This window comes from Nocardia sp. NPDC056064 (genome assembly GCF_042266925.1).
In the GTDB taxonomy this organism is placed as follows: Bacteria; Actinomycetota; Actinomycetes; order Mycobacteriales; family Mycobacteriaceae; genus Nocardia.
In genome coordinates this window covers 2,318,231-2,375,029 of the sequence record NZ_JBHJWO010000001.1, presented here as the reverse complement: position 1 = coordinate 2,375,029, position 56,799 = coordinate 2,318,231, and the positions used below count along the sequence as shown (strand labels likewise).

The window sequence follows — 56,799 nt, the reverse complement described above, 5'->3', positions numbered from 1 at the left end:
CCGTCCGGGGTCGGCTCGCCCGAGGCGACACCCAGCGAGAACAGGTCGCCGCCGGGGCGGCGCGGGGCAGCGAAGCGGGCGCTGCTCGCCGCCGAGGCGCCCACCGCGGCCGCGAGCGACCCGGCGACGCCGTAGCGCAGCAGCTGCCTGCGGGACACCGCCATCGCCCGTATTCCTTTCGCCGCCGACCGGAGATCACTGTCGATTCTGTCCGGTTTCCGCGCGCGCGGCGAGTCCCGGACCCGCCCGTGGCCGGTCCGGGACGCGGTACCCGCTACTTCGCGGGCGGGGTGAACGGGGCGTTGATGGTGGTGAAGTACTGGATCGCCGCCCCGACCGCGACCGGCGCCGCGATGAGGACCTGCCCGGCCAGCGCGCCCAGCGAGCCGACGGCGAGGATGCCGCCGAGGCAGCCCACCGCGGCGGCGGGGATGAACGGGCCGAACAGGCCGATGATGGTGGCCGAGGCGACCGTCGCGCCGACGACGCCGCCGAGCACACAGCCGACCGCCGCGCCACCCAGGCCACCGACCAGCGCGCCGATCGCGGCACCGAGGCTGATGGTGCTGGTCATCCGCGACCAGGCGGCCTGCTCACGGTCGTATTCCGACTTCCACGGTGCCTTGTCCTCGAACGGCAGCGCGACCGGCTTGTAGATGGCCTTGGTCATGTCCAGCTCGGGGGTCAGGGTGGCGCTGCGGCCGGAGATCTCGGCGGCGATCGGGAATTCGAAGTCGTCGAGGCGGAAGTGCAGCGGGGTGGCGGCGACGGTGGTGCCATCGGCGGCCAGCACCTTGAACGCGCCGTCCTCGGCGACCAGCGAACCCGCGTCGGTGGTGATGTGGGAGACGCCGTCGATCGCCTCGGCGGTGAAACCGATCGGCGCGGGGTCCGCGTGCGCGGTGCCCACGGTGACGGTGCCCGCGGTGAGCAGGGCGGCGGTGACGGCGGCGAGCGTGGTGAACTTCATGGTGAATCCTTCAGCTGGAGCGTCCGCGGGCATGCGTCATCGCGACGGCACCCGGGACGGGAAAGTGTGTGGCGGCGCGGCGGTTTCGCCGCGCCGGATGGGGGGAGTGGGTCAGGCGTCGGGGTAGGCGCGCGCGGCCAGGCCGAGCGCCACATCGACGAGCAGGAACGCGAGCAGGCTCAGCCCGACCAGCGGAACGAACCAGCCGACCGCGACCGCGGCGCCGACCAACGGCACGGCCAGCCACGGCGAGGTCCGCCGCAGGACCCCGCGCCGCGGCGGCGTGCCGAGGGCGAGGCCGGTCGCCTTGCGGGTCGGCCTGCGCTGCCACCACATGACGTAGCCGAGCACCGCGACGGTGATCAGGCCGAGCATGATCGCCAGCAGCAGCAGCTGATTGGGCAGCCCGAACAGCAGGCCCATGTGGAAGGCGATGCCCCAGTTGGTCAGCTTGGCCATCAGCGGCCAGTCGGCGTAGGCGAGCCGGTCGGTCACCGTGCCGCTCGCGCCGTCTACGGCGACCGCGTCGATGGTGTAGGTGCCCGGCAGGCGGATCTCCTTGACGACGAACGCCTGCCCGGGCTTGCCGGGAATGGCGATCTCGGCGCCCTGGGTGATGCCCTCGGCCTCGGCCACCGCGAACACCCGGTCGAGCTGGGCGATGGTGGCCGCCGGGTCGGCCGGGGCGGGGGCGACGGTGCCCGCGCTGTGGTGGTCGCCGCCGGCGGGCTGGGCCGGGCCGGTCGCGCCGGGCAGGGTCGCGGTGACGGCGGGGGTGGTCCAGCTGAGTTCCTGGCGCAGCTTCGTGACGTTCTCGCCCGCGTAGGTCGACCAGGTCATGCCGGTGGCCGAGAGCAGCAGCGCCACCGGCAGCACCCACAGCCCGATCGCGCCGTGCCAGTTCATCTTCCGGCGCCGGGGCTGGGACAGGTCGGGGGCCAGCAGCCAGCGGGCGTCGTTGCGGGTACGGCGCTTGCGCACCCGCCGCACCCACAGCACCAGCCCGAACAGCGCGATCACCCACAGCCAGGACGCGGCCAGCTCGCTGTAGAGCCTGCCCGGTTCGCCCAGGTGCAGGCTGCGATGGAACTCGCTGAGCCAGGCCCGCAGCGGCAGCGCGCCGCCACTGCCGTAGACCACGGCCTCGCCCACCGGCTGCGCGGTGTGCGGGTCGACGAAGACCGACAGGCGCTCGGAATCACCCAGCGACGGGTCGTTGAACAGCACCCGGGTGGTGTCACCCGGTCCGGGAGCGGGGGCGACGGCGACCGGGGTGAGATCCGGCCGGGCCGCGACGGCGGCACCGACCTGCGCGGAGATCGCCTGGTCGGGGCCGGTGGTGTCGACGTGCAGCAGATCGCGCGAGACGATCTGCTCGAGTGTCGGCGCGATGGCGTAGAGCGCGCCGGTGAAGGCCGCGATGAGGATGAACGGGGCGACGAAGATCCCCGCGTAGAAGTGCAGGCGCAGCGCCAGCGGCGCCAGGCGCGGGGTCCGGCGCGGGCCGGGTGGTGGGGTCGCCGAGGGGTCGACCTCGGCCGGACGGACGTCCGTGATGCTCATGATGATTCGTTTCTGCCAGGGCTGGAACCCGGTGCACGCGGACAGACAGCGCTGCCGGGGCCGTGGAGTACCTGGCCGATGCTGATGCGCAGGCGGCATCACCCGTGCGGCCGGCGCATCGGGGAGATCGGCCGGAGATCGCGGCGTCAGGACAGCGCACGGCGAAGGTCCGTGCACCGGGTGAGGGAGATCAGAAAGGAATCGCGAGCGGGGGACCGCGGGTGCGCAGGGCTTGCGCGGCGAAGATCCGCAGGATGACGCGGTCGCGGTGGACCAGGCGCAGCGGCGCCGGGTCGGGAATGCGGGGAGTGCGGTAGCGCAGGGGCAGGACGCGCGCCAGGACGGCGGCGCCGACGCGGTAGGCGGCCTCGGCACCGAGGATGACGGCGGCGGCCAGGATCGCGGCCACCAGGTGGGCGCTGAGCATGCCGAGGCCGAGCGAATCGGCGCCGTGATGGGAATGCCCGGACCAGCTCATGGTGGTGTGGCCGAGCAGCTGCCCACCCAGCAGCACCGCGGCCAGCCCGATCGCGCCGTGGCGCAGCGGGCCGATACCCGCCACCACCGCGCCGATCAGCGCCGAGACCGCGGCCAGCAGCGCCACGGTGGTACTTCCGGGCAGCGCGCCCCCGGCGGCCAGGCCGTGCGCGGCCAGCGACAACGCCCCCGACATCGAGCCCGCGCAGGCACCGCGCAGCCGCGCGCCGACGGCACGCGACGGCGCGGACGCCTGCTCGAACTCGATGATCACCGGCTGATGATAGACGACCGGTATCGGCTCACTGCTCGTCGACCGTCATCTCGATCAGCGGCTTGCGCAGCAGTTTGCCGGTAGCGTTGCGGGGCAGTTCCTCGACGAAGATCACCTCGCGCGGCACCTTGTAGCGGGCCAGGTTCGCGCGCACGAACTCCTTGATCTCGGCGGCGTCGCGCGCGGACTCCGGGCCGGGCACCACGAACGCGCGCAGCCGCTTGCCGTAGTCGCGGTCGTCGACGCCCACCACGGCCGCCTCGAACACATCGGCGCGGCCCGCGATGAGGTTCTCCACCTCGAGCGGGAAGACGTTCTCGCCGCCGGAGACGATCATGTCGTCGTCGCGGCCGTCGATGTAGAGCAGGCCGTCTTCGTCGAAATGGCCGACGTCACCGCTGGACATCATGCCGTCGACCATCTCCTTGGTGCGGCCGTCGGTGTAGCCGGTGAAGGCGAAACCGTTGTCCACGAAGATGGTTCCGGTGACATTCGGCGCGGTGATCGGCTTGCGGTTCTCGTCGAGCAGCACGATCCGGATGCCGACCGGCGCCTTGCCCGCGGTGGTCGGCGCCTTGCGCAGGTCCTCCGGGGTGGCCACGGTCATCACCGCGCACTCGGTGGAACCGTAGAGGTTGTAGAGACTGTCGCCGAAGTAGTCCAGGGTGCGGGTCACCACGTCGGGGGCGATGGCCGAGCCCGCCGCGAAGATCACCTTCATGGTGCTCGGGTCGTATTTCGCCAGCACCTTCTCGTCGAGATCGAGGATGCGCTGGAGCATGGTCGGCACCACGACCAGCGAATCCGCCCGGTACTTCACGACATTGGCCAGCGTGGCTTCGGGATCGAACTTGCGCTGCTGGAAGATCACCCGGTTGCCCAGGGCCAGGCCCAGGGTGAACTGGGACAGGCCGGTGCCGTGGAAGATCGGCGCGGCCATGATCATGGTGCCGTTGTTGGGCAGCGGCACCCGGTCGACGAACTGCGCCGAGGCGAAGGGCGAGACCTTGTCGCGCGGGGCGCCCTTGGGCGTGCCGGTGGTGCCGCTGGTCAGGATGACCATGCCGCCGGGCTTGCCGGGCGCGCTCAGCGGCGCGGCCGACCGGCCCGCCGACAGCGACTCGACGGTGGGAATCGAGGGATCGACGCCGTGCGCCTCGTCGACCCAGGTGAGCACCCGCGGGATATCGGCGGGGATGGCACTCATCAGGTCGACGAACTCGCTGTCGTGCAGCACCGCCTTGACCTTCTCGCGCGCGGCCACATCGGCGAACTGCGGCTTGGCGAACCCGGTGTTCATCAGCACGGCCCGCACACCCAGCTTGCCCGCGGCCAGCAAGCTCAGCACCATGCCGCGGTGGTCGCGGGCCAGCACCGCGACGACGTCGCCCTCGGTGACACCACTGGCCCGCAGCCCCCGCGCGAAGGCGTTGGACTGCTCGTCGAGCTGGCCGAAGGTCAGCTCACCGCGCTCGTCGACGATCGCGCCCGCGGTGGGCCGCGACTGCGCCGCGTGCATCACCACGCCCGCGAACGGCCCGAACTTGGAGACGTTGAAGAACGAGCGGGCGGCATGGTCGGGGCGCAGCGGATTGAACAGCTTGCGGTCCACCATGACCTTGACGCCGAGAGCGAAATCGCCGGCGCGCCGGGCGGTGCCACCGAGCGCGGGCAGAGACAGAGACATGGAACAGCCTTCCGGCGGTGGCCCATGACGAGTAGGCCGGACCGCGTCCTCGAGATCCAGTGCTGGTGGTGACAGTATCAAGTACCCGCGGTTCCGGTGACAAGGAGTCTCAGGTACTCGCCGGTCTCACTGTGACACCTCATAGTCCACCAGCACCCGCCGCAGAATCTTGCCGGTGGCGTTGCGCGGCAGCTCGTCGACGAACACGACCTCGCGCGGCACCTTGAACCGGGCCAGGTTCGACTTCACGTGCTCCTTGATCTCGGCGGCCTCGACCGTGTGGCCGGGCTCCACCACGATGAACGCGCGCAGCCGCTTGCCGAATTCGTCGTCGTCGACGCCGACCACCGCCACGTCGAACACGTCCGGCCGCTCGACGAGCAGGTTCTCCACCTCCTGCGGGAAGACGTTCTCGCCGCCGGAGACGATCATGTCGTCGTCGCGGCCGTCGACCATGAGCAGCCCGGACGGGGTGAAGTGGCCGAGATCGCCGCTGGACATGTAGCCGTCGATGATCTGCTTGTTGCGCCCGTCGGTGTAGCCCTCGAACGGGGCGCCGCTGCGCACGAAGATCCGGCCCGGCGTCTCGGGGGCGTCGATGCGCTGGTCGTTCTCGTCGTAGAGGCGCACCTCGCAGGTGATCGGCGAGCAGCCCACCGTGCCCGGCGCCTCGGCCAGTTCGGCCGGGTTGGCGATGCTGGCGATGGCCACCTCGGTGGAGCCGTAGAGGTTGTAGAGCACCGGGCCGAACGCCTCGGTGGCGCGGATACACAGCTCCGGGGTGAGCGCGGACCCGGCGAACAGGATGACCTTCAGCGAGGACAGGTCGTACTTGGCCCGCACCTCGGCGGGCAGTTCGGTCATCCGGTGCAGCATGGTCGGCACCGCGACCAGCATCTCGACCTTGTGCTCGGCGATCGCGGCCAGGGTGGCCTCGGCGTCGAAGCGGCGGCGCATCACGATCTTGTTCGACAGGATCGAGCCCACCAGCCAGGTGCCCAGACCGGTGCTGTGGAAGATCGGGGACACGATCATCATGGTGCCGCGCTTGGGGAAGGGCACCCGGTCGACGAACTGCGCGGTGGCCATCGGGGTGACCTTGGTGCGCGGGGCGCCCTTGGGCAGGCCGGTGGTGCCGCTGGTGAGGATGATGAAGCCGCCCGGCTTGCTGGGGGCGGGCAGGTCGTCGGTGCTGTTGTTCGCGATGAGGTCGTCGAAAGTCGTCGCGCCCTCGGGCAGTTCGGTGCCCTCGTCGACCCAGGTGAGGTAGCGCGGCAGGTCGGTGGGCAGCGCGTCGAGCAGGCCGAGGAACTCGCTGTCGTGCAGCACCGCGCGCACGTGCTCGCGCTCGCAGACCTCGGCGAACTGCGGCTTGGCGAAGCCGGTGTTCATCAGCGCGATCCGCGCGCCCAGCTTGCCCGCCGCGATCATCGACATGATCAGGCCGCGGTGATCGCGCGCCAGCACCGCGATCACGGTGCCCTCGCCGATGCCCGCCGCCTGCAGCCCGCGGGCCACCGCGGTCGACTGCTCGTCGAGTTCCCGGTAGGTGAGTTCCCCGCGCTCGTCGGCCAGGGCGACCTGATCGGGTGCCACGCGGGCGGAATGCCGGACCAGGGTGGCCTGCGGGCCGTAGATCTTGGATTCCTTCATCGTCCGCAGGGTCTCGAGCGGCTTGGTCGGGTCGGAGACGCCGCGCGAACGCAGCACTCCCAGGGCCTTCACGCTTTCGAGCAGGTGGGACACGTTCACTCGGCTACCTCCGGGCTTCGCTGATCTGATGCTCACCGTAGCAGCCGGTATGCTCTACATCACAGTGTTCTAACCGGACAATTGGGATATTTCTCCGGTCACCGCTGCGCGCTGGCCAGGGTCGCGAGCAGCGGGACGAGTCTGGCCTCGGGAACCTCGAACCGGCCGCGCCCCGCGGTCTGCAACCAGCCGACCGCCGCGAGCTGGCGAAGGTGCTGGTAGATCTCGGCCGAGGTGCCCAATTCCTCGATCGCGGCGAGGTCGGCGGCCGTGCGGCGGCCGTAGACGATCTCCTGCAGCAGTCGCAGGCGGACCGGATCGGCCAGCGCGGCAAGGCAATTGGCGGCCTCGATGGTCCACACATCGCCCACCACGGCGTCGGTGGCGAACTGGGCCTGCCAGTTCAGCTGCTCGCCGGTGGGCAGGTGCAGCGCGCCCGCGAGCAGGACACCGCCGTTGCGCGCCCCGGCGGCCTCGAACTCCTGCCGCAACCGGGCCACGGCCCACGGCAGGTCCGCCTCACCTCCGCCGGGCCGGTTCTCCAGGGCGGTGACCCGCCGTTCCAGTTCTTCGAGTCGGTCGACCAGATCCACGCGGTCAACCTACGCCACGCCGAAACCCTTGCGCCGCAATCCCACCCTCGCGCGCCCCGGAACGCGACGACGCACCCCGGCGCGGGACCGGGGTGCGTCGGGAACGACGTCGATCAGCGGGTGACGGCGCCGAAGGACGGCTGCTGGATGGTGCCCAGCTGGTAGGCGTAGCCGTCGGGGTGCTGCTCGTCGACCGGGACCGACCAGCGGTGCCACAGCGTGCCGTAGACCGCCGCGACGATCAGGCCGCCGCCGGTGTTCAGCGCCGCGGTGCGGATGGTGGTGTCGACCGGGACGTCCTGGTGCTCGGTGAGCACCGCGGTGCCGCTCTGCCCGTTGGACAGGTTCAGCCACATCACCTCGAGTTTGGCGCCGTTCTGGTTCGGCGAGATGGTGCCGGGGCCGCCGAAGAAGCCGAAGCGGAAGCCGTCGATGTCCAGGGCGATGCCGGAACCGTAGACACCGGGACCGCCACCGTTCTGGCCGATGTCGGAGGTCGCGGGAATCTGGAACGGCTGCGCGGGCAGGGCCACCTCGACGGTGCCGTCCTCGGTCAGCGCGTCCAGCGCCGCCAGGGCGCCCTCGTTACCGGCGACGGAGGTGCGCAACTGCGCGACGGCCGCGGCCACGTCCACGGTCTGTGGCGCGGGATCGGCCACCGCGGGCGCGGCGAAGACGACGGCGATCGCGGCCGAGGTGGCGGCCACGGCGGTGGTGAGACGACGCATGAAGCTCAAATGATGCATAACCAGCTCTCCTCGAGTGTTCCTGGTACTGCTTTCACCCGAGCACCGTAACCGAGACGCGCATCACAGCAGAGGCCACCCCGCTATCACGGCATGGGGGCGATCTGCACCTTGTATCCGCGATAGAGCTCCGGCTTCGCGGTCAGCACCGGCATGTCCAGGTGCTGGGCGGTGAACACCACCGGCGCCACCAGTGGCCAGTCGATGTGGTCGTCGGCCATCGGCACGGTGGTGCCGACGCGGATGGCGGTGGCGGCGTCGAGTTCGGCCCAGCGCACCGCGACGCGGTTGTCGAGCAGGCGGCCGAGCTCGTCGATGTTGTCCACCGCGCGCATGGCGGCCATCAGGCTCACCGAGGGCACCACCATGATCCGGCGCTGCTGGGTGAACTGGCGCATGATCACCTGGCCGAACAGCGGCGATCTGGCCAGCGAGGTGAGCGCGGTGTGGTCGGCGACGCTCACCGCTCGCTCGCGGCCGTGCCGTTCAACGCGCGCATCAGGGTGCTCAGTTTCGCTTCCGCGTCGGCGATCTCGGCGGCGGAATGCTGTTTGATCCGGTCGTCGAGCCTGCCGAGGATCTGCTCGCGCAGATCGTCGTTGAAGTACGCCGGGGGTAATGCCCCGTGCCGTAACACCTCAGCGGGTACCACCGCGACCAGCTCCTTCCCCTCCCGGGTCACGATCACCGGCCGTCCGCTCGCGGACACGCCGTCGAAAACACTACCGAGCTGCCCCCGCAACTCGGTCAGTGGCACTGTCTCGTAATCAGCCATAGTCCACTGTACATCGCTGTGTACAGTGGACTACGGCTTTGCCTCAGGCGACCTTGCGGGCCGGTTCGCTGCGGTAGCGGGTGGCCGGGCCGTCGATGCCGAGCAGCTTCCAGGTGAGCCTGGCGACCGGGTTCATCATGCCGCTGTTGGTGGCCAGCGCCCGCACGTCACCGAAGATGTTGCGGATGGTGGTCTGCGATTCCTCGCTGCCCCAGTACGCCTCGCGCATCACCTCGGCCGGGATGCCGAACTTGTCGACGAACTCCTTGGGCGGGGTCATGATCATGTCGAGCATCACCCGCATGGCGACCGGGAAGGCCACCGAGAGCACGGCCTTGGTGAGCGGGTTCATCCCCGGCACATTGCGGCGCAGGTACTCGTGGGCGAAGGAGATGTGGCGGGCCTCCTCGGCCACATGGATCTGCATGACGCGCTGCACCATCGGATGCAGGTCGACACCGGCGCGCAGCAGCGACTTCTGCAGGTGGTCGATCGGCTCCTCGCCGCCCAGGATCATCGTGAAGAACAGTTCGGGGAAGTACTTCACGGCGGGCCAGATGGCCATCGTCAGCTTGCGGTCGATGGTGCCCATGCCGACCACATCGCGGTAGCCGATGCGGTTGATCATCTCCTGGAACATCATCGTGTGGTTGCACTCTTCGGCAGCCTCGTGCGTGACGTAGCGGAATTCCGGATCACCGTTGGGTACCGAGACCAGGTACTGCATCAGCCCGCGGATGAGCAGCTGCTCGAAGTCCAGGCCCACCTTGGCGATGCCGGCCTGGCGCCACATGCCCATGGCGATCTGCTTCTCCACCGGCTGGGCCTTGTACCAGGGGTGACGGCCCAGGGGGTCCTCGTCGGGCATGATCCAGCGCGGGTCGTCGGAATGTACGGCGAACTCGGGCGAATCCCAGTCGATGTCGACGTAGGGATCGAAGTGCCGGTTCACCGAGCCTTCGGACAGGTTGCGCAGGATCTCGTGGTACTCGGGATCGGTCGCGGTGTTCTTGGTTGTCGACAGCATCGGTGATGTCTCCTTCGTGTGGCGCACGTCCCACTTTATATGAGACCCGGGGTCTCAGACAACAGTGGCGCGCGCGAGTCCACGCTCCCGGCTCACCCCACCCGGCGCACGTAGCATGGAGTGATGGCCCGTCTCACCCCCGCCGGCGCCACCTGGCCCGAGCTGAGCGTCGACTCCTGGTCCGATACCCGCGACACCCTGCACATGTGGTTGCAGATCGTGGGCAAACTGCAGATGTCGGGGACCGCGCTGATCAACCACTGGTGGAACGTCACCTCGCGGATCAGCGCCCGCGGGCTGCGCAGCCCGGCGATCCCGGTCGACGGCCGGGTCCTCGACATCGAATTCGACTTCGTCGACCACGAACTGAACCTGCGCACCAGCGACGGCCGCCGGGCCTGTGTGGTGCTGCGGCCGCGCACGGTCGCCGATTTCTACGGCGAACTGCGCGACATCCTGCACAGTCTCGACGTCAGCCTCGACATCGAGGCCGCACCCAACGAGGTCGACCCGGCCATCCCGTTCGCCGACGACACCACCCACGGCTCCTACGACGCCGACGCCGTGCACCTGTTCTGGCAGCAGCTGGTCCAGATCGACCGTGTCTTCGCGCTCTGGCGGGCCGGGTTCGCCGGGAAATCCAGCCCGGTGCACGTGTTCTGGGGTGCCTTCGACCTGGCCTGCACCCGTTTCTCCGGCCGAAGCGCCCCGCTGCACCCGGGCGGTGCCCCCAACTGCGCGGACTGGGTGATGCAGGAGGGGTATTCGCGCGAATGCGCCAGCGCGGGCTTCTGGCCCGGCGGTACCGAAGGCATGTTCTACGCCTACTCCTACCCGGCGCCGGAGGGCTACAGCGACCGTCCCGCGGGCCCGCAGGGCGCCCGATGGGACGCCGACCTGGGCGAATTCGTGCTGCCCTACGAGGCGGTACGCACCGCGCCCGACCCCGACGCCACCCTGCTCGACTTCCTCGACACCACCTACGCGGCCGCCGCCGACCTGGCCCACTGGGACCGCAAGCTGCTCGATGTCGACCCGCACCGCCTCGACCGGCGGCTACACCTGGACGACACCACCCGCCTGTGAACTCACTCGCCCGCGGGCTCCTCGGCCGACCTGCGCCGTAGCTGCCCCCGCACCAGCAGCACCCCCGCCGCCACCAGCCAGATCACCGCGTAGATCACCGCCCGCACCGGACTCCAGTTCGCCACCAGCAGGCCGACGGCCACACCGCCCGCCACGCCGAGGATCATGACCGGATTCCCTGAGCTGCCCATGCGACCGATCTTTCCACGGCGAACGCCGATGAGTTCGCCGATCACGGCCCGTCCACACCGATATGGACCGTGAACTCATCGCGCGCGACCTGCGCGCCGAACGTCTCGACCTCGCCGATTTCCTCGAGGAATTGACCCCCGAGGAGTGGTCGCGCGATTCACTGTGCGCGGACTGGACGGTGCGCGAGGTGGCCGCCCACCTCACCACCGCCGACACACTCGGCGCCACCCTCGCCGGCCTGGTGCGGGCCAGAGGTGACTGGGACCGGATGAACGCCGACGCGGCCGTCGCGCGCGCCGCCCGGCACACCCCGCGAGAACTCGTCGCCCAGCTGCGGTCCTTCGCCGAGTCACCGCGCCGCTCGCCCGGCGCCGCGCCGATCGACCCGCTGGCCGACATCATCGTGCACGGTCAGGACATCGCCCGCCCGCTCGGCCGCACCCGCACCGCGCCTACCGACCAGGTCGTCGCCTGTCTGGATCACATCGTCGCCAGCCGTTTCTACGGCGCCCGCAAGCGTCTGCGCGGCCTGCGCCTGACCGCCACCGACGCCGACTGGACCCATGGCACCGGCCCCGAGCGGGTCGAGGCGCCCGCGCTCGACCTCCTGCTCCTCGCGACCGGCCGCCGCCTCTGAGGCCGGCGCCGACGCCCCTTACTCCGGGTGATCCGGCAGCGAGGCGATCACCGTCTCCCACGCGTCGTGCAGGTGATGACACACCGGCCCGGTCTGGGTGAGCACCGTGACGCAGCGGTTCTGGTGGTCGTAGAGCTCCACGGCCGAGGTCTTCCCGGCGACGCCGTGCGCCTCGGTGACCCAGCATTCGGCCAGCAGCGCCGGGTCCAGCGCGTATCGCGCCGCGTTGTACATCACCGCCACGTGCCCGCCCGCCCACTCGGCCATCGCCGCGCGCCCGCGATGCAGCTGCACGCACCCGCCGCCGGGGACGGCGACGGTGTGGGCCAGGCTGACCTCGGTGAGATGGGTCAGCAGATGCGGCACCACCCGCTCGTCGACGCGCCGCGCGCCGGTGAACGGCAGCACCCGGTAGCGCTGCGGGGACAGGTCGTCGAGGTGGGTGATCTGATCGGTCTCGCGCCAGTTCACCGTCGTCCAGTCCAGCGCGAGATCGGGTTCGGGCTCGGCCTCGGGCGCCGTTTCCAGCGCCTCCACCACGAGCCGATCCGACATCGGGGTGAGGTAGGCGCGGTGGGTGCCGTGCGCGTCGGCCAGGGTCAGCGCGCGCGGGGTGAGCACGGTGTCGGTGACCAGGCCCGGGTGCACCCGCAGCGCGATCTGCTGATCGCCGCAGCTCAACGCCTCGCCGGGCAGCGCGGGCTGCTGGTATTCACCGGTCTGGCTGAGCAGGGCGACATCGTTGGCGGTCACCGAGACCACGGTGCCCAGGGCGGGCAGCGCCGCGGCGACCACGCGGGGTCCCCCGGCGATGCGGCGGGCCGGGCAGCGCTCGCAGCGCCGGTTGTCAGTACACATCGCGGACGTACCGCTTCTCGCGCTTGAGCGTGTTGACGTAGGCGTCGGCCCCGTCGGCGTCGAGCCCACCGTGTTCGGCGACGAGGGCGTGCAGTGCCTTGTCCACGTCCTTGGCCATCCGGGTGGCGTCACCGCACACGTAGAAGTGCCCGCCCTCCTCGAGCCAGGCGAACAGCTCGGCGCCGTGCTCGCGCATGCGGGTCTGCACGTAGATCTTCTCGGCCTGGTCGCGGGAGAACGCGAGGTCGAGGCGGTTCAGCACGCCCGAGTCGTGCCAGCCGGTGAGTTCGTCGGCGTAGATGTAGTCGTGTTCGCGGTGCTGGTCGCCGAAGAACAGCCAGTTGCGGCCCTGCGCGCCGCGCTGTTCGCGTTCCTGCAGGAAGGCGCGGAACGGCGCGATGCCGGTGCCGGGGCCGACCATGATCATCGGGGCGTCGTCGTCGCCGGGCACGCGGAAGTGCTTGTTGGGCTGCAGGAAGATCTTGGCGCCTTCGCTGCGGTCGGCCAGGAAGGTCGAACACACCCCGCCGCGTTCGCGTCCGGCGCCCTGATAGCGCACGCTGGCCACGGTCAGGTGGATGTGGTCGGGATGCGCCAGCGAGCTCGACGAGATCGAATAGGCCCGGTGCACAAGGGGTTTCAAGAGCCCGACGAACTCCTCGAGGCTCAGCGCGTCACCGCCGATGCGCAGGATGTCGAGGATGTCCTTGCCGTAGAGCCAGCGATCCAGGACCTCCTTCACCCCGCCGCGCAGCACGTGCGAGAGTTCCTCGTGCTCGGCGCGGCTCTCCACCTCGCTGAGCAGATCCTTGGACGGCGTGCTGATCTCGTAGCGGTGCCCGAGCAGCTCGCCGAGCGGTTCGCCGTCGACGAGGGTGTCGGGCGAGACCCGGAAGTGCTCGGTGATGGCCGCGACCAGCGCCGGATCGTTCTCCGGCACCACGGCCAGCGCGTCGCCCGCCTCGTAGACGATGCCGCTGTCGGCGAGCGCGAACTCGAAGTGGCGGATCTCCTTGCCCGAACCGGCCCCGGACAGCACCCGGTTCACCGGCAGCAGCGCCGGGTACGGGTTCTTGCGGGTCCAGCCGGAGCGGGCCACCGTGCTCGGCGGCGGAGTGCCCGGGTTGCCGCTGGCCCCGGCCAGGGTGACCAGCGTCGAGACCGCGCTGTGCACCCATTCGGCGGCCGCGGTCTCGTAGTCGATGTCGCAGTCGGCCCGGCCGACGATGCGGTGCGCGCCGAGCTGCTCGAGGCGGGTGTCGATGAGCTTGCCCGCCTGGCAGAACCCGTCGTAGCCGGTGTCACCGAGCGCGAGCACGCCGTAGGCCACCCCTTCCAGGCGCGGCGCCGTGGTGGCCGAGAGCGCGTCCCAGAACAATTCGGCGTTGTCGGGCATCTCGCCCTCGCCGTAGGTGGAGGTGATGATCAGGACGTACTTCAGCCCGGCGAACTCGTCGAGCGCGATCTCATCGAGCCCGCTGACGGTGGCGTCGAAGCCCTGCGCCTTGGCCGCGGCGGCCGCGTCCCCGGCCACGCCCTCGGCATTGCCGGTCTGGGTGCCGTAGAGGATGCGCAGCGGCGGCCGCGGCGCCCCGGTGTCGGTGACGGCCGCGGGCGGCGCGGACAGGTTCATCGCCAGCCGCGAGTGCAGCCCGGCCAGGAAGCCGGACAGCCAGGCGCGCTGGTCCTCGTTGAACGGGGCGTCTTCGGGAATGTAGGCGATTTTCATGCGCTCGTGATCGTTTCGAGGGTGGGGCCGGACAGGGCGACGACGGGAACGGCCTGGTGGGCGAACAGTTCCTCGAACGAGGGCAGCCTGCCGATCTTGTCGATGTTCTTGGCGGTCTGGAACAGGATCCAGCCGTAGGTGCCGGGGCTGTCCATGGACCGGACATTGCGCCTGCTCAGCGCCTGCTTGTAGTCGCCCAGGCGCTTGTCGGCGACGAGGACGGCGAGATCGTCGTCGCTGAAGCCGTCGATCGCCTCGCGGGCGTACTTCTGCAGCTTCTGGATGAGGAAGAAGTCCTCGGTGAGGATCAGGTTGCGCACGGCCTTGCCGACGGCCGGGTCGTCGACCTTCGCCGGGCCCGACATGCGCGACAGCGCCAGCTGCTGGGCCATGTTCAGCACCGTGTAGGTGTTGAGCAGGGCGAACATCTCCTCGCTGTCGGTGTCACCGTAGCCGGGCACCGAGCCGTCGAGGACGGTGCGCTGCTCGCGGTAGGACAGCTTGAACTTGCGCACCTGGTGTCCGGCCAGCGCCGCGGCGAGCTCGTCGAGCAGTTCGCGGCGGGTCTTGGCGGCCAGGATCGCGTCGGAGTCCTGGTACTGCAGCAGCGCGCGCGGCATGGCGTAGCTGAGCAGGTGCCGGGTGCTGTCCCAATCCTCGAGCAGCGCACGGCCTTTCGCCGAACCGGTGGCGGCGACATGCCATTCGAGCATGGTCCGCGCGGCCATCTCGTGGAACGGCGCGTCGATGATCGGCAGGACCAGGACCGAGTCGGCGCTCACCTTCGCGGCGAGGTCGCCGTCGGGGTTGTACTGGTAGAGGAACCCGCCGCTCATGCCGTTGGCTACGCCCTTGCCGAAGCCGCCGATATTGAGCACCGCGCCGTTGGTCATGTACTCGCACAGGAATTCGCCCACGCCCTCGACCACCGCGGTGGCGCCGGAATTGCGCACCGCGAACCGGTCACCGGCCTGGCCCTCCACGAATAATCGGCCACCGGAGGCCCCGAACAGCGCGAAGTTGCCGATCAGCACATTGGCGCCCTCGGCACCGCCGCCGGGCGAGCGCACCACGATGGTGCCGCCGCAGGCGCTCTTGCCGACACCGTCGTTGCAGGTTCCGGTGTGGCTCAACGTCATTCCGTCGGTGCAGAACACGCCGTAGCTCTGGCCCGCCGAACCGGTGGTGGTGACGGTGACGCTGTCGGGCAGCAGATACCGGCGGCCGCGATCGTCGGTGGTGACCGCGGGTCCGTCGGCGCCCTGGTGGTTGAGCAGGCGCTCGATATCGATGGCGAGCTGCCCGCCGACGCTCTTGTTCCGGTTGGTCAGCGCCACCGGCGCGAAGGACACACCGCCCAGATCGAGCCGCTCGAGGAAGGCGTCGTCGATCGTGAAGTCCTTCTCCATATAGATCGGGTCCGCCACGATCACCTCCTCGGCGACCTCGAGCATGCGGCGCAGATCCAGGGTGCCGATGCTGGAGGGATGATCGTGCAGGTGCAGCAGGTCGCTGCGCCCGCGCGCCTCGCGCAGCGAGCGCAGGCCCAGCGTCGCCAGGATCTCGCGCACCTCGTGGGAGATGTTGAGCAGATACTGCGCCAGCGCGCGCGGATCGCCCTCGAACACTTCGGCATTGGTGGTGAGACCGGCCGGGCACTTGATATTGCAGTTCTTGGCCATCACGCACTTGAGCATCATCAGCGCGGTGGTGCCGAACTCGAAGCTGTCGGCACCCAGCAGCGCCGATTTCACCACGTCACCGGCGGTCTGGTGCGCGCCCGAACAGCGCAGGATCACCTTCTGGCGAATCCCGTTGGCGCACAGCGCCTGATGCACCTCGGCGACACCGATCTCGGCGGAACGGCCCGCGTACTTGAGGCTCGTCACCGCCGCCGCGCCCGTGCCGCCGGTATTGCCCGCGACATTGATGACATCGGCACCGGCCTTGGCCACACCGACCGCGATCGTGCCGATGCCCTCCGAGGACACCAGTTTCACGATCACCCGCACCCGCGCCGCCTTGCAGTCGTGGATGAGCTGGGCGAGGTCCTCGATCGAGTAGGTGTCGTGATGCGGTGGGGGAGAGACGAGTTCGACACCGGGCGTGCCGCCACGCGCCGCCGCGATCTCCACGGTCACCTTCGGCGCGGGCAGCTGACCGCCCTCGCCGGGCTTGGCGCCCTGACCGATCTTGATCTCGAGTTCCTGCAGCATCGGGTCGGCCAGATAGCCCGACCACACCCCGAAGCGCCCCGAGGCGAACTGCTTGATCCGCGAACCGCGGATGGTGCCGTAGCGGGTGATGTGCTCGCCGCCCTCACCGCAGTTGGACATCCCGCCGACCATATTGGTGCCGTGCGCGACCGCCTCGTGCGCCGGGGCCACCAGCGCGCCGTGACTCATCGCGCCCGAGGCGAGGGTGCCGGTGATCTCGCTGGCGGGCTGCACCTGGTGCAGCGGAATCGATTCCGGCGCGGAACGCACCGCGCTCAGGTAGCGCTCGGCCTCGCCGGTGGCGCGCAGGCGCAGCGCGTCGTCGGCGATCTCGTGGTGTTCGATCGCGGTGCCGAAGCGCGCGTACAGCGACTCCGCCAGCACGGCGAGCCGTTCGGGTCCGTGCGCCAGCCGCAGCACGAACTCGCCGTCGACCCGCTCGCAGGACAGGCCCCGCACCTGGAAGTCGTTGTTCCCGGCGCGGGCGAACTGGCCCATCTCCGCGCGGAACTCCTCGGCGGTGTGCACGAAGTTCACATCCGCGGGCAGCGCGAGCACATCGCGCAGCGCGGCCGGGCGACGGGTGCGCTCGGCGTTCATCGCCCGCACGAAGTGGCGGTAGCCGGGGGTGATGTCGAAGCTGTCGACCGCGCGCGGGGTGAGCTGGTCGAAGCTGGTGTTGCGGTAGGCCTCGTCGTCGAGTCCGAAGGCGCCCTCGAGCTGGTTGAGCGGCAGCAGCCGCAGGAAGGTGGCGTCGGTCATGGCCGGGTTGTCGGGGCGGGCGGTGTCGTCGAAGGAGATGGCCTCCTCGGTCATGTCGACGAAGCCGCGCACCGCGGTGGTGCCGTAGGAGTGGCCCGCGCCCTCGGCGCGCTCCTTGAACAGGCCCAGCAGCGGGATGTCCTTGTCGCCGGTCACGGTGAGCGCGCGCGCGTGCCAGTCCGCGACGGCCGCGGCCAGCGTCGGGAAGCCGACGCCCGCCACCGGCGAGACCACATTGGGGAAGTACTTGTGCAGCACCGGGTCTGCGGTGTCGAGATAGTTCGGCTCGAAGAACTCGCCGCCGATATAGCTCTCGACCGTGCACAGTCCGACCCGGCCCATGGTCTTCATCAGCGACTTCTCGGCCGCCTTGGCGAAATGCTTGAACGCCGCGTCGGCGTCGTCACCGAACTTCTCCTCCGCGCGCATCTGCACCGCCAGCGGATACACCGCCGACGCGCCGAACCCGAGCACGGCGGCGATGTGGTGCGAGGAGCACAGCTGCCCGCTCTCGGCGATCACCGAGACCCGCAGGCGCAGGCCCTGTTCGATCAGCCGCTGATTGATCGCCGAGACCACCATGATCAGCGGCATGGCCGCCCGCTCGGCCGACACGTGCCGGTCGGTGATCACCGCGATACCACCGGATTCGCGGGCGAAGGCCTCGATCTCGTCGCACAGCGCGTCGATCGCGGCCACCAGCGCCTCGGCATTGGCCCGCGCGTCGGTGAGGTCGACCCGGTAGCGCATGCCGAACCGGCGCACCGGTGTCTGCCGCTGATCGCGGATCTTGAGCATGTCGAGGTGGGTGAGGATCGGCGAGCGCACCACGATCTGCGGTGCGGCGGTGGCGCCGCTGTTGGGCTTGGCGCCCAGCGCCACCCGCAGCGTCATGCCGTCGGCCTCGCGGATGCTGTCCAGCGGCGGGTTGGTGACCTGCGCGAACCGCTGCGAGAAGTACTTGGCGACCCCGCCCTCCTGGTCGGACAGGGCGTTGATCGCCGCGCCGTAACCCATCGCGGAGATCTTCTCCTGGCCGGTGGCCAGCATGGGGTCCATCAGGAACTTGAAGCTCTCCTGATTGAGCGAGTAGGCGACGTAGCGCTGATGGCGGGTGAGATCGCCGTCGTAGCGGGCGGGCGAGCCCTGGCCCACCGGCGGCACCGGCGGCAGGTCGGCCAGATTCGTGCGCGCCTCGGTCAGCATGGCCGGGTAGTCGTGGCGCGCGGCCAGCATCTCCAGCGCCTCGGTGGTGGTGTAGGAGCGGCGCTGCGCGTGATCGAAGTAGAGCATGCCGCCCGCTTCGATGCGCCCACGATGGGTGACCTGCTCCGGCGGGAAATACACCTGCCCCGCCTCCGACATCACGCCCAGGTACTCGGCGGTCTCCACGGTGCGCAGCGGGCGCAGGCCGAGACGGTCCAGGCGGGCGCCGATGATGGTGCCGTTGCCGAAGATCAGCGCGGCCGGGCCGTCGTTCTTCTCCTCGTAGAGGCTGAAGTACTCCAGCATCGCGGTGACCTGCGGGGACAGGGTGGTGTCGTTCTCCCAGGCCGGCGGCATCATCGCGACCACGGCGGTGACCAGGTCGAGCTCGTCCTCGAGCACCCGGTTCTGCAGGGTCTGGTCGAGGCGACAGCTGTCGGACTGGCCCTGCGGGCGGATGATGGCCCGGTTGCGGGCCAGCGCGATGGCGTTCTCCGAGAGGCGGTTCTTCTTGTCGGTGTTGAGCTCACCGTTGTGGGCCATCAGCCGGAACGGCTGGGCCATCGTCGCGTTGGGCGCGGTGTTGGTGGAGAACCGGGTGTGGAAGAACATCGAGTGCACCTCCATCCACGGATCGTTCAGATCGCGGAAGTAGGGCACCACCTCGTTCGAGTTGAGCCTGCCCTTGAGCACCTGGGTGCGCGCGCTCAGCGAGAGCGGATACATCCCGAGCAGTTCCGGACGCGTGTAGGCGATGGCCTCGATCGCCATGAGCGCGTCGTGGATCTTGCGATCGTCGTCGGCCAGGAACACCCACTGGCGGATCGGCAGCTGGTACTTCGTCGCCGCCGGGCGGATGGCGGCGTCGTCGACGGGCACTTCGCGGGTGCACAGGATCTCGAAGCCCTGCGCGCGCAGCGCCTGCTCGACGACGGCCTCGGCCTCGCCGTGGAACGCCGGATCGGTGGGCAGGAAGAAGTTGCCCACACCGAACTGCCCGGGCGTCAGCGCACGCCCGGTGACCTCGCTGAAGAACCGCAGCGACAGATCCAGGTTCACACCCGCCCCGTCACCCACACCCTCCGACGACATCCCGCCACGATGCGGCACCGCACACAGCGCCTCGTGCAGCTTGTGGATGATCTCGTGCGTCTGCACGCCGTCCTTGCGCGTCAGAAACCCGACCCCGCAACTGCTCTTCTCCAGCGCCGCGTCATACAGCCCACTCAAACGACGATTCTCCTCGGCCCGCGCCACCAACGACGCACCCACTCTGTCTTCCTCTGCCGCCCCATCCAGCACAACGGCAAATGAGCAGAGCCTAGCCTAACTAAGCCTCAGCTAAGTCCCCGAGCGTCAAGCATCACACCCCCTCACAACGCAACAAACCGGACCGTAAGGTTTGTGACTGGCGCTGGCCGGTTGACAAGCATTGCGCAACAATAGAGTTCGTTCTCGCGGGGTTGGGCTCAAGGGTCAGGGGGGTACGTGGCACAGACGACCGTTTCTGTCGAAGCCAGGGATGACTACTGGGTGATCGCTTTCAGCCGCCGCGACGACCAGCTGCTCGACGCGCTCAAGACGGCGATCCCGCAGCGCTCACGCACCTATGACAGGGCCAATGTCGAATGGCACATCAGGGTCGACGTCACCGCGCTCCTTTCCACCTTCGAGCGGCTCGACGCGCGGGTGGAGCGGCTCGACGAACGAACCGCCGGCGACCACATCGCCGGTGATGCTGCGGACTGGAAGCGGAGGTACGACGCGATGGACACCACTGCCAGGCAGCAGCTTGTCTACATCGAGCAACTCCGGGACGAGATCGAACAACTACGTACCAGCGTCCAGCGACTGCGGCGGGAATCGGCGGAGCGGTTCGATGGGCCCGCCGGCGGTGAGACCTGGGCAGCGCAGCTGTTCGGACACGTCGACACCGGTCGTGCCGAGGCGATGTTCAGGGCGTTGACCAAGGTCTTCCATCCCGACAACATCAAGACCGGTGACACAGTCTTGATGCAGCAACTGAACGACGCTCGTGACAGGTAAGCGCTGGTGGCGAAGCGGCGCCGGTGATCGTGACCGATCGCCCGCGGGCCGTGGAGACGGCCGGGATACCCAGGCGGAACGGTCCTTCTACCTCGAACTGGCGCAGTGGCAGACCGAACAGGATCGACTCGACACACTTGTCGCGGTGGCGCGGAGGGTGTCACGCGGTGGCGGCGGAACGGATTACGGCGTGGTGCTGAAGTCTGGCGAGACGGCGTTGTTCGCCGACACCTGTCGGCTGATCGAGCCGAGGAAGCAGCGGGGTCATTCATCCGGCAGTTCGTCGGGAGTGAGCGTTCGCATCGCCAGAGGTGTCTGGTACCGCACCGGCAGCTACCGGGGTACGTATGTGCCCGGACCCGAGCTGCAGACATCCGTCGACTTCGGCCAGGCGGTGATCACCACTTCCCGGGTGATCTTCACGGGCGGCAAGACCACCAGGGAGTGGCGGTTCGACAAGCTGGTCGTCATTGCCATCGAGGGAGATGCCGTCCTGATCCACGTCGAGAATCGTCAGAAGGTCTCTGGGGTCGTCCTCGGCCGTGGTTCGGCGGAATTTCACGTCTACCTGGACTTGGCGGTGGCCGCAGCCCAGCGTGGCATCGATTCGGTGGCCAGTGAGCTGAAAGCGGCGGCGGACGCGCACATGGCCCGGCAACCGCGACAGTACGGGCGCTACTGATTCATCGACGTCGGCCCGTGCACTGTCGTCATCGCGGGGTCGGCCCGCGTCAGGTGGTTGACTCTGCACAGGCGGCGATGATCTGCCAGCCGTGCGCGTCATCGTGGCGCCAGTTATGGGTATAGCGTATTCCGGCCGCGAATGGCGCTCAGTAGATGCTCCCTTCTGCGGCGCCGAGGAAACCGGGTGACTGGACGAACAACGGCGACACTTGCTCACGTCCAGCCACGAGCGCGCCCGCTAGCCTGTAGCGGCCCCGGTTAATATCTTGGACCTTCCTGCCAGGGACGGCCTGGAGGCGGGCTGAGTGCCCCGAGATTCGATATGGCAGGCGTCCGAAACAAGAAATCCGGTGCGGGACAGCAAATCGCCTCGCACCGGATTCCGTTGTCTAGCGGGTCACTTCAGCTCGGCGGAGGACTTTCCGAGGACGCGGCGGGCCACGATGAGCTGCTGGATCTGCTGGGTGCCTTCGAAGATGTCGAGGATCTTCGAGTCGCGGCCCCACTTCTCCAGGAGCAGGCGCTGGGAGTAGCCGAGGCTGCCCGCCAGTTCGACGGCCTTGAGGGAGACGTCGGTGCCGGTGCGGCCTGCCTTGGCCTTGGACATGGAAGCCTCGAGGGAGTTGGGCTTCTTGTTGTCGGCCATCCAGGCCGCGCGCAGGGCCAGCAGGTAGGCCGATTCGTAGTCGGCTTCCATGCGCAGGAACTCGGCGGCGGCGGCGTGCTGGTTCATGGCGGGGGTGTCGTAGGAGATCTCGACACCGGCGCCGGTGAGGATGGACCGCAGTTCCTCGAGCGCGGCGCGGGCCACACCGATGGCCATGGCGGCCACCAGCGGACGGGTGTTGTCGAAGGTCTGCATGACCCCCGCGAAACCCTTCTCCACGTTGACTTCCGGCGAGCCGAGGATGTTGTCGGCGGGAATCCGGCAGTCCTGCAGCAGCAGCACGGCGGTGTCGGAGGCCTTGATGCCGAGCTTGTGCTCGAGCCGCGCCACCGACAGGCCAGGAGCGTCACGCGGGACGACGAAGGACTTGATCGCCGCGCGGCCCAGGCTCTTGTCGACCGAGGCCCACACCACGATGTGGGTGGCCCGCTCGCCACAGGTGACGAAGATCTTCTCGCCGTTGAGCACCCACTCGTCGCCGTCGAGCACGGCGGTGGTGGTGACGGCGGCGGAGTCGGAACCGAACGACGGCTCGGTGATGGCCATGGCTGCCCACACCTTGCCGAAGCGGGCCAGCTGCTCGTCGGTGGCGACCGCGGCGATGGCCGCGTTGCCCAGACCCTGGTAGGGGATGGTCAGCATCAGGCCGACATCGCCCCAGGAGGTCTCCAGCGCGTTGAGCAGCGCGGACATGTTGCCGCCGTTGGCATTGGCGACCAGGTCGGTGCCGGGCTCGTCACCGCGGCCACCGGCGGCGCCACCGATCTTCTGGGTGCCGGAGTCCGACAGGCCCTCGATCATGGCGGCCATGGTGTCGAGCTCGACCGGGTAGTCGTGCTCGGCGAGGTCGTACTTGCGCGAGATCGGACGGAAGATCTGGGAGGCGACCTGGTGGGCCTGGTTGGCGCTCGCCTTCAGCTTCTTGGGGAGTTCGAGATTGATCATGGGAAGTCTCCTGGAAGATAAGAAACGGGCCGTTACACCAGCACGATGCCCTCGGCGACGCCGATGGCACGAAGGTCGCGGTACCAGCGCTCGACCGGGTGTTCCTTGGTGAAGCCGTGGCCGCCGAGCAGCTGCACGCCGTCCAGACCGATCTGCATGCCCTTGTCGGTGGCCAGCTTGCGCGCCAGCGCCGCCTCGCGGTGGAACGACAGGCCCTGCTCGGCGCGTGACGCACCCCGCAGGGTCACGAGCCGCAGGCCGTCGAGCTCGATGGCCATGTTGGCGACCATGAAGGCCACCGCCTGACGGTGCGAGATCGGCTCGCCGAACGCCTCACGCTCGTTCACGTAGGGGATCACGTAGTCGAGCACGGCCTGCCCGGTGCCGATGGCCAGCGAGGCCCAGCCCAGGCGCGCCAGCTGCACGGCGTCGGTGTACTCGGCGGCGCGGGCGACGGCGTCACCGTCGCCGAGCACGGCGTCGGTGCTCACGGCCACGTTGTCCAGGATCAGCCTGCCCAGGCCCGCGGCGCGCAGACCCATGCTCGGGTCGGCCTCGACCGACAGGCCCGCGGAGTCGGACTCGACGACGAACAGCGCCGGGCGCCCGTCGAGCTCGGCGGCCACGATGAACAGCTCGGCGTCGGCCGCGGCCGGGACCAGGCTCTTCACGCCATTGAGGCGGTAGCCGCTGGGGGAGCGGGTGGCCTTGGTCTGCAGCGCGAACGGGTCGAACAGCGCGCGCGGCTCGGCGATGACCACCGAGGCCTGCGGCACGTTCTCGCCGGTGAAGGCGGGCAGGTAGGTCTTCTGCTGGGCGTCGGTGCCCCACTGCGACAGCGCCACGGCGACACCGCTGGGCGCCAGGATCGGCAGCGCCAGGCCCATGTCACCGTGCGCGAGGGCCTCGGCGACCAGGGAGTTGGTGACCGCGCCACGCTCGGAGGCGGCGCCCTCGAGCTCCTCGGGCACATTGATCAGGGTGATGCCGAGTTCGGCGGCGCGCTCGAGCAGGTCGCGCGGGGCCTTGGCGGCACCGTCGGCCTCGTAGGCGGCCGGGCGCAGGATCTCGCCGGCGAAGTCCTTCACGGTCTCGACGATCATCTGCTGCTCGTCGGACGGGGTGAGGTCGAAGTAGTCCTTGGTCTTGGACTCGTTGTCGGCCAGACGCTGCGGCTTGCCGCCACCGGTGACCTTGGCGAAGGTGCGGGTGGCCGCGCCCAGCGTGCGGAACCCGGTCTTGGTGCCCTCGTAGGTGACTCGCTCGATGGGCTTGCGCAAGTTGTACTTCTCGGCGAGCTCCGACCCGGTAATGGTCGTCAAAGCGCGCATCGCGGTGCCCATCCAGTCCCGCTTGGGCTGGCTGAGGCCGACCGCGGACGTGTCGTTCGGACGTCGCTTGGTCGCGCTGTCTCGAGTGCTCATCATCACCTGATTTCCTCGGCTGTCGGGACACTGGCTGCCCCGCCTATCTTACTCCTCGGTAAGACTATCTTACTCTGGAGTAAGAAATGCAATGATCCCTTGGGAGAATCGCCGGATTCTGTCACGCTGGACTGGTGTCTGTCCTGGTGTCGGCCTTCGCGCTCGTCCTGTTGCTGACCTCCCCGCGCTACGGCTACCACCGCGACGAGCTGTACTTCCTGGCCGCCGGACAGCGCCTGGACTGGGGTTATCCCGATCAGCCACCACTCGTGCCCGCCCTCGCGCGGCTGGCGGCGTCGATCGATCCCGACGCGCTGTGGCTGTTGCGGCTGCCCGCCGTCCTCGCCGCCACCGGCGCGGTGGTGTGCGCCGGGCTGATGGCGGGCGTGCTCGGCGGCGGCCGGGGCGCGCGGATACTGACCGCCGCGGCGGTGGCGAGCGCGGCCCTCGTGCAGGGTGCGGGGCACCTGTTCGGGACGACGATCGTCGAGCTGGCGGTCTGGTCGCTGATCAGCCTGCTGGTACTGAAACTGGTGCGCGGGGCCGACCCGCGATGGTGGCTCGCCGTCGGTGGGGCGGTGGGGGTCGGTGTGCAGAACAAGGTGCTGATCGTCGTGCCGGTCGCCGTGCTCGTCCTGGCCCTTCTGCTGACATCGCAGCGAAAAGTGCTCGTCAACAGGTACTTTCCGATGTCGATCGGGCTCGCGGCGATCCTCACCGCGCCCTACCTGTGGTGGCAGTCGAGCAACGGCTGGCCCCAGTGGACGCTGAGCCGGGCCATCGCCGCCGGTTCCTCGGGTACCTCGGACTCACCGATCATGTTCGTGCTCTTGCAGTTCGGGCTGATCGGTCCGCTGCTGGTGCCGCTGTGGATGTATGGCCTGTGGCGGCTGTGGCGCTCGCCGTACCGGGCCTTCGCTCTCGCCTACGGCCTGCTGGTCGTGGTCTTCCTGGTCGCGGGAGGCAAGGCGTACTACCTCGGCGGGATGTATCCGGTGCTGCTCGCGGCCGGTGTCGTGGGGCTGACGCGGTGGCTCGGCGAGAACCGGAAACGCTGGGCGGCAGCGGGTTCCGTCGTCGCCGTGAACGCGGTGCTGTCCGCCTCGCTGTTCCTGCCGCTGCTGCCGGTCGCGGCCGTCCCGGACTCGCCGATGCTCGCGGTGAACTACGACGCGGGCGAGACCATCGGCTGGCCCCGCTTCGTCGATCAGGTGGCGGCCGCGTACCCGCCCGGCGCGGCGATCCTCACCGCCAACTACGGCGAAGCGGGCGCCATCGAGCACTACGGCGCCGAATACGGCCTGCCCACACCGTATTCGGGCCACAACGCGTACTGGTGGTGGGGCCCACCGCCCGACACCGCGACCACGGTCCTCACCGTCGGCCTCGACCACGACCGGCTCATCGCGTTGTGCGCGAGCGTCGAACCGGCGGGCGTGATCGACAACGGCCTCGGGATCGACAACGACGAACAGGGTGCCCCGCTGTACGTCTGCCGCGAACCCCGCGCCGACCCTGGTCCGAACTGTGGCCCCACCTGCGCACCTTGGGGTGATCCCGGGTCCGGCCTCAGAGCCGGTGGCGCTCCAGGAAGTCGGTCAGGAGCTTCTCCCAGGCGTCCGGCTGCTCCGCCATGACCACGTGCCCGGCGTCGATCTCGGCGTATTCGGCGCCGGGTATCGCGGCGGCGAGCGCGCGGGAGTTGGCGGGGTCGATCAGCAGGTCGGCGGTGGTGGCCACGACGAGGGTCGGCACCGTGATGCCGGGCAGGTCGGCGGTGGTGTCGGCCCGGTCGACCAGGTCCGCCTGCTGCCGGGTGCCGCCGGGAATCGAGGCGCCGATCCCGTCCACGAGTTCGTCGACGGTCTCGCGGGACAGGTCGTCGAGGTAGCGCGGAGAGAAGCCCGTCACCAGGGCCAGGCGCGCGAAATCGGCGCGGTCCTCGCGATCGATCAGGTCCTGCCAGCTCCGCACGATCAGCCGCGCGCGATTGTCCGGTGCGGCGAACCCCGCGGTGAGCAGCAGCCCGGTGACCCGTTCGGGATGACGGGCGGCCGCGCGCACGGCCACCGCGGTGCCGAGGGAGAACCCGGCGATGGTGAAGGTCTCCACGCCCGCCGCGACCGCGGCGGCCACCAGGGCGTCGGCGAGGCCGTCGAGGGTCAGCGGGGTGTCGTCGGCCGGATAGTCGGAGCCGACCACGGTGTGGGTGCGGGCGAGCGCGGGAATCACCGGGCCGAAGTTGGCCTCGATCCCGCCCCCGGCCCCATGGGCGAGGACGAGGCCGGGGCCCGAGCCGTGGACGGTGGTCTGCAAGGGAATCGCTGTCATGTCAGCGAAGTTAGGTATTCACATGGATGGGAAGGTCAAGCCCGGAGCGGGAGATCACATGCTGATCGGTGAACTGGCCCGGCGCACCGGCGTCGCCGCGCGCCTGCTGCGCTACTACGAGGAACAGGGCCTGCTGCGGCCCCACCGCGATCCCAACGGCTATCGCACCTACCCCGAGGACGCGCTGCGCACCGTCGAACGGATCCGCGAACTGCTCGCCGCCGGACTGACCACCGACGACATCGCCGCGCTGCTCCCGTGCGCGCCCGCGGACGGCCCGGTGCAGGCCTGCGAGATGTCGGTGCGGGTGATGGCCGAGCGCACGGCCGAACTGAACCGCCGCATCGAGGTCCTCGACCGGCAGCGCGCCCAGCTGACCGCGCAGCTCGACGCCAGCCTCGCCCACGCCGATCCGTCAGCGAGCCGAGCCGCGGCGGGACCGGCGTAGGTCCCGCCGCGCGACTCACTCGCGCACGTAGAACCGGAGCGTGAGATAGGCCGTCGCCGCCGCGAAGACGATGCCGATCGGCGCGATGGTCAGCGCGACCACCGCGATGTCGTCACCGGTGATGCGCGGGAAGACATTGCTGTCGAAGAGCGGACCCAGCGCCCGGTCGATCACCAGCGGCCGCGCGATCACCAGACCCAGCACCGCCAGCACCGAGCCGACGAACGCCGCCGCCACCGCCTCGAGCAGGAACGGCAGCTGGGTATACCAGCGCGTCGCGCCCACCAGGCGCATGATGCCGACTTCCGTGCGCCGGGTGAACGCGGCGATCTGCACCATGTTCAGCACCAGCAGCATGGCCGCCAGCGCCATCACCAGCGCCAGGCCGAACGCCGCGTTGCGCAGCCCGTCGAACAGGCTCACCAGCCGGTCGACGAACTCCTTGTCGTTGGCCACGATCCGCACGCCCTGGCGCGTCGCGAAACTGTCGTAGATGTGCTGGTACTGGTCGGCGTCGGTCATCTTCACCCGCAGCGAGGCGGGCAGCGGCGAATCGCTGATGTACTGCACCATCTCCGGCTGATCGGCGAAGAGCTTCTTGGCCTCCTCCAGCGCGTCGGCGCGGTTGAGGAACTGCACGCTCTCCACGCCCGAGGTCGACTTCAGGTCGGCCAGCAGCGACTTGCACGGCTCGGCCGCGCAGTCCGGGTCGGTGTCGGAGACGGCGTCGTCGAGATAGAAACGCACCTCGAGCCGGCCGATGAAGAAGTTCTCGGTCTTGTCGGCCATCCGCACCGACAGCATGCCGCCGCCGAGCATCATCAGCGACACCGCGGTGGTCAGGATCATCGCGACGGTCATCGTCAGATTGCGGCGCAGGCCGTCGGCGACCTCGGTGAACAGGAAACTCAGTCGCATTATCGCCCCACCCCGTAGACGCCGGTCGCCTCGTCGCGCACGAGTCTGCCGTGGTCGAGTTCCACCACCCGCCTGCGCATGGCGTCGACGATGTGATTGTCGTGCGTGGCCATCAGCACCGTGGTGCCGATGCGGTTGATCCGTTCCAGCAGCGCCATGATGTCGGCGCTGGTCTCGGGATCGAGATTGCCGGTGGGCTCGTCGGCCAGCAGCACCAGCGGCCGGTTGACGAACGCGCGCGCGATCGCCACCCGCTGCTGCTCACCACCGGACAGCTCCGAGGGCAACCGGTTGCCCTTGCCGCCGAGGCCGACCATGTCGAGCACCTCGGGCACCGTGCGGTCGATGAACTGGCGCCGCTTGCCGATCACCTCCAGCGCGAAGGCCACGTTCTGCTCCACCGTCTTCTGCTGCAGCAGCCGGAAGTCCTGGAACACGCAGCCGATGCGCTGGCGCAGCTTGGGCACCTTGCGGCCCGGCAACCGGTCGACCCGGAAGTCGGCCACCCGGATCTCGCCCGCGGTCGGCGACTCCTCCTTGAGCAGCAGCCGCATGAAAGTCGACTTCCCCGAACCGGACGGACCGATGATGAAGACGAACTCGCCCTTGTCCACGTCGACGGAAACGTTGTCCAGCGCCGGCCGCGTCGAGGTCTTGTACGACTTGGTGACGTTGCGCATGGTGATCACGGGGAGCCAGTGTAGCCAGCGACCGCCCGGTGACCTGGCCGGTGACGGGCACCGGCGGCCTCAGCGCGTCGGATCGACCCAGGCCGGGACGGTGTTGAGCAGGGTCGTCGGTGGAGTGTCGGCCTTCTCGACCGGCTTGACGAGCACATAGACGACGAACGTCGACAGCCACGCGGCCATCAGGATCGCCGTGGACTTACGTGGTTTCACTGATTCCTTCCTTCCGCAGCGCCGCGGCGACCCGTACGCGCAGCTCGCGACCCACTTCGAATTGCTTGCCCGGCAATGTGCGGGCAACCATCCGGATGTTCATCTCGTCGAGGGTGAGACCTTCCACACCCATCACCGACGGCTCGTCGAGCAGCAGCGGCTCGAGCTTGCGGTCCTGATAGGCGGTGGTACACACCTCGTGCAGTACTTCGTTGATCTTGGTGATGTCGGCCTGGGCCGATACCGGCACGTCGATGGCGGCGCGGGCCCAGTCCTTGGACAGGTTCGTCACCTTCACGATCTGGCCGTTGGGGACGGTGATCACCTCGCCGTCGGAATTGCGCAGCGTGGTGATGCGCAAGGTGACGTCCTCGACGGTGCCCTCGGCCGGATCGCCCGAACCGGTGACCGCGATGCTCACCACGTCACCGAAGCCGTACTGACGTTCGGTGATGAGGAAGAACCCGGCCAGGATGTCCTGCACGATGCGCTGGGCGCCGAAACCGAGCGCGGCACCGAGCACCGCCGCCGGCGCGACCAGCCCGGTCACCGCGAAGCCCAGCCTGCGCAGGACCTCGATGCCGACCAGCACGTAGACGATGGTCAGCACCACCCAGGTGATGACCTGGGCCAGGGCGTGCCGGTGCTTGGCCGCTTCGGTGCGGACCAGCGCGTCGCTGGAGTGGAAACCGGAGTCGATCTTGCTGGTCACCCGGTCGCGGATGAACGCGGCGAAGCGCCCGAACAGCATCGCTCCGACGACGAGCAGCACGATCTCGAGCCCGCTGGATCGTAGCCAGGCGGTGATCTCGGGGGCGGTCTCGATCGCGAGGTGGTCGTTCACACGAAAAGGTTACAGGCCGGTCACGGTGCCAGGTCAAACGCGCGGACGCGCACCGCGCCGAGCGAATCGATGGCTACGCGTCGGCCTGATCGCGCATGCGCCAACGGATTCCGGATTCGATGAAGCCGTCGATGTCGCCGTCGAGCACCGCCGTGGGGTTGTTCACCTCATGATTGGTGCGCAGGTCCTTGACCATCTGGTACGGGTGCAACACGTAGGAACGCATCTGGTTGCCCCAGGACGCGCCCTCGTTGGTCTTGAGCGCGTCCATCTGGGCGCGCTCCTCCTGGCGCTTGCGCTCGAGCAGCTTGGCCTGCAGCACGCGCATGGCCGAGATCTTGTTCTGCAGCTGCGACTTCTCGTTCTGGCAGGTCACCACGATGCCGGTGGGGATGTGGGTCAGGCGCACCGCGGAGTCGGTGGTGTTGACCGACTGACCACCCGGACCGGAGGAGCGGTACACGTCCACGCGCACGTCACCGTCGGGGATCTCGATGTGGTCGGTGGTCTCCACCACCGGCAGCACCTCGACCTCGGCGAAGGAGGTCTGGCGGCGGCCCTGGTTGTCGAACGGGCTGATCCGCACCAGGCGGTGGGTGCCCATCTCGACCGAGAGGGTGCCGTAGGCGTAGGGCGACTTCACCGCGAAGGTGGCGCTCTTGATACCCGCCTCCTCGGCGTAGGAGGTGTCGTAGACCTCCACCGAGTACTTGTGCCGCTCGGCCCAGCGGATGTACATGCGCATCAGCATCTGCGCCCAGTCGGCGGCGTCCACGCCACCGGCGCCGGAGCGGATGTTGACCAGCGCGTCCCGCTTGTCGTACTCGCCGGAGAGCAGGGTGCGCACCTCCATCGCCTCGATGTCGATGCGCAGCGTGGCCCGCTCGGCGTCGGCGTCGGCGGTGGCCTCCGCGGCGGCCGCGCCCTCCTCGGCCTCGGCCAGCTCGTAGAGCACCGGCAGGTCTTCGAGGCGCTGACGCAGGTCCTCCACGCGGCGCAGCTCACTCTGCGCGTGCGAGAGCTCGCTGGTCACCTGCTGGGCGTGGTCCTGGTTGTTCCACAGCTCCGGATCGGCGGCCTGATGCTCGAGCTCGTCGATGCGACGGCGCAGCTCCTCGACATCGAGGACCGACTCGACCGTCTTGAGCGTGGTGTCGAGTTCGGCCAGATCGGCGATAACGTCAGGATGCACGATTCCCAAGGTTACCGGTCGCCTCCGACACGGTGAAACACGCGCACCCGCCGCGTCAGCCCGCCACGGCCCGCAGGCCACCGGGCCGCCGCCCGACCAGCCCGTCCAGCGCCGCCGCGCTCGCCGCGTCGGCGGGCAGCAGGACATACAGCGACTGGTCGTCGTCGATGGACAGCTCCAGCGATTCATACGCCAGCCGCAGCTCACCCACCTCGGGATGACTGATCCGGTCGACCCCGCCCGAGGGCGGCAACCCCGGCAGTGTCGCCAGCCGCTCGGTGAACGCGCTACCGGCGGTCACCGTGAGTTCGTCGACCAGCGCGGCCACCACCGGATCGGCCCGGAAAGGCCCCTGCTTCAGCGAGGCCACCAGCTTGTCGGCGGCCGCGTCCCAGTCCGGATACAGCTCCCGCGCGCCGGGATGGGTGAAGACGAATCGCGCCACATTGGCGGGCTCTCCCTGTTCGAACAGCCCACTCGGCGCCATCAGCCTGCGATACCCCTCGGTACACGCGAGCACCTCGGTGAACCGGTTGGTGATCGCGGCGGGCGCGGGCTCGAGCTGCTCGAGAATCGCACGCACCGTGGGCCGGACCGTCCGATTGGGCCCCTGCTCGGCGGCCCCACAACTGAACCCCGACAGCCCTTTGGTCAGTTGATGCAGATGCACCCGCTCCCGGGGACTCAACCGCAGCGTGTCGGCCAGCGCGGAGAGCACCGGCGGCGAGGGATGCCGATCCCGCCCCTGCTCCAGCCGGGTCAGGTACTCGACGCTGACTCCGGCCAGCATCGCCACCTCGGCGCGGCGCAGGCCCGGGGTGCGTCGGCGGGGTCCCCTGGGCAGGCCGACCTCGGCGGGGGAGACCGCTTCGCGGCGGGCCCGCAGGAAGAGGCCGAGTTCGTTGTCGCTCACCTCGTCGACGGTACCGGCGGGGGAGGGGTCGACAGTGGCCGTGCCACTACCACTCTCAGCGTGGTCTCCCTGCGCGGATCGCCCAGCGGGAAAGTGGGTGTCACCGGCCGATCGGGGCCGGAATCGACACAGGAGGACAGCGTGTCCACACAGCCACTGAAGCTCGCGATCGTCATCGGCAGCGTCCGGGAGGGGCGGTTCGGACCCGTGGTCGCGAACTGGTTCGCCCGGCAGGTCGACGAGCGGTTCGAGGTCGACGTGATCGACCTGGCCGAGGTCGAGGTGCCCGCCGCCTTGCCCGCGGTGTCGCCCGCGCTGGACCCCGACCCGGTCCGTCCGGCGGGGATGGCCCGGCTGACCGAGCGTCTGGCGGCCGCGGACGCGTTCGTCGTGGTCACTCCCGACTACAACCGCAGCTATCCCGCGGCTTTGAAGAGTGTCATCGACTGGCACTTCACCCAGTGGGACGCCAAGACCATCGGCTTCGTCGGCTACAGCGGCGCCTCGGGCGGCCTGCTCGCCATCGAGCACCTGCGTCAGGTGTTCAACGAACTCAATGCCCATACCGTGCGCAACTACGTCTCGTTTCCGCGGTACTACCTGCTCTTCGACGAGGAAGGCCGGCTTCGCGAACCCGCCGATTTCGAGGCTGCCGCGCGGGCGATGCTCGATCAGTTGCACTGGTGGGCAAGCGCTCTGGTCGCGGCGAGGTCGGCCGTGGCGGCCTGACGCGCGCGATCGTGCTGGGCAGGGAGCCGCGACCACGCCAGCGCGGACCCGCCGAATACACTGCCCGCGTGGCTGCCTACACCGCTGACCTGGACCTCGCCCTGCGCCTGGCCGACGAAGCCGACGCGATCTCGAAGGTGCGCTTCGGCGCCGTGGACCTGAAGGTCGACGCCAAACCGGATCTCACGCCCGTCTCGGATGCCGACCTGGCGGTGGAGCAGGTCATCCGGCGGGTGCTCGGCGCGGAACGTCCGGGCGACGCGGTGCTCGGCGAGGAGTTCGGCGGTGACGCCGAGTTCAGCGGCAGGCAGTGGGTGGTCGACCCGATCGACGGCACCAAGAACTTCGTGCGCGGCGTCCCGGTGTGGGCGAGCCTGATCGCGCTGCTCGAGGACGGCGTCCCGGTGGTCGGCGTGGTGAGCGCGCCCGCGCTGGGCAGGCGCTGGTGGGCGGCGGCCGGATCGGGGGCCTGGGTACAGGTCCATCCGGGGGCGCCCACCCCGCTGTCGGTCTCGGCCGTGGCTGATCTCGGCGACGCGAGCCTGGCGTTCTCCAGCCTGTCCGGCTGGCGTGAACGTGGCCTGCGGGAGAAGTTCGTCGACCTCACCGACGCGGTCTGGCGGGTGCGCGGCTACGGCGATTTCTTCAACTACTGCCTGGTCGCCGAGGGCGCGGTGGACATCGCCGCCGAGCCGGAGGTCTCCCTGTGGGACCTGGCCGCCCTCGACATCCTGGTCCGCGAGGCGGGTGGCACGTTCACCTCCCTGGACGGACGGCCCGGCCCGCACGGTGGCGACGCCGTGGCGAGCAACGGCCTGCTCCAGGCCGAGGTCCTGGACCGTTTGCGCGGCTGAATCCGAGTTGTCCACCTGTGGACAACTTCCGGTCGGAGCCGTGATCCGGGCCCTCGGCTGGGCTGCGAGCCGGCCGCTCGCTCGTAGGATGGCCCGGTGAGCAATTCCGGCGCCACAGCCCCCGACATCGACGACTTCCCGCCCGAGGATTTCCCGCCCGACGACGCCTACGCGTCCGCCGGCGGCTACGTCTCCGAGCACGACTTCGACGACACCGGCGGCTTCCACTTCGACGATCTCGCCCCGGCCGGCCCGGCCAGGACGGCGGCTCCCGGACGCCCGGAGACCGCCGAGGAAGTGCTGCGCCGGGTCTTCGGCTACGACAGCTTCCGCGGTGACCAGGCCGCCATCGTCGAGCAGGTCGTGGGCGGCGGTGACGCGCTGGTCCTCATGCCGACCGGCGGCGGTAAATCGCTGTGCTACCAGGTGCCCTCGCTGGTCCGCCCCGGTGTCGGTGTCGTCGTCTCACCGCTGATCGCGCTCATGCAGGACCAGGTCGACGCCCTGAGCGCGCTGGGCGTGCGGGCCGGGTTCCTCAACTCCACCCAGTCGCCGGATCAGCGCCGCACGGTCGAGGCGCAGTTCGTCGCCGGTGACCTCGACCTGCTCTACCTCGCGCCCGAACGGCTGCGCCTGGAATCCACGCTGCGGCTGCTCGACCGTGGCACCGTGGCGCTGTTCGCCATCGACGAGGCGCACTGCGTCTCCCAGTGGGGCCACGATTTCCGGCCCGACTATCTGGCGCTGTCGCTGCTGCACGAGCGCTGGCCCGATGTCCCGCGCATCGCGCTCACCGCGACCGCCACCGAGAAGACGGCCGCCGAGATCGTCGAGCGACTCGATCTCGGCGCCGCGAAGCAGTTCGTCGCCAGCTTCGACCGGCCCAATATCCAGTACCGGATCGAGAGCAAGAACCGCCCCGACCGCCAGCTGCTCGAGTTCATCCGCGCCGAGCACGCCGGTGACGCGGGCATCGTCTACTGCCTCTCGCGCAATTCGGTGGAGAAGACCGCGGCCATGCTCACCGAGAACGGCGTGCGGGCGGTGCCCTATCACGCGGGCCTGGACAATCGCACCCGCGCGGAGAACCAGGCCCGGTTCCTGCGTGAGGACGGCCTGGTCGTGGTGGCCACCATCGCCTTCGGTATGGGCATCGACAAACCCGACGTGCGCTTCGTCGCCCATCTCGACCTGCCCAAATCCGTCGAGGGCTACTACCAGGAGACCGGCCGCGCGGGCCGCGACGGTTTGCCGTCCACCGCGTGGATGGTCTACGGCCTGGCCGATGTCGTGCAGCAGCGCAAGATGATCGACTCCAGCGAGGGCGACGCCGCGCACCGGCGCCAGCTGCAACTGCACCTCGACGCCATGCTCGCGCTGTGCGAGACGGTGGGCTGCCGCCGCATCCAGCTGCTCAACTATTTCGGCCAGCCCGGCAGCGCGTGTGGCAACTGCGATGTCTGCCTGAACCCGCCGCAGACCTGGGACGGCACCGTCCCCGCGCAGAAGATGCTCTCCACCGTGCTGCGGCTCAAGCGCGAACGCGGCCAGGCCTTCGGCGCGGGTCATCTCATCGACATCCTGCTCGGCAAGTCCAATCCGAAGATCACCCAGCACCGGCACAACGAACTGTCGGTCTTCGGCATCGGCACCGATCTGCGCGACACCGAATGGCGCGGCGTGGTCCGTCAGCTGCTGGCCGGTGGCCTGCTCGCCGTGCAGGGCGAGTACGGCGTGCTCGCGCTCACCGACGCGAGCAACGAGGTGCTCTTCGAGGGCAAGCAGGTGCCGATGCGCCGCGAACCCGAGCGCGCCGCCAAGCCCGCGCGGGCCCCCAAGACGGCCAAGGCCGCCGTCGACCTGCCCGCCGCCGACGTCCCGCTGTTCGAGCGGTTGCGCGCCTGGCGCGCGGCCACCGCCAAGGAACAGGGCGTGCCCGCCTACGTGGTGTTCCACGACGCCACCCTGCGCGAGATCGCGGCCCGCAAGCCCGCCGATCTCGCCGCGCTCGGCACCGTCGCCGGGGTCGGTGAGAACAAACTGGCCCGCTACGGCGAGGGGGTGCTGGCCACGCTGCACGAGGAATAGCCCGTCCATCGGCGCCGCGCGCGATACTGTCGAGCCATGGCAGACGGTGACGGAGCCGACGAGGGCAACTCCGGTGGTGCGGGCGGGGCGGCCGACGCCCCACCACCGTCGTCGCGTCGCGCGATCGATCCCGTCGTCGCGCCGACCCTGCTCGGCCACCGGCACCCGGTGATCCACCGGGGCAGGCCACGCTGGACCACCGTCGGGCTGATCCTGCTCTTCACCGCCGCGCTGATCCTCTACCTGGCCCTGCGGCCCGGTGGCTGATCACGCCAGGGAATAAAGCGCTGGCGCCGTCACTTAGAGTTGACCGTTATGAAGGAGAAAGGCCGGAAGGTCATCGCGACCAACCGCCGCGCGCGGCACAACTACACGATCCTCGACACCTATGAGGCGGGGATCGCGCTGGTCGGCACCGAAGTGAAGAGCCTGCGCGAAGGCAAGGCCTCTCTCGTCGACGCCTTCGCGACCGTCGACAACGGGGAGGTCTGGCTGCGCGGCCTGCACATCCCGGAGTTCAGCCACGGCACCTGGACCAACCACTCGCCGCGGCGCACCCGCAAGCTGCTGCTGCACAAGCGCGAGATCGAGCACCTGGTCGGCAAGTCCAGGGAGGGCAACCAGACGCTGGTGCCGCTGTCGATGTACTTCTCCGACGGCAAGGTGAAGGTGGAACTCGCCCTCGCCAAGGGCAAGCAGGATTACGACAAGCGCCAGGATCTGGCTCGCCGACAGGCCGAGCGTGAGGTCACCCGCGAGATCGGTCGGCGGGTCAAAGGCATGCGTTGATCTCCGTCGCGCTCGCCCTGATCGCGGCGGCGGGCTACGGAGTCAGCGACTTCTTCGGCGGCATCGCCGCCCGGCGGGTCACCGCACTGCGCGTGGTCGTGGTGTCGTATCCGTTCTCGGTACTGCTGGTGCTGCTGATCGCCCCGCTGGTCGGCGGGCACGCGGACGCGGCCTCGGTTTTCTGGGGCCTGGCCGCCGGTGTCGCCAGCGGGCTGGCGGTGTGGTGGTTCTACGCCGCGCTCGCCGACGGTCCGATGTCGGTGGTCTCGCCGGTGACGGCCGTGCTCGTCGCCGGAATCCCGGTGATCGCCGGTTTCTTCCTGGGTGAGCGGCCCGGCCCGCTCGCGGTGGCCGGGATCGCGCTCGCGCTGGTCGCGGTGGTGCTGGTCAGCCGGGAGGCGCCCGACGAGACCACCGAGGAGATCATCGGCGGTCGCGAACTGCGCTTCTCCCGCCGCGTCGCCCTGCTGACCGTCGGTTCCGGCGCCGCGTTCGGCTTCGCCTTCTTCTTCCTGCACGAGACCAGCGCGGAGGCGGGCCTGTGGCCGCTGCTCGCCCAGCGTGTGGCCGCCACCGTCGTGGTGTGGACCTCCGCGCTGGCGGCGGGTGAGTTCGGCGGCCTGCACGGTGAACCGCTGCGGCTGGCGCTGGCCGTCGGCGTGCTCGACGTGATCGCCAACGCCGCCCTGCTCTACGCCTTCCACGGCTCGATGCTGTCGGTGGTCAGCGTGATCGGCTCGCTCTACCCGGCCGCCACGGTGCTGCTGGCGATGGTCCTGCTCGGCGAGCGGATCGGCGGACTGCAGAAGGTGGGGATGGGCCTGGCGCTCGCGGCGGTCGGGATGATCGCCGCGAACTAGAGCCGCAGGAGCTAGAGCCGCGTGCAGGGCTCGTGGATACCCAGCTTGCCCAGCGTGGTGCCCTGATATCCGGTACTGATCGCCCGCGCACCCATCGGCGCGGTCTTGTCCGGCTCGAACACCACCGACCACTCCGCCGACAGATCCGGCGCGCTGGCTCCCGTCGGATGCACCACCACCATGCCTTCACCGTCCGGCTTCAGGTCGGTGACCGTGCGCCGCAGCCCGGGCCGGGTCAGCTCCCCGGCGTCGGCCGCCGCGATGAGCAGGGCCTTGAGCGGATAGGAGATCGCCCAGCCCAGCGAGTAGCCGAAGTTGGCCGGTTCGCGATCGACCGCGGCGCGCGCGTGCTGGGCGCCGACGCTGTCACCCGCCCACCCGTCGACGGGAGTCGTGTAGTTGAACAGCGCGGTGAGCGCGGGCGCGGCGGGCGTCTGCAACAGCGCCGCGTTCCAGGTGGGCAGCGAGCCGAGGAAGCGGCCGGTGAATCCGGAGGCCACCAGCTTGCCCACGATCTCCGCGGTCTCGCCCGGTCCGGTGGCCAGCATCACCAGATCCGGTGACGCGGCCAGCACCTCCTCGACCGGACCGTCCTGATTGCCCACCTCACCGTTGGGTCCGGTCTCGATCATGTCGACGATGGTGGCGCCGTTGGCCACCGCCCACTTCATCGCCCCGGCGGCGTAGTCGCCACCCCAGTTCCCGCGATAGGCCACGATGGCGATATCGCGCGGGTTGTAGTGGTTCTCGGCGAACCAGTCCAGGCCCATCACCGCTTCGGTGCAGTAGGAGTAGCCCGCGCTGAGCACCAGATTGCGGTCGGCGCTGCGGTAGTTCCAGCCCGACCACTGCGTCGCCGCGACGCTGACCATGTCGTCGGCGTCCATCTGGTTGAGCAGCGCGATCGACTGCCCGGTGCCCAGGCTCTGCGCCAGCGCGAGCACATGCGGCTCGATCTCCTGATACGCGGTGCGGTGGGTGCGCGGGTCGAAGGAGGTGTTGCGGCTGTAGGTGGTGATGTCGATGTCGTAGCCGCCGATGCCGCCGGACTCGTTCACCTGGTTCCAGAACGCCAGCTGGCCCTCGTTCATCGAGATACCCAGCGGCGCGAACGGACCGCCACCGAGATCGGAGAGCACGCCCAGATAGATGCACCCCCGGTCCTTGTGCTGCGAGCCGGGACACGGCTCACTGGTCACACCCGGTCCGTAGTCCTGCTCACCCGTCGAGCAGGCCGCCACCGCCGACACGAGCGCGGCCACGACCGGGATCACCACGGCACGGCGCAGTGCCCGCGGTTTGGTGAATGCCATCAGGTAACTCCTAGTTCCAGTCGCCCCAGGGGATCTCGCTGTCCCAGTGCGGCCGAACGAGAACAGTACCCGCCTCCACCGGCCCGGCCACCCGGATTCACCCAGCCGGGCGGGCGAAGTTCGCTACCCGGTGACCGAGCCGACACCGCCCGCTGGCAGAAATAACGGGAAGAAACGCGACGGCGGGAGTGTTAACATGACTAGCCCGCACGGTGCGGGCACGTACGGGGCTGAACGGTTTCGACTGCGTACGTTGATTCAGGGGAAGCGTGTCGGTGCAGGCAAGAGACCACCGTAAGCGTCGTTGCAACCAATTAAGCGCCGATTCCAATCAGCGCGAGTACGCCCTCGCTGCCTAAGTAGCAGGTCGTCTCTGTCAGACCGGGTTCGTCTCTCGACCCGGACCCTGGCATCAGCTAGAGAGACTTACTGTCCGGCCCGGTCGCGGGGTCGGATGGAACATCCAACAGCGACTGGGATCGTCATCCGAGCTTGTTCGCGAGACCCGGAGATCCAAGCAGAGACCTAGCGAACTGCACACGGAGAAGCCCTGAAGACGCGGCGGAGGACCCGGGTTCGATTCCCGGCAGCTCCACTCGAGGCCCCTCACCTGATACCCAGGTGAGGGGCTTTTTCGTGCCAGAGAGCCGGTGCCCCTCAGGCGCGCAGCAAGGGCTGGGTCGAGCAGCGGAACGCGCCGCCGAACAGTCGTGACACCGTGAAGTCGATGTACTCCACGGTGATTCCGCGATCCTGGAGTTCGGCGCCGACCCGGGCGAACTGCGGGTCGGTGATGTAGGTGGCGCTGTCGACGGGCAGGCCGTTGGTGGCCATGGCGGCCGCTTCGTCCTCGTCGACCTCGATGACGTCCCAGCCGCGCAGTGATTCGGGGAGCCCGTCGGGCAGCCGGTCGCGGCAGGCGATCAGCAGCCCGTCGCGCACCAGTCCGAGCGCACAGTCCAGGTGCAGCACGTGGGTGGGTAGCCGGACCGGGACGACGTCGAAGCCGAACGGCGCGAGGTACTTCGCGAGCCAGCGGCAGCCGATCTCGTCGGTGGCCATCCCCGACCGGCCGACGAACACCTGCTTGCCGAGCACCAGCACGTCACCGCCCTCCAGGAACGGTCCGCAGTCGACACCCGGCTGGGGTGCCGCCACGTACCGCGCGGCGCTGGGCAGCACCCGGTCGAGCAGCAGTTCCCGGCTGGGCAGTATCTCCAGCCGCCGGTGCGGAAACTGCAGCACACCCTCGATGACGTGCGCACCGACGGTGAACCACGGGTCCCGCACGAAGAAGTTGCCGTATCCCGCGGGGCCCGCTGCGGTCTTCTCCGCCTCCGTGAACAACCGTGGCCGCAGCACCTCCACGCCGTGCCGGGTCAGCGCCGCGGCGAGCTGCTCCCGTTCGCCCGCCCACGCCCGCTGCCGGTCGGGATAGACCTCCCCGAAGTCTCTGGGGCCCACCGCTTCCAGAATCCCCACCGCGCCCGGCTCCACCGGCATCGAATGCCCGAGCAGTTCCGGATCGGCCGGTCCCCGGAACTCGCACCGGGCCACGACCACCGTCCGCAACGGTGCGAACTCGCTCTCGACGCGTATCTGCCTGTCACCGGTCATCCTCCGACCGTATCCAGCCGGCGCCCGCCGTCGATGACGACGAGGCCGCGCGTCTGCGCCGTCGCCGGATCGTTGCCGAACCCGCCTCGACCACACGACTGCCACAGCGCCCACCGGGCGACTGACCCGCGGTCGCGAACGACGTCCGTTCAGGGCACCGCGGGCGCCCGATCCGGGACGAGGTACTGCGCGATCTTCGTTCCGATGCCGACGGCGTTGTTCTTCGCGGAGTCCGAGGTGGGGCCGAGGGTGGTGTAGACGATGACGGTGGTGGCGGATTTCGTGTCGTAGAAGGCGACGCCGTCGTAGCCGCCGTAGGAGGGGTTCATGAACAGCCAGTCGGTGAGGTGGACGACGCCGAAGGCGAAGTAGCGGTCGGCGGTGAGGGGGCCCAGGCCGGCGGTGGAGGGGGCCATCATCTGCTGGAACTGGTCGGGGGTGAGGCGTTCGCCGGTGCCGAGGGCACGGACCCAGCGGCCGAGGTCGGCGACGGTGGAGTTCATGTTGCCGCTGTGCAGGAAGGCGGTCGGGTTCCAGAAGGTGGAGTCCTCGAAGAACTTTCGCTCGTTGGTGTAGCCGTGCAGGAAGGGTTCGTCCATCTGCGGGGTGCGGACGACGTCGCTGTGGTGCATGCCCAGTGGTGCGGTCAGGTGTCCGGAGATCAACTCGCCCAGTGGTTTTCCCGAGGCGCGTTGCAGGACTTCGCCGAGCACCACCAGGTCGCTGTGGGCGTAGGCGAAGCTGGTGCCTGGGTCGAACAGGGGTGGCCGGGCGGTGGCGCGTTCGATGAGCTGCGGTGCGGTCCACTCGCGAATCGGGTTCTCGCCGAAGATCTTCAGGAACTCGGGGTCGGTGACGTAGTCGGCGATGCCGGAGGTGCTGTTGGCCAGCATGCGCGGGGTGATCGTGTCGGCGCGCGGGAATTCGGGTAGCCAGCGCGCGATCGGCTCGTCCATCGACAGCACGCCGTCGCCGTCGAGCCGCCACAGCACCGTCGACAGCATCGGCTCCATCGGCTGACCCACCCGCACCCGCATGTCCGCGGTCGCGGGCACTCCGAGCGGTGACTCGCCCAGCGCGCCCAGCGCGACCTGCTCCCCGCCGCGCCACACCCCGTAGACCGCCGCGCTGAGATCGAGTTCGTCCATCCCGTCGCGCACGATCTCGGTGATCCGCGCGGCGGCGGGATCCTCGGCCGGTTCCGGCGGCGATTCGGTCGTGGTGCATCCGCCCAGTGCGAGGGCGAGCGCGAGGACGGCACCGGCCAGCCGGGACTTGCTCATGACGGCGATCCCTTCGTCCAGGAAAAACACACCCGAGCAGCGACGATGTCGAATCTACGCCGCCGCGGCCCACCCGCGACACCTCCTCGGTAGGATCCAGCCAGGCGGGGTAGGGCCGGAGGGAAATGCTGTGATCGAGGTGTGGGGTACGCGGGTGGCCGTCCGGTACGGGGACGGGCGGCTGGTGACTACGCCGCTGCGGGCCGACAACGAGGTGGGTCTCGACGTGTCGGTCGCGGAGCTGGCCAGGGTCGCGCTGGCGACCACCGAGGACGGGCTGCTGGCGCTGCTGCTGTTCTTCCGTTCGGCCGACCATGTGTTGAACGGGGTGCCCACCGAGCGCCAGCCCGTGCCGGTGTTCCTCGAGACCGGGGTGCGGGCGCAGGCGCAGGTGCTGGTGCGCGCGGTCGAACGGGATCTGATCGGCTTGCGGCGGATGTTCCCGCCCCGGCCGAATCTGGTTCCCCCGCAACCGGTTCCCGGTCCGGACGGCCCGCAGCGCCCCGATGTGACGGCCGCTGCGGGCCGGATGCGTTATGTGGGCAATTCGCTGCCGGAGATCGCCCTGCTGCACGGGTGCGCGCGCCCCGACGAGTACGTGCTCGAGCTCGCGCAGGCCGGGCACGAGGGGGTGCCGGGTCTGGTGGCCGTCACCACGCTGCGGCTGCTGTTCGTGTCCACCTGGGCGGTCTACGAATTCCCGGTCGCGGTGGTCACCGGCTCGCAGATCCTGACGCCGCCGGGCAAGGTCGCCACCCTGCGGGTGTCGGGTGCCGGTGCCGCGCTGGATTTCCTGGACTGGGAGGCGGTCGATTTCGTCCGCGTCGCCGAGGCGCTGCGCCTGGCTTGCGAGATCGAGCACGCCGACGGCTCGATCGCCCAGTCGCTGCCGTCGTCGGCCGATCTGTTCGGGGAATGGCAGCTGCTGGTGGAGCGGCGCAAACTCGGGATGGTCGAGGACGATCCGTTCCGGCGCCGGGCGGTCGGGATCATGCTGGCGATGCCGGGCTGAACACCGGCGCGCCCTGGTGCAGCGCCACCCGCCGCCACGGGCTCGACGGGCGCAGGTGCAGCCCGGCGATCATCCGGCTGCGTTCGGCCACTTGCCGTTTCGCCGCCGAGAGGTCCTGCGTGGCGGCCCAGAAGATGGCCCCGGTGAGGAATCCGTCGCCGAACTGGCGCCAGTTGCGATAGTGCTGACGGGCGCGGTCCAGCCCGGCCAGCATGTGCTCCCAGGTCTCGTCCTCGGCGAGGTAGCCCGCCGTGCGGGCGGCGCGGGCGATGAACACCAGCCGGGCCAGATCCCAGGCGGTGGCGTCGGTCTGCAGCGGGCTCGGCAGGCTGTCGGTGATACCGAGTTTGATGGCCTGCAGCCACGCGTCGTAGTCGCGGTCGATGCCCGCCGGACCGCGGTAGCCGCGGAAACCCGAGAGGGTGTGCAGGAATTCGCGATGCTCGTCGGCCAGGCCGGTGCGGTCCACGCGCCCGTTGTCGCCCGCCGCGGCGACGGCCAGCGGGTGCACGAGTTCGAACAGCGGCGCGTGCATGCCGGCGAGCAGGCGGCGGATGGTGTCGCGGGCGTCCTCGGCATTGTCGACGCCCCACGATTCGTGCAGGCCCTCGATCGCGGTCTCGCGCCGGGTGACGGTGCTGTCGGGCTCCTCGGGCAGGAAGGCGACGGCGTCGCAGTGCGCGCCCCAGCTGCGCCCGTAGTAGGCGCCCACCGCCAGCGCGGTGATCCGGTTGTCGTCGATGGCCGCGCCCGACCAGACATCGGGTTCGGTGTCGATATCGGACCCGGGAAAACTCGCGATCCGCGGCGCTCCACCGCGCACCGATGCTGCCGATTGCATGGAGCCCACCCCTCCGCCGAACGGAATGCTGTCGCCGCCAGATGCTACCGACCGTCACCCGGCCGCTCGTGGCGCGTACATGATGATGCCCACCCCGGCCAGGCACACCAGCGCCCCGAGCACATCCCATCGATCCGGCCGGAACCCGTCCAGCGCCATCGCCCACAGCAGCGATCCCGCGACGAAAACCCCACCGTACGCGGCCAGGATCCGCCCGAAATGCGCGTCCGGCTGCAAGGTCGCCACGAACCCGTACACCCCCAGCGCCACCACCCCGGCCCCGATCCACACCGTTCCCCGCTGCTCCCGCACGCCCTGCCAGATCAGCCAGGCTCCACCGATCTCGGCGACAGCGGCCAGCACGAACAGCAACACGGAACGCAACACGGTCATAGCGGGACCCTATGCGGTGGCGGCCGGGACCGTCGCGCCTCGCCCGGGGAAACGATCACCGGTACCGTGGCGAGGTGCCGATCTCGTTCGATATCACCGGTTTTCGGCGGATTCCCGACCCACCGTTCGGGCTCGCCGCCTGGACCGTGCGCGGAACGCCGGACATCGTCAGCCTGGCCTATCACGACATGGTGCCGGACCTGCCCGCCGCGCTGGACGGCGATACCGGCGATCTGCTGCGCGCCCTCGCCCGGGAACGCAGCACCACCGGTTGCCTGCTCGAGGCCGGGGTCGCGCGAATCGACGGCCAGGACTGCCTGACCAGGCTGGAGAAGCTCCCGCTGCCGAATCGCCCGCGCGGCCAGGCGTTCTGCGCGTCGGTCACGGTGCCCAAGGCAGCGTGCAGCGCCACCCTGCAGATCCTGTGCCCGGAGGACGGCGTCACCGGGATGCGCGAGGCCGTGCTCGCCGCCCGGATCGGCTTCGCGGACTTCTACCGGCCGCACCCGTTCGACCCGTGGCTGAAGAACGCCCTGCCCTGCCACGCCGCCGACGACCGCCGCTACGACGACGAATTTCCCGACCATCCGCTGACCAGGGCCCGGCGCTGGCTGGACCGCACCGTGCGCACGGCACGGCTGACCGCCGAGTTCGCGGCACTGCGTCCCTTCAGCGGTCCGTGATCTCGTCGAACCGCCAGAACAGCAGGCTCTGGTCGTAGCCGCCCGAGGCGAACCGGGCGCCGGACGCGTCGACGGCGAGAGCCATGACCGGCGCGCTGTGCGCGGTCAGCGGCTCCGCGACCAGCTGCTGGGTCCGCGTGTCCCACACCCGCACGGTGTTGTCGGTACCGCCGGTGACGAGACGGGCGCCGTCGCCGCTGAACGCCACCGAGGTGACGAACCCGCTGTGGCCCGACAGCACCCGGCCGAAGGGCCCGCCGGTGTCGGTGGACCACAGGCGCGCGGTGTGATCGAAACCGGCTGTCGCGAGCAGGGATCCGTCGGGAGCGAACGCGAGCGAGTACACGGAGTCGGTATGCCCCGCCAACGGACGGCCGATCGACGCACCCGTGTCGGCATCCCAGAACCGCACCGTGCCGTCCCGGCTCCCGGACGCGATCAGCCGCCCGGAGGGATGGAACGCCAGCGCGGTCACGCCGTCACCGTGACCGGTGAGCGGTCGCCCGATCGGCGCGCCGCCGCCGACCTGCCAGCGCCGAACGGTCCGGTCGCTACCCGCTGAGGCGAGTGTCGTCCCGTCGGGACCGAAGCGCACCGCGGTGACCGTGTCGACATGGCCCGAGCAGGGCCTGCCGTGCGCGACTCCGGTGTAGGGCTCCCAGCAGCGCACCGTGCCATCGGCACATCCGGCCGCGAGCACCCGGCTGTCCGGGCTGAAGTCGAGCGCGTGCACCGAGCCGGCCCGCAGCGGGACCGGCAGCGCCCAGGGCGCGTTGTCGGCGGTCGTCCAGAGGTAGAGCACACCGTCCGCGCCTGCGGCGGCGACCAGGGTGCCGTCGGGGCTGAACGCGATCGCGCCGAGCGCGGTCCCGACGAAGATCCCGGCGGACGGATCGACTCCGGCCGTCCGCCGCACTGGCCCTGTCATCCGCCGAAACCTCCCCGCGCACTGGTGAATCGGGTGTGACAGTACCGTGCGGGCCACCGGGCATCGCGTGGGCGGCGGTAGGGTGGACCGGGTTCGTCGGCGGGGTGGAGGGGGTCGGTGGTGCGGCTGCTACCGGGCACGGTGTTCGCCGGCTACACCGTGCAGCGTGAGCTCGGCGCGGGCGGGATGGGCGTGGTGTATCTCGCGCGGCATCCCCGGCTGGACCGGGCCGTCGCGCTGAAGGTGCTGGGCGAGCTGACCGGCGGCGGTGCCGGGGCACGAGCCGCCTTCGACCGCGAGGCGCGGCTGGCCTCGCGGCTGGACCATCCGAACATCGTCGCCGTCTACGACCGCAGCGCAGCCGACGAGGACACGCTGTGGTTGACCATGCGCTACATCGCCGGTGGCGACGCGGCAGGGCTGCTGCGCGACGCGCGGGCAGGACTGCCCGCCGACCGGGTGACCGGCTGGATCGCCGACGCCGCCCGCGGCCTCGACCACGCCCACCACCACGGCGTCCTGCACCGCGACATCAAGCCGGCGAATCTGCTCGTGGAACGCGACCACACCGACGAGGAACGGGTGCTGGTCGCGGATTTCGGCATCGCCCGCTCCTTCGACGACACCGTGACGGTCTCCGGCATCGCCGCGACCCTGCCCTACACCGCGCCGGAACGCTTCCTCGGCACGCCGGCCGACCATCGGGCCGACATCTACTCCCTGGGTTGCACGCTCTACGAATTGCTCACCGGCAGAAAGCCTTTCCCCGCGGGCGAGCAGGCCGCGATCATCGGCGCGCATCTCACGGCGCCGCCGCCACGGGTCACCGATCTGCGCCCGGACCTCCCCGCGGCACTGGACCGGGTCGTCGCGACCGCGCTGGCCAAGCAGCCCGCGGATCGCTATCCGAGCTGCGCCGCGCTGGCCAGGGCGGCCGCCGACGCGTTGTCGGTCGCGGCCCCGCACCCACCGCCCGCGTCGGCCCCGCACCCACCGGCCGCGCGCACCGCGCCGACCATGCGCGCCACGACACCGCCCACCGGCGACCGGCCGACGCAGGCACCGCCGCTGACTCCGATCGCCACGGTGAACATGGCCGTACCGGTCTGCTCGGTGACCTACAGCCCGGACGGTGCCACGGTCGCGGTCTGCGACGCCGACTACAACGTCGTGCGCGTCCTCGACGCCCAGACCCAGCAGCCGGTCGGCGAGCCGTTCATCGGGCATTCCGCGGCGGTCTTCTCGGCACGCTTCAGCCCGGACGGGAGGCTGCTGGTCACCGGCAGTGCCGACGGGACGGCGCAGATCTGGGACGCGCGCACCCGCCGCCCGGCCGGACCCCGGCTGACCGGCCACACCGGAACCGTCCACGCGGTCCGATTCGCGCCGGACGGCACCACCGTCGCCACCGCCGGAGCCGACCGGACCGTGCGGCTCTGGGATGTCGGCACCGCGCAGCCGATCGGCGCGCCGCTGCGGGGCCACACCGACCTCGTCTGTGACATCGCCTTCGCCCCCGACGGCGCGATGCTCGCGAGCGCGGGCGGCGACAGCACCGTCCGGCTCTGGGACCCGCGCACCGGCTCGCCGATCGGCCGACCGCTCACCGGGCACAGCCGCTGGGTCCAGTCGGTCGCCTTCACCCCGGACGGAACCCGGCTGGCCTCCGGCGGCGCCGACGGAACAGCCCGGCTCTGGGACCCGCGCACCGGCCGCCAACTGGGCGAATCCCTCACCGGCCACACCGATTCGGTGATCTCGCTCGCCGTCAGCCCGGACGGGTCACTGCTCGCCACGGCGGGCAACGACCGGACCGTGCGGCTCTGGGATCCCCGCACGGGTCGCGCGCTGGGTACCCCGGCCATCGGGCATACGCATTCGATCCTGTCCGTCGCGTTCAGTCCCGAGGGCAACTTCCTGGCGAGCGCCGGCTTCGACACCACCGTGCGGTTCTGGTCGGTCGCGGTCGGCGCGGCGGCGGGCACCGTCTCGCGGGCCACGCCCGCCTCGACGATCCGGACCGGCACCAGGATCGCGGCCCTGGCGTTCCGTCCCGACGGGACGGCGCTCGCGACCGGCGGCGACACCGAGGGTGTCACCCTGTGGGATCTGCGGACCCGGTCGGCGGTGGGTGGCCTGCACGGGCTCGGTGCGTGGGTCGAGGCGGTGGCCTTCGACCCGACGGGTTCGGCGGTGGCCGCCGGTGGCCGCGGCGGCACCGCGCACCTGTGGGACACCCGTGTCACCGATCCCGCGGGCTGGTCACTGGCCGGTCATCGGGGCTGGGTCTCCGCGGTGGGCTTCAGCCCCGACGGCGCCGTGCTGGCCACGGCGGGCACCGACGGCACGCTGCGCCTGTGGGACGCCGGGACGGGACAGCCGATCGGGCCGCCGCTGGTGGACCGGCCGGTCGCGGTGACCACCCTGTCCTTCTCGCCCACGGGCGCCCTGCTGGCCGCGGGCGGCCTCGACCAGGCCGTGCGGCTCTGGGACACCCGCACGCGCGGGCTCGCGGGTCCGCCACTGCTCGGCCACACCGAGTCCCTCTACACCGTGGCGTTCGGCCCGGACGGCACCGTGCTCGCCTCTGCCGGGCTGGACGCGGGAATCCGGTTGTGGGACATGCGAACCCGTGCGCAGATCGGCGATGCCCTCACCGGGCACACCGACGCCGTGCACGCGGTGGCCTTCAGTCCCGACGGGACCCTGCTGGCCTCGGCGTCGGCCGACCGCATCGTGCGGCTGTGGGACATCCGCACCCGGCGGCCGGTCGGCGCGCCGCTGCTCGGCCATACCGACGCGGTGACCGCCGTCGCCTTCAGCCGCGACGGCGCCCTGCTGGCCACCGGCAGCGCCGACGAGACGGTACGCCTGTGGCTCATCGCACCGGACCAGCGGTCGAAGGTGTCGGTGGGCGGGGCTACCGTCGGGGGATGACCGACTACCGGGAGCGTGCGGCACGCCTCGACCGGGCCGTGGTGTGGACTCGCGGCCGGTCCGCGCGGCCGGGGCCGGTCACGGTCTATCCCGACGGGTGCATGGATCTGATCTGGACCGAGGGCGCGCTCATGGTGGCCGGGCCGGACAGCCGCGCCTTTCTCGCGCCGTCGGATCGGGCCGGGGAGTTCGTCGGGATCCGCTTCGCGCCGGGGACGGCGCCCGCGCTGCTGGGCGTGCCCGCGGTGGAGTTGCTGAATCAGCGGGTCGACCTGGGCGATCTGCTGCCCACCCGGGAGGTCCGCACGCTGATCGACTCGATCGACAACGCGCCCGACCGGGTGGTGGCGCTCGAGACGGTCGCCGCTCGACTGGCCGAGGGGAAAGCGCGCGCCGACCCGGTGCTCACCGCCGTCGCGGACAATCTCGCCGCGGGCGCCACGGTGGCCGACACGGCCTCGCTGGCGGGGCTCTCGGCCCGGATGCTGCACCGCCGCAGCCTGGCGGCTTTCGGCTACGGACCCAAGATGTTGGCCCGAATTCTCCGGTTCCAGCGCGCGCTGGCCGCCGTGCGCGCCGGAATCCCGGCCGCCGAGACCGCCGCGGTGACCGGTTTCGCCGACCAGGCGCACCTGTCCCGAGAGTTCCGTGACCTGGCCGGATGCTCGGTCCGGGTGCTGCAGCCGCGGTAATCCGTGACCGTGCGCCCGGAAAGTCTCATTCGGCAACGCCCCGGGGGAAAGTTATGCTCACAGAGCACGCCCCGTCGCTTGTGCCAGGCAAGTCCGAAACACGACGAGAGGATGTGACCCGAATGATCGACGAATCCGTGTACTCCACGCTCCGTATCGAGGCCGAACGAGACGAAGTCCGTCGACTTGTCGTCGGTGCCGTCGTCGTCCGGCACCACCGGGTGCTCATCCTCCGCCGCCGACGATCCGACTCGCTGGGCGGCCGCTGGGAACTACCGAGCGGGGTCGTGGAACCCGGCGAGGCCCTCGACGACGCGGTGGCCCGCGAAGTCGCCGAGGAGACCGGGCTCGAGGTCACCGAGGTCACCGACTACCTGGGCGAATTCGACTACCTGTCCAGTACCGGCGCGCGGACCAGGCAGTTCACTTTCGTCGTCGATGTCGCCGCGACCGGGCCGGTGCGGTTGACCGAACACGACACCCACCTGTGGACCAGGCTGACCGGGGAACCGCCGGTCAGCGACGAGGTCCGCGAGATCCTGGGCCGGTACCAGCGGCGCCAGCGCGACCCGCGCGGCTGGTCGGCCTATTCGCTGGGCAACGGGGCGTAGAGATCGATGCCCTGGCCGTCGGGGTCGGCGAGCGTGGCGTAGCGCTGGCCCCAGACGGCGTCCCAGGGCGCGAGGTCGCCGTGGTAGCCGTCCGCGACGAGTTCGGCCCACAACTTGTCCACCTCGGCCGGGTCGGCGCAGCGGAACGCGATCCCGCTGCGGCCGTGCCCGGTCGGCGGCTCCCAGCCCGGTGAGAACGAGGCGATGACCGCCTCGGAGTCCAGCGCCAGGCGCAGGCCGCCACCGAGCGGTGCCTCGGTGTGTTTCTCGGTTTCCGCGCCCTCGGGGAAGGCGAGGCCGAGCTTGCGATAGAAGGTCACCGAGGCGGCCATGTCGGAGACGACGATCGAGATCACATCAAGCCGTGGAGTCATATCCGCAGCGTAAGCGAGGCGTCGGCGGGCGTCTTGAACGAATCGGACGTCAGCGGGTCGGTGCGGGCACCAGTTCGGCGATGAGGTTGCCGATCAGGATGCGCAGGTGGTCGCGGATGCCGCGCACCACCTCGATCGGCTGCCCGGCCGGGTCGGCCAGGACCCAGTCGCGATAGCTGATCCCGGGGAAGTACGGGCACACCTCACCGCAGCCCATCGTCACCACCACATCGGAGAGGCCGACGGCGTCGTCGGTGAGCGCCTTGGGTTGCTCGCCGGCGATGTCGATGCCGATCTCGGCCATGGCCGCCACCGCGACGGGATGCAGCGCGTCGGCGGGTTCGCTGCCCGCGGTGCGCACCTCGATGCGGGTGCCCGCCATGGCCCGCAGCAGTCCCGCCGCCATCTGCGACCGGCCCGCGTTCTGGACACAGACGAACAACACGCTGGGTGTGTGGGCCATGGTCGCCCTTTCGGCGCTGGAGCGAAGTGCTTGTGGCACTTCAGATATACCCGCGCCACCGGGGTGGAACAACCGGTACCGGCGGAATCAGTCCAGCGAACCCAGCACCCGGCGCACGTAGTCGTTGGCGAACACCCCGGTGGGGTCGAGGCGGCGGCGCACCGCGGTGAACCGGTCCCAGTCGGGGTAGCGCGGACGCAGGGTCTCGGCGGTCTGGTAGTGCCGTTTGCCCCAGTGCGGCCTGCCGCCGTAGGTGTCGAAAACCGCTTCGCAGGCACGGAAATACGGGTCCCACACCATGCCCTCGTACTGGTGCACGGCGATGTAGCAGGTGTCGCGCCCGCCCGCGGGGGACAGGAACGCGTCGTCGGGGGCCACCCAGCGCACCTCGATCGGCATCGGGGTGTCGAAGCGCTTGCCGAGCTCGACGATCTCGCGGACCGCTGCCACCGAATGTTCCCGGGGCACGGCGTATTCCATCTCGTTGAACTTCACCAGGCGCGGGGTGGCGAAGACGCGGTAGGAGCGATCGGTCTGCCGGTTGTTGCTGCCCGCGAGCGCGGCCAGCCGGTGGATGGTGGGGATGGCGGCGGGAATTCGCCTGCCCACCTTGCACATTCCGTCGTAGAGGTGATTGGCGAGCACGATGTCGTTGAGCCACTCGCTGATCCGGCCGCGCGGCTGTTCGACCGCGTCGGTGCGGTTGAGCGCCTTGGTCATCGCCACCGAGCTGTGCGGGAAGGCGAAGAACTCGAAGTGGTCGTTGCCGTCGACGTAGCTGTCGAGATCGGCGAGCACCTCGTAGAGCGGCACCGGCCGTTCGACATTGTCGAGCACGAAGGACGGCTCGAGCTGCAGCGTCGTCGCGGTGACGATGCCGAGCGCGCCGATACTGACCCGCGCGGCTTTCCATCCGTCCGGATCGGTCTGCTCGTTGAGCTCCACCCGGCTGCCGTCGGCCAGCATGACCTCCACCGAGTGCAGCGCCGCGGAGATGTTCTGCAGTTTCGCGCCGGTGCCGTGGGTGGCGGTCGCGGTGGCGCCCGCGATGGTTTGGGTGTCGATATCGCCCAGATTCGGGAACGCCAGCCCGTGTTCGTGCAGCAGCGGGCTCGCCGCGTTGAGCGTGAGCCCGGCCTCCACCCGCACCCGCCCGGTCGCGGTGTCCACATCGAGCACCCGGTTCAGCCCGCCCAGGTCGACGAGGGTGCCGTCGGTGAGCACCGCGTCGGTGAACGAATGACCCGAGCCGGCGACCCGCACGGTGCGCCCCGCCTCGGCCGCCGCGGTCACGATCTCGGCCAGTTCTTCGACGCCGCGGGGCGCGGCGACGACGGCGGGTGTGCAGCGCTGCTCGCCCGCCCAGTTCACCCAGGTGCTCTTGGTCATGTGTCCAAGAGTAGTGGATGAAGTGTGACGCGCGCTACTGGTTACGCGTGTGGCAACCGGTCAGCGATCGAATGGTCGAGGGGGGAATCGGGTCAGCGGCGGCGGCCGACGCAGCCCGCGGCCTTGGCCTGTTCGACTTCCTCGTCGGTGAGCGGGTCGACGAGCAGGGGGCGGCGGGGGACGGCGTCGGTGCGTACGCCGTTGAGGGTGACGGCCATATAGCGCTGCCACACTTCGGCATTCACCGGGCCCGCGAATTCGGCGAATGCGTTGACCATGTGGATCAGGGCGAAGAAGTCCGAGGTGGTGATGTCGGGGTGGACGGCGCCTGCCTCGCGGGCGCGCTCGACGATCGCGGTCACCGACGGGCGGATGCGGTCACGCAGTTCGGCGAAGCGGGCGGGATCTTCCTCGAGCTCGAGCATGACCTCGCCGAAGCCTCGATTGGCCGCGAGGTGCTTGCAGGCGTTCTCGAAGAACTCCACCAGGCCCAGCCAGGGGTCGGGATTGTCGAGCGCGCCCTCGGCGGCCTCGGCGAAGTCGACCAGGTGCTGGTCGAAGACCTCGGTGATGAGTTCCTTCTTGTTCGCGAAGCGGCGGTAGACCGTGCCCACGCCGACACCGGCGCGTTCGGCGACATCGTCGAGCGTGATCTCGAGACCGTGGTCGGCGAAGAGCTCGCGGGCGGCCGCGACGATCCGCTGCTGATTGCGCACGGCGTCGGCGCGCAGGCGGCGGGGTGGTGCTGGGGTCGTCGTGGCGTGATTCACAGGTGCATCCTAGCAATCCGGGGATTAAGTGGAGGTGGTTTCTCCGTTAATCTGGTAGCTTCGTTGAAGCGGAGGCGGTATCTCCAATTATGCCACCGGAAACACACGCAGACGACTCACAAGGGGAGTTATGACCACCACACTCGACACCGGGACCGAGCGTCCCGCGGACGCGGGCACGAGCCGCCGGGGTTCGCACGCCCTGCGCTGGTGGGTGCTCGCCGTCCTCGGCATCGCCCAGCTCATGGTCGTGCTGGACGCCACGATCGTGAACATCGCCCTGCCCGCCGCCCAGGCCGACCTCGGCTTCGGTGACGGCGACCGGCAGTGGGTCATCACCGGCTACGCGCTGGCCTTCGGCAGCCTGCTGCTGCTCGGTGGCAGGCTCAGCGACCTGTTCGGCCGCCGCAACACCTTCATCGTCGGCCTGATCGGCTTCGCGGTGGCCTCCGCCATCGGTGGCGCCGCGTCCAGCTTCGAGATGCTCGTGGCCGCCCGCGTCGGCCAGGGTGTGTTCGGCGCGCTGCTCGCCCCCGCCGCGCTGTCGCTGCTGACGGTCACCTTCACCGAACCCAAGGAACGGGCCAAGGCCTTCGGCATCTTCGGTGCCGTCGCCGGTGCCGGTGGCGCCATCGGCCTGCTGCTGGGCGGCGCGCTCACCGAGTGGGCGTCGTGGCGCTGGGCGATGTACGTCAACCTGATCTTCGCCGCCGTGGCGCTGGTCGGTGCCGTGCTGCTGCTGGCCAAGCACACCGCGACCACCCGCCCCAAGCTCGACTGGCCCGGCACCATCGCCGTCACCGCCGCGCTGTTCGGCATCGTCTACGGCTTCTCGCACGCCGAGTCGCACAGCTGGACCGACCCGGTCACGCTGGCCTTCCTGATCGGTGGCGCCGTGCTGCTCGCGGTGTTCGTCTGGATCGAGACCCGCGTCGCGCACCCGCTGCTGCCGCTGCGCATCGTGGCCGACCGCACCCGTGGCGCGTCCTACCTGACCGTGTTCACCATGGGCATCGGGATGTTCGCGATCTTCCTGTTCCTCACCTTCTACATGCAGCTGACCCTCGAGTACACCCCGATCGTCACCGGCCTGGCGTTCCTGCCGATGGTCGCGGGCATGGTGGCCTCCTCGACCACCGCGCCCTCGCTGCTGCTGCCGAAGGTCGGCCCGAAGATCGTCATCAGCGGCGGGTTCCTGGTCGCGGCGGTGGGCATGATCTGGCTGACCCGGATCGGCCTGGACACCAGCTACGTCACCCACATCCTGCCCGCCCTGGTCCTGCTCGGCCTCGGCCTCGGTGCCGCGATGTCGGTCGCCTTCCAGGGCGCCACGGCGGGTGTGCACCACGAGGATGCCGGTGTCGCCTCGGCGATGGTCAACACCAGCCAGCAGGTCGGCGGTTCGATCGGTACCGCGCTGCTGAGCACCATCGCTGCCTCGGCGATGACCGACTACGTCTCCTCGCACGCCCCCGGCCCGCTCACCATGGCGCAGGGCGCGATCGAGAGCTACACCACCAGCTTCTGGTGGGGGGCGGCCACATTCGTGCTCGGCGCGATCGTGATCGCCGTGCTCATGCCGAACACGGTGCCCGCCCCGGCCGAGGGTGAGCCGGTGCTGGCGCACTGATCGGCTGATCGAGAACCGAAGGCCCGGACCGCATAACGGTCCGGGCCTTCGGTCTGTGTGCCGTTTGCCCGGTATTCGCTGCGTCGCGGACGCGCCGCGGTGGGGCGACCCGAGGCGGACGCGGCGGATGTCGGTGGCTGTCGATACCATGAGCAACGACCATCAGCGGAGCGGATCCGGCCACGGCCCCCCGACCCGCAGCGCCCGGCGCCGTGGTGCCCGGCCAGCTCGCGACCCGCTGGGCGAGGCGGCATCGCACGACGGACGACGTGAACGCGACGACGGAAGGGGGCCGGCAGATGAGCGTTGCGCTCGGGTTCGTCGGCAGCATGCTCGGGGCGCCCGCCCGCAACCGGGCGGTGCCCGCGCGTCGCGAAACCACCCCGCCGCCGGGCGGGTCGGCGGTTACCATTGTCGATCCGGCGCGGCTGGGTGGTCCGACCGGCGCGAGCGCGGGCGCATGATCCTCATGACCAGCCGCGCGCAGCCGACACGGAAGGGAACCCCTGCCATGGCCCACGATCGCGCCGGACGGCCCGCCCGCCCGACCGACCTGGTGGACGTCGCCCACCTGGTCACCGCGTACTACAGCCGCGTCCCCGACCCGGACGAACCCGCCCAGCAGGTGGTCTTCGGCACCTCCGGCCATCGCGGCTCCAGCGTGGACTGCGCGTTCAACGAGGCCCACATCATGGCCATCACCCAGGCGATCGTCGAGTACCGCGCCACCCGCGGGATCACCGGCCCGGTCTACCTCGCGCGCGACACCCATGCCCTGTCCGAACCCGCCTGGACCACGGCGCTCGAGGTGCTCGCGGGCAACGACGTCACCGCGGTGATCGACGCCCGCGGCCGCTACACGCCCACCCCCGCGCTGAGTCACGCTGTGCTGCGGCACAACCGGGGCGGCACCAAGCATCAGGCCGACGGCATCGTCGTCACCCCCTCGCACAACCCGCCCGGCGACGGCGGCTTCAAATACAACCCCCCGCACGGCGGCCCCGCCGACACCAAGGCCACCGACGCCATCGCCGCCCGCGCCAACGAACTGCTGCGCGGCGGCCTCGCCGAGGTCCGCCGGGTGCCGCTGGACCAGGCCCTGAGCACCCATGTCGAGCGCTACGACTACCTCGACCACTACGTCGCCGATCTGCCGAACGCCCTGAACCTGGACGCGATCCGCGGCGCGGGCATCCGCCTGGGCGCCGACCCGATGGGCGGCGCGAGCGTGGACTACTGGGAGGAGATCGGTCAGCGTTTCGATCTCGAGCTCGAGGTGGTCAACCCGTTCGTCGACCCCACCTGGCGATTCATGACCCTCGACAGCGACGGCCAGATCCGGATGGACCCCTCCTCCCGGCACGCCATGGCCGCGCTGGTCGGCATCAAGGACGACTACGACATCTCCACCGGCAACGACGCCGACGCCGACCGGCACGGCATCGTCACCCCCGACGGTGGCCTGATGAACCCCAACCACTTCCTGGCCGTGGCCATCGAGTACCTGGTCGCCAACCGCATGTGGTGGGACGCGCTCACCAAGATCGGCAAGACCGTGGTCACCTCGTCCATGGTCGACCGGGTGGTCGGCGTGCTCGGCCGTGACGTGCACGAGGTGCCGGTCGGGTTCAAGTGGTTCGTGCCCGGATTGTTCAGCGGCAGCCTGGCTTTCGGCGGCGAGGAGAGCGCGGGCGCGTCGTTCCTGCGGATGGACGGCACCGTGTGGACCACCGACAAGGACGGCATCCTGCTGGCCCTGCTCGCCGCCGAGATCGCCGCCGTCACCGGCCAGACGCCCTCGGCCCGCTACGGCGAACTCGAACGTCAATACGGCAGCCCCGCCTACGCGCGCATCGACGCGGTCGCCACCGGCGAGCAGAAGGCCAAGCTCGCCCGGCTCACCCCCGACGCCGTCACCGGCACCGAGATCGCGGGGGAGCAGATCACCGGCATCCTCACCACCGCGCGCGGCAACGGCGCGCCGCTGGGCGGGCTCAAGGTCACCACCGAGAACGCCTGGTTCGCCGCGCGACCCTCCGGCACCGAGGACAAATACAAGATCTACGCCGAGTCCTTCCTCGGTCCCGAGCACCTCACCCAGGTGCAGGCCGCGGCCGAGGAGATGGTGAATCAGGCGCTGAGCGAGTGAGCGCGCCGGCCAAAGTCCGGCTACCCGCCGAGATCTGGGTCCTGATCGCGGCGGCCTTCGTGATCGCCCTGGGCTTCGGGCTGGTCGCCCCGGTCCTGCCGCAGTACGCGCGCCAGTTCGGTGTCGGCATCGCGGCGGCCTCGGCCATCGTGAGCGCCTTCGCGCTGATGCGGCTGCTGTTCGCGCCCGCCAGCGGGCGGTTGGTGCAGAAGCTGGGGGAGCGGCGCGTCTATCTGGCGGGCATCGTCATCGTCGCGCTGTCGACCGGTGCCTGCGCGCTGGCCCAGACGTATTGGCAACTGCTGGTGCTGCGTTCGCTCGGCGGGGTCGGCTCGACCATGTTCACCGTGTCGTCGATGGCGCTGATCATCCGGGTGTCGCCCCCGGCGGCGCGCGGGCGGGTCTCGGGGATCTATTCGACGAGTTTCCTGATCGGTTCGCTGCTGGGTCCGCTGGTCGGCGGAGTGCTCGCCGGGCTCGGGTTGCGGGCACCGTTCGTCATCTATATGGCCGCGCTGCTCGTGGTCTGTGTC

55 protein-coding genes and 1 other RNA gene (2 of these 56 only partly in view) are annotated in these 56,799 nt (G+C 69.9%); 22 read left to right on the top strand and 34 right to left on the bottom strand.

Features of this window, described 5'->3' with window-relative positions; genetic code table 11:
* The 11 genes from ACFC06_RS10885 to ACFC06_RS10835 all read right to left on the bottom strand — a co-directional run.
* Positions 1-164, bottom strand: the 5' portion of a protein-coding gene (locus ACFC06_RS10885; RefSeq protein ID WP_375929570.1) for an alkaline phosphatase D family protein. Its footprint begins 1,420 nt before the window's first position; 164 of the gene's 1,584 nt are visible here — the first part of the coding sequence; its start codon is at positions 162-164; its stop codon lies beyond the left edge, outside the window.
* 110 nt (positions 165-274) lie between these two features.
* Complete coding sequence (locus ACFC06_RS10880) at positions 275-970, bottom strand: hypothetical protein (protein WP_375929569.1); 696 nt, start codon at positions 968-970, stop codon at positions 275-277.
* Between the two features lie 111 nt (positions 971-1,081).
* Positions 1,082-2,533, bottom strand: coding sequence for a PepSY-associated TM helix domain-containing protein (locus ACFC06_RS10875; protein ID WP_375929568.1), 1,452 nt, complete (start codon positions 2,531-2,533; stop codon positions 1,082-1,084).
* 190 nt (positions 2,534-2,723) lie between these two features.
* Positions 2,724-3,284 carry a hypothetical protein gene (locus ACFC06_RS10870; protein ID WP_375929567.1) on the bottom strand — a complete coding sequence of 187 codons (561 nt, stop codon included), beginning with the start codon at positions 3,282-3,284 and terminating at the stop codon, positions 2,724-2,726.
* Between the two features lie 28 nt (positions 3,285-3,312).
* Positions 3,313-4,971: an acyl-CoA synthetase gene (locus ACFC06_RS10865; protein WP_375929566.1), complete on the bottom strand. Its 1,659-nt coding sequence runs from the start codon at positions 4,969-4,971 to the stop codon at positions 3,313-3,315.
* A gap of 126 nt (positions 4,972-5,097) precedes the next feature.
* The gene (locus ACFC06_RS10860; RefSeq protein ID WP_375929565.1) at positions 5,098-6,723 is read right to left on the bottom strand and encodes an acyl-CoA synthetase; all 1,626 of its coding nucleotides are present in this window, start codon (positions 6,721-6,723) and stop codon (positions 5,098-5,100) included.
* Between the two features lie 98 nt (positions 6,724-6,821).
* Entirely contained in the window at positions 6,822-7,316 is a 495-nt protein-coding gene (locus tag ACFC06_RS10855) for an ArsR/SmtB family transcription factor (protein WP_375929564.1), read from the bottom strand.
* Positions 7,317-7,429: 113 nt separating this feature from the next.
* The gene (locus ACFC06_RS10850; protein ID WP_375929563.1) at positions 7,430-8,062 is read right to left on the bottom strand and encodes a hypothetical protein; all 633 of its coding nucleotides are present in this window, start codon (positions 8,060-8,062) and stop codon (positions 7,430-7,432) included.
* Between the two features lie 86 nt (positions 8,063-8,148).
* A complete protein-coding gene (locus ACFC06_RS10845; RefSeq protein ID WP_278263493.1) occupies positions 8,149-8,526 on the bottom strand; it encodes a hypothetical protein in 378 nt (125 codons plus the stop codon).
* On the bottom strand, positions 8,523-8,837 hold the full coding sequence (locus ACFC06_RS10840; RefSeq protein WP_375929562.1) for a type II toxin-antitoxin system Phd/YefM family antitoxin: 315 nt from the start codon (positions 8,835-8,837) through the stop codon (positions 8,523-8,525). The genes ACFC06_RS10845 and ACFC06_RS10840 overlap by 4 nt, the downstream gene beginning before the upstream one ends.
* A 43-nt stretch (positions 8,838-8,880) precedes the next feature.
* Complete coding sequence (locus ACFC06_RS10835; RefSeq protein ID WP_375929561.1) at positions 8,881-9,864, bottom strand: diiron oxygenase; 984 nt, start codon at positions 9,862-9,864, stop codon at positions 8,881-8,883.
* 123 nt (positions 9,865-9,987) lie between these two features.
* Between ACFC06_RS10835 and ACFC06_RS10830 the strand changes: the two genes are divergently transcribed.
* Positions 9,988-10,950 (top strand): DUF5996 family protein, encoded by a 963-nt coding sequence (locus tag ACFC06_RS10830; protein ID WP_375929560.1) that lies wholly within the window; start codon positions 9,988-9,990, stop codon positions 10,948-10,950.
* Between the two features lie 2 nt (positions 10,951-10,952).
* Here the strand turns inward: ACFC06_RS10830 and ACFC06_RS10825 are convergent, their stop codons facing one another.
* Positions 10,953-11,141, bottom strand: coding sequence for a hypothetical protein (locus tag ACFC06_RS10825; RefSeq protein WP_375929559.1), 189 nt, complete (start codon positions 11,139-11,141; stop codon positions 10,953-10,955).
* 62 nt (positions 11,142-11,203) lie between these two features.
* On the opposite strand from ACFC06_RS10825, the gene ACFC06_RS10820 reads away from it, so the two are divergent.
* Entirely contained in the window at positions 11,204-11,779 is a 576-nt protein-coding gene (locus tag ACFC06_RS10820) for a maleylpyruvate isomerase family mycothiol-dependent enzyme (RefSeq protein WP_375929558.1), read from the top strand.
* Between the two features lie 18 nt (positions 11,780-11,797).
* Here the strand turns inward: ACFC06_RS10820 and ACFC06_RS10815 are convergent, their stop codons facing one another.
* From ACFC06_RS10815 to ACFC06_RS10805, 3 genes are read right to left on the bottom strand one after another with little or no spacing between them, the layout of a single operon-like run.
* Complete coding sequence (locus tag ACFC06_RS10815) at positions 11,798-12,637, bottom strand: hypothetical protein (RefSeq protein ID WP_375929557.1); 840 nt, start codon at positions 12,635-12,637, stop codon at positions 11,798-11,800.
* Positions 12,627-14,366, bottom strand: a complete 1,740-nt coding sequence (locus ACFC06_RS10810) for a sulfite reductase flavoprotein subunit alpha (protein ID WP_375929556.1) — start codon at positions 14,364-14,366, stop codon at positions 12,627-12,629. Before ACFC06_RS10810 ends, ACFC06_RS10815 begins: the two co-directional genes overlap by 11 nt.
* On the bottom strand, positions 14,363-19,780 hold the full coding sequence (locus ACFC06_RS10805) for a glutamate synthase-related protein (RefSeq protein WP_375929555.1): 5,418 nt from the start codon (positions 19,778-19,780) through the stop codon (positions 14,363-14,365). The genes ACFC06_RS10810 and ACFC06_RS10805 overlap by 4 nt, the downstream gene beginning before the upstream one ends.
* Positions 19,781-20,038: 258 nt before the next feature.
* Between ACFC06_RS10805 and ACFC06_RS10800 the strand changes: the two genes are divergently transcribed.
* Both ACFC06_RS10800 and ACFC06_RS10795 read left to right on the top strand, forming a co-directional pair.
* Positions 20,039-20,596 carry a hypothetical protein gene (locus tag ACFC06_RS10800; protein ID WP_375929554.1) on the top strand — a complete coding sequence of 186 codons (558 nt, stop codon included), beginning with the start codon at positions 20,039-20,041 and terminating at the stop codon, positions 20,594-20,596.
* Entirely contained in the window at positions 20,586-21,278 is a 693-nt protein-coding gene (locus ACFC06_RS10795; RefSeq protein WP_375929553.1) for a hypothetical protein, read from the top strand. Before ACFC06_RS10800 ends, ACFC06_RS10795 begins: the two co-directional genes overlap by 11 nt.
* A gap of 399 nt (positions 21,279-21,677) precedes the next feature.
* On the opposite strand, the gene ACFC06_RS10790 is transcribed toward ACFC06_RS10795, so the two are convergent.
* Positions 21,678-22,892: an acyl-CoA dehydrogenase family protein gene (locus ACFC06_RS10790; RefSeq protein WP_375929552.1), complete on the bottom strand. Its 1,215-nt coding sequence runs from the start codon at positions 22,890-22,892 to the stop codon at positions 21,678-21,680.
* Between the two features lie 32 nt (positions 22,893-22,924).
* Positions 22,925-24,319, bottom strand: coding sequence for an acyl-CoA dehydrogenase family protein (locus ACFC06_RS10785; protein WP_375929551.1), 1,395 nt, complete (start codon positions 24,317-24,319; stop codon positions 22,925-22,927).
* Positions 24,320-24,450: 131 nt separating this feature from the next.
* On the opposite strand from ACFC06_RS10785, the gene ACFC06_RS10780 reads away from it, so the two are divergent.
* Positions 24,451-25,953 carry a glycosyltransferase family 39 protein gene (locus ACFC06_RS10780; protein WP_375929550.1) on the top strand — a complete coding sequence of 501 codons (1,503 nt, stop codon included), beginning with the start codon at positions 24,451-24,453 and terminating at the stop codon, positions 25,951-25,953.
* Here ACFC06_RS10780 and ACFC06_RS10775 read toward each other — a convergent pair.
* Entirely contained in the window at positions 25,886-26,647 is a 762-nt protein-coding gene (locus ACFC06_RS10775; RefSeq protein WP_375929549.1) for an alpha/beta fold hydrolase, read from the bottom strand. The two genes, ACFC06_RS10780 and ACFC06_RS10775, sit on opposite strands and share 68 nt — an antisense overlap.
* Positions 26,648-26,669: 22 nt before the next feature.
* Here ACFC06_RS10775 and ACFC06_RS10770 point away from each other — a divergent pair, with 22 nt between their 5' ends.
* The gene (locus ACFC06_RS10770) at positions 26,670-27,095 is read left to right on the top strand and encodes a MerR family transcriptional regulator (protein ID WP_375929548.1); all 426 of its coding nucleotides are present in this window, start codon (positions 26,670-26,672) and stop codon (positions 27,093-27,095) included.
* 15 nt (positions 27,096-27,110) lie between these two features.
* On the opposite strand, the gene ftsX is transcribed toward ACFC06_RS10770, so the two are convergent.
* The 6 genes from ftsX to ACFC06_RS10740 form a co-directional block, all read right to left on the bottom strand.
* Complete coding sequence (gene ftsX, locus ACFC06_RS10765; RefSeq protein ID WP_375929547.1) at positions 27,111-28,013, bottom strand: permease-like cell division protein FtsX; 903 nt, start codon at positions 28,011-28,013, stop codon at positions 27,111-27,113.
* On the bottom strand, positions 28,013-28,702 hold the full coding sequence (gene ftsE / locus ACFC06_RS10760; protein ID WP_375929546.1) for a cell division ATP-binding protein FtsE: 690 nt from the start codon (positions 28,700-28,702) through the stop codon (positions 28,013-28,015). The genes ftsX and ftsE overlap by 1 nt, the downstream gene beginning before the upstream one ends.
* Before the next feature lie 60 nt (positions 28,703-28,762).
* Positions 28,763-28,912 (bottom strand): hypothetical protein, encoded by a 150-nt coding sequence (locus ACFC06_RS10755; protein WP_375929545.1) that lies wholly within the window; start codon positions 28,910-28,912, stop codon positions 28,763-28,765.
* Positions 28,899-29,756 (bottom strand): mechanosensitive ion channel family protein, encoded by an 858-nt coding sequence (locus ACFC06_RS10750; protein ID WP_375929544.1) that lies wholly within the window; start codon positions 29,754-29,756, stop codon positions 28,899-28,901. Before ACFC06_RS10750 ends, ACFC06_RS10755 begins: the two co-directional genes overlap by 14 nt.
* Positions 29,757-29,829: 73 nt before the next feature.
* On the bottom strand, positions 29,830-30,948 hold the full coding sequence (gene prfB, locus ACFC06_RS10745; protein ID WP_375929543.1) for a peptide chain release factor 2: 1,119 nt from the start codon (positions 30,946-30,948) through the stop codon (positions 29,830-29,832).
* Positions 30,949-31,003: 55 nt separating this feature from the next.
* Entirely contained in the window at positions 31,004-31,861 is an 858-nt protein-coding gene (locus tag ACFC06_RS10740; RefSeq protein ID WP_375929542.1) for a helix-turn-helix transcriptional regulator, read from the bottom strand.
* 141 nt (positions 31,862-32,002) lie between these two features.
* Here ACFC06_RS10740 and ACFC06_RS10735 point away from each other — a divergent pair, with 141 nt between their 5' ends.
* The 6 genes from ACFC06_RS10735 to ACFC06_RS10710 all read left to right on the top strand — a co-directional run bounded on the left by ACFC06_RS10735 (position 32,003) and on the right by ACFC06_RS10710 (position 37,181).
* Positions 32,003-32,590, top strand: coding sequence for an NADPH-dependent FMN reductase (locus tag ACFC06_RS10735; RefSeq protein ID WP_375929541.1), 588 nt, complete (start codon positions 32,003-32,005; stop codon positions 32,588-32,590).
* A gap of 68 nt (positions 32,591-32,658) precedes the next feature.
* Positions 32,659-33,444 carry a histidinol-phosphatase gene (gene hisN, locus ACFC06_RS10730; protein ID WP_375929540.1) on the top strand — a complete coding sequence of 262 codons (786 nt, stop codon included), beginning with the start codon at positions 32,659-32,661 and terminating at the stop codon, positions 33,442-33,444.
* Positions 33,445-33,540: 96 nt separating this feature from the next.
* Positions 33,541-35,532, top strand: a complete 1,992-nt coding sequence (recQ, locus tag ACFC06_RS10725) for a DNA helicase RecQ (protein WP_375929539.1) — start codon at positions 33,541-33,543, stop codon at positions 35,530-35,532.
* 36 nt (positions 35,533-35,568) lie between these two features.
* Positions 35,569-35,799, top strand: coding sequence for a hypothetical protein (locus tag ACFC06_RS10720; protein WP_375929538.1), 231 nt, complete (start codon positions 35,569-35,571; stop codon positions 35,797-35,799).
* 48 nt (positions 35,800-35,847) lie between these two features.
* Positions 35,848-36,321 (top strand): SsrA-binding protein SmpB, encoded by a 474-nt coding sequence (smpB, locus tag ACFC06_RS10715; protein ID WP_110036321.1) that lies wholly within the window; start codon positions 35,848-35,850, stop codon positions 36,319-36,321.
* The gene (locus ACFC06_RS10710; RefSeq protein ID WP_375929537.1) at positions 36,318-37,181 is read left to right on the top strand and encodes an EamA family transporter; all 864 of its coding nucleotides are present in this window, start codon (positions 36,318-36,320) and stop codon (positions 37,179-37,181) included. Before smpB ends, ACFC06_RS10710 begins: the two co-directional genes overlap by 4 nt.
* Positions 37,182-37,192: 11 nt before the next feature.
* On the opposite strand, the gene ACFC06_RS10705 is transcribed toward ACFC06_RS10710, so the two are convergent.
* Positions 37,193-38,494: an ABC transporter substrate-binding protein gene (locus tag ACFC06_RS10705; RefSeq protein WP_375929536.1), complete on the bottom strand. Its 1,302-nt coding sequence runs from the start codon at positions 38,492-38,494 to the stop codon at positions 37,193-37,195.
* A 226-nt stretch (positions 38,495-38,720) separates the two neighbouring features.
* Here ACFC06_RS10705 and ssrA point away from each other — a divergent pair.
* Positions 38,721-39,092, top strand: a transfer-messenger RNA (tmRNA) gene (gene ssrA / locus ACFC06_RS10700).
* Positions 39,093-39,151: 59 nt separating this feature from the next.
* Here the strand turns inward: ssrA and ACFC06_RS10695 are convergent.
* Positions 39,152-40,111 carry a dimethylarginine dimethylaminohydrolase family protein gene (locus ACFC06_RS10695; RefSeq protein WP_375929535.1) on the bottom strand — a complete coding sequence of 320 codons (960 nt, stop codon included), beginning with the start codon at positions 40,109-40,111 and terminating at the stop codon, positions 39,152-39,154.
* A 149-nt stretch (positions 40,112-40,260) separates the two neighbouring features.
* Entirely contained in the window at positions 40,261-41,394 is a 1,134-nt protein-coding gene (locus ACFC06_RS10690; RefSeq protein ID WP_375929534.1) for a serine hydrolase domain-containing protein, read from the bottom strand.
* Positions 41,395-41,524: 130 nt separating this feature from the next.
* Between ACFC06_RS10690 and ACFC06_RS10685 the strand changes: the two genes are divergently transcribed.
* Positions 41,525-42,406, top strand: coding sequence for a hypothetical protein (locus ACFC06_RS10685; protein WP_375929533.1), 882 nt, complete (start codon positions 41,525-41,527; stop codon positions 42,404-42,406).
* Here the strand turns inward: ACFC06_RS10685 and ACFC06_RS10680 are convergent.
* Both ACFC06_RS10680 and ACFC06_RS10675 read right to left on the bottom strand, forming a co-directional pair.
* On the bottom strand, positions 42,384-43,247 hold the full coding sequence (locus ACFC06_RS10680) for a DUF1266 domain-containing protein (protein WP_375929532.1): 864 nt from the start codon (positions 43,245-43,247) through the stop codon (positions 42,384-42,386). The genes ACFC06_RS10685 and ACFC06_RS10680 overlap by 23 nt on opposite strands.
* Before the next feature lie 54 nt (positions 43,248-43,301).
* A complete protein-coding gene (locus ACFC06_RS10675; protein WP_375929531.1) occupies positions 43,302-43,640 on the bottom strand; it encodes a YnfA family protein in 339 nt (112 codons plus the stop codon).
* Positions 43,641-43,714: 74 nt separating this feature from the next.
* On the opposite strand from ACFC06_RS10675, the gene ACFC06_RS10670 reads away from it, so the two are divergent.
* On the top strand, positions 43,715-44,323 hold the full coding sequence (locus ACFC06_RS10670) for a hypothetical protein (RefSeq protein WP_375929530.1): 609 nt from the start codon (positions 43,715-43,717) through the stop codon (positions 44,321-44,323).
* Here ACFC06_RS10670 and ACFC06_RS10665 read toward each other — a convergent pair.
* Positions 44,310-45,251, bottom strand: a complete 942-nt coding sequence (locus tag ACFC06_RS10665; RefSeq protein ID WP_375929529.1) for a WD40 repeat domain-containing protein — start codon at positions 45,249-45,251, stop codon at positions 44,310-44,312. The two genes, ACFC06_RS10670 and ACFC06_RS10665, sit on opposite strands and share 14 nt — an antisense overlap.
* A 117-nt stretch (positions 45,252-45,368) precedes the next feature.
* Here ACFC06_RS10665 and ACFC06_RS10660 point away from each other — a divergent pair, with 117 nt between their 5' ends.
* The 3 genes from ACFC06_RS10660 (at position 45,369) to ACFC06_RS10650 (ending at position 49,491) form a co-directional block, all read left to right on the top strand.
* Complete coding sequence (locus ACFC06_RS10660) at positions 45,369-48,188, top strand: WD40 repeat domain-containing serine/threonine-protein kinase (RefSeq protein WP_375929528.1); 2,820 nt, start codon at positions 45,369-45,371, stop codon at positions 48,186-48,188.
* Complete coding sequence (locus ACFC06_RS10655) at positions 48,185-48,880, top strand: DUF6597 domain-containing transcriptional factor (RefSeq protein WP_375929527.1); 696 nt, start codon at positions 48,185-48,187, stop codon at positions 48,878-48,880. Before ACFC06_RS10660 ends, ACFC06_RS10655 begins: the two co-directional genes overlap by 4 nt.
* Positions 48,881-49,002: 122 nt before the next feature.
* Positions 49,003-49,491, top strand: a complete 489-nt coding sequence (locus ACFC06_RS10650; RefSeq protein ID WP_375929526.1) for an NUDIX hydrolase — start codon at positions 49,003-49,005, stop codon at positions 49,489-49,491.
* On the opposite strand, the gene ACFC06_RS10645 is transcribed toward ACFC06_RS10650, so the two are convergent.
* From ACFC06_RS10645 to ACFC06_RS10630, 4 genes are all read right to left on the bottom strand, one after another.
* Positions 49,467-49,865: a VOC family protein gene (locus ACFC06_RS10645; RefSeq protein WP_375929525.1), complete on the bottom strand. Its 399-nt coding sequence runs from the start codon at positions 49,863-49,865 to the stop codon at positions 49,467-49,469. The two genes, ACFC06_RS10650 and ACFC06_RS10645, sit on opposite strands and share 25 nt — an antisense overlap.
* Before the next feature lie 49 nt (positions 49,866-49,914).
* Complete coding sequence (locus ACFC06_RS10640) at positions 49,915-50,328, bottom strand: arsenate reductase ArsC (protein ID WP_375929524.1); 414 nt, start codon at positions 50,326-50,328, stop codon at positions 49,915-49,917.
* An 87-nt stretch (positions 50,329-50,415) separates the two neighbouring features.
* Positions 50,416-51,717: a D-arabinono-1,4-lactone oxidase gene (locus ACFC06_RS10635; RefSeq protein WP_375929523.1), complete on the bottom strand. Its 1,302-nt coding sequence runs from the start codon at positions 51,715-51,717 to the stop codon at positions 50,416-50,418.
* 92 nt (positions 51,718-51,809) lie between these two features.
* The gene (locus ACFC06_RS10630) at positions 51,810-52,487 is read right to left on the bottom strand and encodes a TetR/AcrR family transcriptional regulator (RefSeq protein WP_375929522.1); all 678 of its coding nucleotides are present in this window, start codon (positions 52,485-52,487) and stop codon (positions 51,810-51,812) included.
* Between the two features lie 130 nt (positions 52,488-52,617).
* On the opposite strand from ACFC06_RS10630, the gene ACFC06_RS10625 reads away from it, so the two are divergent.
* The 4 genes from ACFC06_RS10625 to ACFC06_RS10610 form a co-directional block, all read left to right on the top strand.
* A complete protein-coding gene (locus tag ACFC06_RS10625) occupies positions 52,618-54,117 on the top strand; it encodes an MFS transporter (RefSeq protein ID WP_375929521.1) in 1,500 nt (499 codons plus the stop codon).
* Positions 54,118-54,416: 299 nt separating this feature from the next.
* Entirely contained in the window at positions 54,417-54,581 is a 165-nt protein-coding gene (locus tag ACFC06_RS10620; RefSeq protein ID WP_375929520.1) for a hypothetical protein, read from the top strand.
* 47 nt (positions 54,582-54,628) lie between these two features.
* Complete coding sequence (pgm, locus tag ACFC06_RS10615) at positions 54,629-56,266, top strand: phosphoglucomutase (alpha-D-glucose-1,6-bisphosphate-dependent) (protein WP_375929519.1); 1,638 nt, start codon at positions 54,629-54,631, stop codon at positions 56,264-56,266.
* Positions 56,263-56,799, top strand: the 5' end (the start) of a protein-coding gene (locus tag ACFC06_RS10610) for an MFS transporter (RefSeq protein WP_375929518.1). Its footprint extends 783 nt past the window's final position; 537 of the gene's 1,320 nt are visible here — the first part of the coding sequence; it begins with the start codon at positions 56,263-56,265; its stop codon lies off the right edge, out of view. Before pgm ends, ACFC06_RS10610 begins: the two co-directional genes overlap by 4 nt.

Bases quoted from the DNA above. Each gene is read 5' to 3' on its own strand.
- ACFC06_RS10880 (WP_375929569.1), bottom strand. From the start codon at position 970: ATGAAGTTCACCACGCTCGCCGCCGTCACCGCCGCCCTGCTCACCGCG.
- ACFC06_RS10875 (WP_375929568.1), bottom strand. From the start codon at position 2,533: ATGAGCATCACGGACGTCCGTCCGGCCGAGGTCGACCCCTCGGCGACC.
- ACFC06_RS10865 (WP_375929566.1), bottom strand. From the start codon at position 4,971: ATGTCTCTGTCTCTGCCCGCGCTCGGTGGCACCGCCCGGCGCGCCGGC.
- ACFC06_RS10850 (WP_375929563.1), bottom strand. From the start codon at position 8,062: ATGCATCATTTGAGCTTCATGCGTCGTCTCACCACCGCCGTGGCCGCC.
- ACFC06_RS10840 (WP_375929562.1), bottom strand. From the start codon at position 8,837: ATGGCTGATTACGAGACAGTGCCACTGACCGAGTTGCGGGGGCAGCTC.
- ACFC06_RS10835 (WP_375929561.1), bottom strand. From the start codon at position 9,864: ATGCTGTCGACAACCAAGAACACCGCGACCGATCCCGAGTACCACGAG.
- ACFC06_RS10830 (WP_375929560.1), top strand. From the start codon at position 9,988: ATGGCCCGTCTCACCCCCGCCGGCGCCACCTGGCCCGAGCTGAGCGTC.
- ACFC06_RS10825 (WP_375929559.1), bottom strand. From the start codon at position 11,141: ATGGGCAGCTCAGGGAATCCGGTCATGATCCTCGGCGTGGCGGGCGGT.
- ACFC06_RS10820 (WP_375929558.1), top strand. From the start codon at position 11,204: ATGGACCGTGAACTCATCGCGCGCGACCTGCGCGCCGAACGTCTCGAC.
- ACFC06_RS10815 (WP_375929557.1), bottom strand. From the start codon at position 12,637: ATGTGTACTGACAACCGGCGCTGCGAGCGCTGCCCGGCCCGCCGCATC.
- ACFC06_RS10810 (WP_375929556.1), bottom strand. From the start codon at position 14,366: ATGAAAATCGCCTACATTCCCGAAGACGCCCCGTTCAACGAGGACCAG.
- ACFC06_RS10790 (WP_375929552.1), bottom strand. From the start codon at position 22,892: ATGATCAATCTCGAACTCCCCAAGAAGCTGAAGGCGAGCGCCAACCAG.
- ACFC06_RS10785 (WP_375929551.1), bottom strand. From the start codon at position 24,319: ATGATGAGCACTCGAGACAGCGCGACCAAGCGACGTCCGAACGACACG.
- ACFC06_RS10775 (WP_375929549.1), bottom strand. From the start codon at position 26,647: ATGACAGCGATTCCCTTGCAGACCACCGTCCACGGCTCGGGCCCCGGC.
- ACFC06_RS10770 (WP_375929548.1), top strand. From the start codon at position 26,670: ATGGATGGGAAGGTCAAGCCCGGAGCGGGAGATCACATGCTGATCGGT.
- ftsX (WP_375929547.1), bottom strand. From the start codon at position 28,013: ATGCGACTGAGTTTCCTGTTCACCGAGGTCGCCGACGGCCTGCGCCGC.
- ACFC06_RS10720 (WP_375929538.1), top strand. From the start codon at position 35,569: ATGGCAGACGGTGACGGAGCCGACGAGGGCAACTCCGGTGGTGCGGGC.
- smpB (WP_110036321.1), top strand. From the start codon at position 35,848: ATGAAGGAGAAAGGCCGGAAGGTCATCGCGACCAACCGCCGCGCGCGG.
- ACFC06_RS10705 (WP_375929536.1), bottom strand. From the start codon at position 38,494: ATGGCATTCACCAAACCGCGGGCACTGCGCCGTGCCGTGGTGATCCCG.
- ACFC06_RS10695 (WP_375929535.1), bottom strand. From the start codon at position 40,111: ATGACCGGTGACAGGCAGATACGCGTCGAGAGCGAGTTCGCACCGTTG.
- ACFC06_RS10690 (WP_375929534.1), bottom strand. From the start codon at position 41,394: ATGAGCAAGTCCCGGCTGGCCGGTGCCGTCCTCGCGCTCGCCCTCGCA.
- ACFC06_RS10680 (WP_375929532.1), bottom strand. From the start codon at position 43,247: ATGCAATCGGCAGCATCGGTGCGCGGTGGAGCGCCGCGGATCGCGAGT.
- ACFC06_RS10675 (WP_375929531.1), bottom strand. From the start codon at position 43,640: ATGACCGTGTTGCGTTCCGTGTTGCTGTTCGTGCTGGCCGCTGTCGCC.
- ACFC06_RS10665 (WP_375929529.1), bottom strand. From the start codon at position 45,251: ATGACAGGGCCAGTGCGGCGGACGGCCGGAGTCGATCCGTCCGCCGGG.
- ACFC06_RS10655 (WP_375929527.1), top strand. From the start codon at position 48,185: ATGACCGACTACCGGGAGCGTGCGGCACGCCTCGACCGGGCCGTGGTG.
- ACFC06_RS10650 (WP_375929526.1), top strand. From the start codon at position 49,003: ATGATCGACGAATCCGTGTACTCCACGCTCCGTATCGAGGCCGAACGA.
- ACFC06_RS10645 (WP_375929525.1), bottom strand. From the start codon at position 49,865: ATGACTCCACGGCTTGATGTGATCTCGATCGTCGTCTCCGACATGGCC.
- ACFC06_RS10640 (WP_375929524.1), bottom strand. From the start codon at position 50,328: ATGGCCCACACACCCAGCGTGTTGTTCGTCTGTGTCCAGAACGCGGGC.
- ACFC06_RS10635 (WP_375929523.1), bottom strand. From the start codon at position 51,717: ATGACCAAGAGCACCTGGGTGAACTGGGCGGGCGAGCAGCGCTGCACA.
- ACFC06_RS10625 (WP_375929521.1), top strand. From the start codon at position 52,618: ATGACCACCACACTCGACACCGGGACCGAGCGTCCCGCGGACGCGGGC.
- ACFC06_RS10620 (WP_375929520.1), top strand. From the start codon at position 54,417: ATGAGCGTTGCGCTCGGGTTCGTCGGCAGCATGCTCGGGGCGCCCGCC.
- pgm (WP_375929519.1), top strand. From the start codon at position 54,629: ATGGCCCACGATCGCGCCGGACGGCCCGCCCGCCCGACCGACCTGGTG.